We start from the raw sequence: 57,671 nt of genomic DNA, 5'->3' as shown, positions 1-57,671 counted from the left end.
CCATGTTGAAATACGGCATGCCTGATTTACGCGCTTTTTTTGATGCTGATCTGCGTTGGCTAGACCATTATGGCTTTCGCTGCTTTGATATGCCTGCTTTTTTTCCTAATAGAAATGTGTGATCTTATCATCGCTTTCATGTGAGGTTTAAAAATGAAATTTACTTTGTCGTGGTTAAAAGATCACTTAGAGACAGATGCGTCTTTGGATGAAATTTGTGAGAAACTCACAGCGATCGGTCTTGAGGTTGACCATGTTGATGATCGTTCTTCTTTAAAAGGTTTTGTGATTGCGAAAATTTTAACGGCAGTAAAACATCCTGATGCAGACAAACTCCAGATTTTATCCGTAGATACAGGTTCTGGTACACCTGTTCAAGTTGTCTGTGGAGCACCAAATGCACGTGCAGGACTTGTTGGTGTTCTTGCGTTACCCAGTACTTACATTCCAGGACTCGATGTGACATTATCTGTAGGAAAAATCCGTGGTGTTGAAAGTTTTGGGATGATGTGTTCATGGGGTGAGCTTGAATTATCAGGTGAACATGATGGGATTATCGAACTTCCAGAAGATGCACCTATTGGGGGGGAATTTGCAGCTTATGCTGGTTTAGATGATCCGATCATTGATATTGGTTTGACTCCCAATCGCTCTGATTGCACAGGTGTTCGTGGCATGGCCCGTGATCTTGCCGCTGCTGGAATCGGGCAATTAAAAGAATTGTCTTTACCAAAATTTGAAGCTTCCTTTGACACACCCCTCGATGTTTCATTCGATTTTTCACAAGCTTCATCGTTATGCTTAGGTTTTGCTTGGCGTGAAGTGCGTAATGTTCAAAATGGTCCATCACCACAGTGGATGCAACAACGTTTGAATGCAATTGGTTTAAGACCGATTAATGCGCTTGTTGACATGACCAATTACATCAGTTTTGACCTTGGTCGTCCGCTCCATGTTTTTGATGCTGACAAAATTAAAGGGAATTTGTATGTTCGTTGTGCGTATGAAGGAGAACAACTTCAAGCACTTAATGGAAAAATCTATCATTTGAGTGTTCAGGATTGTGTTATTGCCGATGAAGAAGGTGTTGTTTCGATTGCCGGTATCATGGGTGGTGAGAAAACAAGCTGTGATGAAACAACACGGCGTGTTATTATTGAATCGGCGCTTTGGGATGCCCAAAGCATCGCACAAACAGGGCGAACATTAGGACTTATCAGTGATGCACGTTATCGGTTCGAACGGGGTGTTGATCCGGCTTTTATGGAAACAGGGCTTGAGATTGCAACAGAATTTGTTTTACGTCTTTGTGGTGGTGAAATATCCAAGGCAAAAATTATTGGCTATCAGCAACAAGAAACCAAACAAATCGCTTTTCCTTTTTCTGAAATTAAACGTTTGACACATTTGGAAATAGAGCCAGCAAAAGTCATCTCTATTTTAACGAAACTTGGATTTTGCGTTGAGGGAAAAGGAGATGTCGTTACAGTAAAAGTACCATCATGGCGCCCTGATATTATGGGTAAAGCCGATTTGGTGGAAGAAGTCATGAGGATTTATGGGTTAGATAAAATTAAACCTATTCCTTTGGAAAACTTCGTAAAAGGAAAAGATCAAGTTTTAACATGCGCACAAATTCGTTCACGCGCTACCCGTTTGGCTTTGACCCATCGCGGCATGAAAGAAGCGGTAACATGGTCTTTTATCTCCGAAAATCAAGCTCTGGCTTTTGGGGGAGGTCAAGCAGAGCTTAAATTGGTCAATCCTATTGCCGCTGATATGTCAGTGATGCGTCCTTCTCTTTTACCTGGTTTGCTTATGGCAGCACAGAGAAATGCTGATCGTGGTTTTTCTGATCTTGCTTTGTTTGAAGTTTCCAGCATTTATGAAGGTGATACCCCTGATAAACAACGACGTGTTGTAAGTGGAATTCGTCGTGGCACAGAGAAATTTGAAGGGGCTGGGCGTTTTTGGAATGGAAATGCAACAGCTGTTGATGTTTTTGATGCCAAAGCAGATGCTTTAGCCGTTTTAGAAGCATGCGATATAGATGTTGGAAAAGTACAGATTGAAGTTGGAGCCCCTGATTGGTATCATCCAGGTCGTTCAGGTGTCATAAAACTTGGTCCGAAAATTATTCTTGGTTTTTTTGGTGTTCTTCATCCAGCGACCTTAGAAAAATTAGATATCAGTGGTCCTTTATGCGGCTTTGAAATTTTTCTAGATCAAATTCCAGAACCAAAGAAAAAAACAACGAAAAGCCGTCCTCCTTTGAAATTATCACCGTTTCAAATGGTGCGGCGTGATTTTGCATTTATCGTTGAAAAAACGGTTGCTTCTTCTCTTATTGTTCGTGCTGCTCAGGGAGCCGATAAAAAACTTATTCATTCCGTACAGGTTTTTGATCTTTTTGAAGATCAGAGCCTTGGTGAAGATAAAAAATCTGTTGCCATTGAAATTGTTATTCAACCGATTGAACGCACTTTGACAGATAAAGACCTAGAAGAAATTGCTGCAAAAGTAATAGAAAATGTCGCTAAAACGACAGGTGCTTGTCTTCGTCATTGAGTATTTTCAAATGACTTTTATAAAAACAGGAGCATTTTATGAGTGCTCCTTTATTTTTTAAAGGTTCGCAGTCTATGGAATTTTTTGAAAGACAGCTTTACGATAATTCATTCATTGATAATTTTTATCTTAAATGAGAATCCTCAATATTATGAGACTTATCATTTCAAATCCTCTTCGAATGAATCAAAATCTTTTATTCTTCTACATTAAAGTGGAGCAGTTGTTTAGAAACTATAAATAAAGAAATAAAAATGCTTCTTACAAAGGCTCTCAAATGCCAAACTCTGTCTCAATATGGGGAATTAATCGTGCAACAATGGAATTGAAAAAATAAAATAATGATACCACATTTTGTAAAATCAATGATGAAGCTCATCCCCTCTGGACGCTGTATCTTTCAGCTCAAGCCCGTAAAATAAATATAAGGTGTTTTGTAAAAAAAATTCGCATGAATAACATAATAAGTCTCTGTTTTGAGCGTTCTGTTTTTTTATGAGAGATGTGTTATCATTGGAATGAGATCTTGATTCAGCAGCAACAGAAAAGTCACAGGCTCTATGAGATAAAAAGTGCTATAAAACACAAGCGTACCAGAAACGAATGAGAAAGATGTCTTAGCTTTTTAGTTAAATGCTTTGCAAAACAACAAAGCAATTTTTCTTTAAAACCATTCGCTTTCTTCAAGGTAAATTTTCAGGACGATAAAAAATTATTTTTAAAGAACTTGAAAAGTTAATTTTTGTAAAAATCCTTCATTGCAAATGCAAAAAATAACTGTTATTGCTAAATGATAATGCAAATCATTCGCAATAAAAATAAAGAGAAATTTAATGAATATAAAAAAAATTTTTACTCTAATTTTGGGAAGTTTTATTTTTCTTACTCCCAATTTAGCGGTATGTGCTAGTAAATTTAAAGCTGTTACAACATTCACCATTATTGCCGATATGGCACGAAATGTAGCTGGTGATGCTGCTGATGTTGAATCAATCACAAAACCAGGTGCTGAAATTCACGAATATCAACCCACCCCTCGTGATCTCATGCGTGCACAAGGCGCAAATCTTATTCTATGGAATGGGTTAGAGCTAGAACTTTGGTTTGAAAAGTTTTTTCAAAATATCAAGGACGTTCCAAGTGTCGTTGTCTCAAAAGGCGTTGTACCCATTACAATTGGTGAGGGCCCCTTTAGTGGCAAACCGAATCCTCATGCATGGATGTCACCGACCTCTGCTTTGATTTATGTTGATAATATTCGCGATGCCTTTGTAAAATATGATCCTGAACATGCTGCTATTTATAAAGAAAATGCTGAAATTTATAAGCAGAAGATTCGCGCCACCATTGATCCAATTAGAACTGAATTGGCAGCAGTTCCTCAAGATAAACGTTGGCTTGTAACCAGCGAGGGTGCATTTAGCTATTTAGCACGTGATTTTGATCTAAAAGAACTTTATTTATGGCCCATTAATGCGGATCAGCAAGGAACCCCGCAGCAAGTTAAGCATGTTATTGATATGGTTCGAAAATACAATATTCATGCCGTTTTTTCTGAGAGCACAATTTCTCCAGCCCCTGCAAAACAAGTCGCAAGAGAAACAGGAGCTAAATACGGTGGTGTTCTCTATGTTGATTCTCTCAGTGAGAAAAATGGTGAGGTCCCCACTTATATTGATTTATTACGCGTCACGAGTGGACGTATTAGCAAAGCCTTATTAGAGGGAGTAAAAAGCCAATGACGGACAGTGGAATATTCGCCCAAGGGGTAACGGTAACTTATCGTAATGGACATACAGCTTTACGCGAAGTAAACTTTGAAAGTCCAAAGGGTTCTATTACAGCATTGGTTGGCGTTAATGGTTCCGGTAAATCAACATTATTTAAAGCGATTATGGGGTTTGTACGCCCCTCAAAGGGAAAAATTCGCATGTTTGATTTGCCCGTTGATGTCGCTTTGAAAAAAAACCTTATTGCTTATGTTCCTCAAAGTGAAGATGTGGATTGGAATTTTCCTGTTCTGGTTGAAGATGTAGTCTTGATGGGGCGCTATGGTCATATGAATTTCTTTCGCTATGCCAGAACACGAGATTATGAAGCTGTTCGTGTTGCCTTGGAACGCGTCGATATGTTGCCTTTTGCCAAGCGCCAGATTGGAGAACTTTCTGGTGGACAGAAAAAGCGCGTTTTTCTAGCGCGTGCTTTGGCACAAAAAGCAAAAGCTATTTTATTAGATGAACCGTTTACAGGAGTTGATGTTACAACAGAAGATAAAATCATTGCTTTGTTACAAGATCTGCGTAAAGAAGGAGCCGTAATCTTGGTCTCTACCCATAATTTAGGCTCTGTTCCGGAATTTTGTGATCATACGGTTTTAATAAAAGGAACTGTTTTAGCTTCTGGGTTAACAGAAAAAATCTTCACAAAGGAAAATCTGGAGAAAACTTTTGGAGGATCTTTGCACCACCATATTTTCGATCTTCAAGGCACTAAAAAAAATAATGTTTTCATGGGAAGAAAACAGCCTGCAGTTTGTGAAAATATTGAAAAAGTGGAGCACGTTGCATGATTTCTTTTTTGCTTGAACCACTGAGCTATCAATATATGATAAATGCAATGTGGGTTTCTGGATTAGTGGGTTGCGTTTGTGCCTTCCTTTCGGCTTTTTTGATGTTAAAAGGTTGGTCATTAATTGGGGATGCGCTATCCCATTCGATTGTTCCTGGTGTCGCAGGAGCTTACCTTTTAGGGTTACCTTTTTCACTTGGCGCTTTTTTTTCTGGTGGTCTTGCTGCAGCAGCTATGCTGTTTTTTAATCAACGGACAAAACTCAAAGAAGATACCATTATTGGTCTCATTTTTTCTTCTTTTTTTGCTTTTGGATTATTTCTCAAATCATTAAAACCAATGGCTGTTAATATTGATACAATTGTTTTAGGAAATATTTTAGCCGTAAGTTCATCAGATATTATACAATTAGCTTTTATTGGTTTTTTCTCTTTGTCCATATTGCTTTTGAAATGGAAAGATCTTCTTGTTTCTTTATTTGATGAAACACACGCACGTGCCATTGGATTGAACGTAAAGTTTTTAAAGATTCTCTTTTTTACACTGCTGGCTGCTTGTACTGTTGCTGCTATGCAAACGGTTGGCGCATTTTTGGTTATTTGTTTGGTAGTCACGCCTGGGGCAACAGCTTATCTTTTAAGTGATCGTTTTGTGAATATCTTGGTTATTGCAGTTATAATTGGAACATTCACAAGTGTATTAGGTGTTTATGTGAGCTATTTTTTGAATGCACAAACGGGCGGTGTTGTCGTGCTTTTTCAAGCATTCTTATTTATGTTAGCTTTTATTTTTGCTCCTAAACACGGGTATATTGCTGCGCGTTTACGGATAAATGCAGCAAAAAAAGGTCTGATGTTATCATGATTGATCAATTACTACTTCCTTTTCAATTTTCTTTTATGCTGAAAGGCATGCTTATTGTTATGATCCTTTCTATTCCAATGGCAATGCTTTCTTGTTTTCTTATTTTGAAAGGATGGGCCCTGTTAGGAGATGCCATTTCCCATGCCGTTTTTCCAGGTGTTGTTGTTGGTTATATGACAACACCGTGGGTGATAGCTTTTTTAGCTTCTTTGCCATTTGCTTGGTTCCAGCATATGCGTCCAGAGAATATTACAATGACTTTGATTACTTGCGGTGCTTTTGTTGCGGGTATGGTTTGTGCACTTACAACAGGTTTTTTGGGAAGCAATAGTCGTATCAAACAGGATACAGTGATGGGTGTTGTTTTTTCATCCATGTTTGGTTTAGGACTTGTTTTGGCAACATCTATCTATAGTAGCCTAGATTTAAATCATATTCTATTTGGTAACCTGTTGGGTGTTAATTGGCTTGATATTACCCAGACAGCAATCATTTCTGCCATTGTTACTTTTATTTTAGGCGCAAAATGGCGCGATTTTATGCTGTATATTTTTGATTCAGTACAAGGTCGTGCAATGGGATTGCGAATACCACTGCTCCATTATACCCTTCTCACAATGATTTCTCTTACAATTGTTGCAGCTTTGAAAGCAGTTGGAATTGTGCTTGTGATTTCTTTACTTATAGCGCCAGGAGCAATTGCTTATCTTGTAACAAAACGGTTTTCTTTTATGTTAATGATCGCAATACTTGTTGCAGCTCTTTCTGGTTTTTTAGGGATTTATCTCAGCTTATTTATCGGCTCTGATTCTGCTTCCACAATTGTGTTGATCTTAACGTTGATTTTTATTGCCATTTTCATGATGATTTTCTTTCGTCGAAATACAGTTCAAGAAACTTGATGGTGATAAAATTCATGCATATCAGCCATGCATTTTTATATATTGTTTCTCATGCTTATTTTAATTACATGTCGAGTCGCTAGGTTATTTTTCCTCCTAATGTCTAGCAAATGAATGCAGTATGTATTCTCCCCCCCCCAACACTGCATTCTTAATTAAGAGGCTGCATTGATTTATTCTGCAGCCTTTTTATTTTTTTACTTTTCTAAAATCTCTTCTTATTTCTTGAAACCATTTAAAATGATTATCATATTGCAGAGCTATTTAGTATCTTGAAGGAACTTATGAAAGTCAAAGACACTTACACATAGAAATGGTGGAAAGGGGAAATGGTGGAGAGGAATTATCCATTCAAATACATGAACAGTGAAACAGATACTATTTTTTGTGTAAAGTTTTACGTGGAGGAAAATAATACGAGAGAATGAAGAAATATTTCAAGATATCACATCCTTTACGCCTCTGCTACTCTATAGCAGGTTGGGTAATGGTTATATTAGGCATTATCGGTGTGGTATTACCTATTATGCCGACGATGCCTTTTTTGTTGATTGCCTCATGGTGTTTTACACGTTCTTCTCCACGTTTTCATCAGTGGCTGAATAATCATCGTATTTTCGGTCCCCCTCTTAAACAATGGGAAGAAAGAAGAGCTATCTCTCCATTTGTTAAAATTTTTGCAGTAATAAGTATGACAGGGGGGGGATTATCCTTTTTCGTGATGGTACACCCTCCTTTATGGATTTTTTTACTCGTTGCCGTTATATTATTGTTGATTGCTGTTTATATCGTGACACGTCCATCTTCATAATGACATAAAAAACTTTATGAGATGCTCTTTTTGACTTATTTGTTAGAATGATGAGAGAATCTTTCCCCTTAAGTTTTATTAGATATAACATCTCCCTATTCAAAATACATATGAAATAACAAGCTTTTTTAAAAGCAAAGAAAATTATGTACACCCCCCTTAAAGCTCTTAAAAAGTTACTTTGTAAAAGATGATAAATTACATTCATTAAAAGGCTTTATTTTTGTAAAGCATGTAAATTTCGCTAAACTTTCTTGGCATGTTAAGCCTTTTTAAGTGCCTCGTGCATATTTTTGTTTATCGAACCTTATGTAAGTAAATTGCCTATGTGAAAAGCCAGGCGGAATCCGCTCGACAAGAAACCGAACGATTTACAGACCTGCAAGGATTAAGAAAAAGGTTAGCTTTATAGAACTAATAGGATGAGTCAATATATTTGTTTAAAGAGACCAAAACTACATCTTGACAGGTCTAGAAACGCGCTGTTTATTGCTAAAAAAATTGAGATAACGTTGTATTTCTTTTGAATCACCGATCGTCTTCTCAGGATTATCTGAAAGTTTTACGGCTGGTCGACCATTGGCATGAGTCACCTTACAAACAAGGGAAAGAGCATCAAGGGTTGCGATTTCTTGAGGGGCACAACCTGTAAAGTCATTGGTAAGATCAGTGCCCCATCCAAAACTCATGCGCACTTTTCCATGGAAATGATGATAGGCTTTTTCAATTGTATCGACATCAAGTGCATCAGAAAAAATTAAAAGTTTTTCACGTGGATCTTGTCCTTTTTCTTTCCACCATTGAATAATACGTTCTCCACCTTCAATAGGGGGTGCACTATCCGGTCTAAAGCCCGTCCAATCTGCTACCCAATCTGGGGCATCGCATAAAAATGCTTCTGTACCAAAGGTATCAGGTAAAACAATGAGAAGATTTCCACCATAATAACGGTTCCAATCTTGCAAAACTTGATACGGAGCTCTGCGTAATTCATCATCGTTGTTGCTGAGAGCAGCAATGACCATAGGCAATTCATGCGCATTGGTTCCAAGAGCCTCTAAATCTGTATCCATGGCGAGAAGGACATTAGAAGTTCCTGTAAAAGAATCACCAATGCCTTCTTTTAAAGCTTCTACACACCAACGCTGCCATAAAAAAGAATGGCGACGCCGTGTCCCAAAGTCAGATATTTTAATATCAGGCAATTTTTTAAGACGTTCAACTTTACTCCACATTTTTGCTTTAGCACGTGCATAAAGTACATCAAGAGCAAAGCGATCCAGTTTTTTCATAGCAGCACGTGAGCGTAATTCACTGACGATAGCAAGAGCTGGGATTTCCCACATGGAGCTATGAGCCCATGAACCATGAAAATGCAGAATATATTGGCTATCTTTGCGGGTTAATTCATATTCTGGGAGTTGAAAATTCTCAAGCCACTGAAGAAAATTCGGTTCAAAAATTTGTTTGCGTCCATAAAATGTATTACCAGCAAGCCAGATCATTTCTTTTTTTGTAAAGCGCAAACTAAGAGCGTGATCAAGTTGGGCACGCAATTCACCCTCATCAATATCATCGGCGAGACGTATTGTTTTAGAACGATTTATGAGGGAAAAAGTAACATTAACAGTGGGATAAAGCCCCCAAATCATCTGCACCATAAGAAGTTTATAAAAATCCGTATCAAGAAGTGAACGAATAATAGGATCAAGCTTCCAAGTATGATCGTAAACACGTTTGGCAATATCCGGATGATTCATAATCCTCTTTCTTTCGGTTTCATAGAATTTAAAATTATTGTGCTCCAACAAGATCCATATAGGAATGAGAAAAACTATAACAACTCTAAGATTTTGGGCAAGAATAAAAAAGCCCTTTAGCTTTTCTGTTTTGAGGATTTAAGTATGCGTATGATTTCATGTTTTCCCGTTTTTTCCAACTTTATCCCTGTATGAACTTCGGTATATTTTTTGCCATTAACATGAAGTGTATTTTCAGATCCCCATTTGACTTTAATGGTATAAACAGCCTCATAAAATTTCATTTTTATTTCATATTCTGGCCAAGTAGAAGGTAAATGTGGTTTTAAAAACAACAGATCTCCCTGACGCTGTATTCCAAGAATAGCTTGTGTTGCAGCATGATAAAACCAGCCTGCTGAACCTGTATACCAAGTCCAACCACCTTGTCCACGATGAGGCTCAACCGTATAAATATCTGCGGCCATCACATAAGGTTCAACACGATAAGTTTCAGGGTCTTGTCCATGATTAATAGGGTTAATTGTGGAAAATAAATGATAGGCTTTATCGCTTTCATTCATTTCAGCAAGCGCTAAAATGCTCCAAATAGCACCATGGGTGTATTGTCCACCATTTTCTCGAATGCCAGGGGGATAACCTTTTATATAACCAGGCTCGAGGGTTGTTTTATCAAAGGGAGGCCAGAAAAGACGTAAAAGTTTTCCTTTTTTATCATAGAGACGTTCAAGCATTGAGGCCATAGCTTGTTTTTGGCGCTCAAGCGGTGCCATTTGAGAAATGACAGCCCAAGATTGAGCTATGGTATCAATTTGGCATTCATCATTGATTTGAGAGCCAAGAGGCGTTCCATCATCAAAATAACCACGTCGATACCAAGCACCATCCCAAGCATTTTTTTCTAGAGATTTTTTCAAACGTTCAAAATATGCACTCCACGTTTCAACACGGCTGTTATCACGCCGTTTTTGGGCTAAAGGAATGAATGCTTGTAATGTGCACCCAAGAAACCACCCTAACCAAGTGCTTTCGCCCTTTCCTTGCGCGCCGACCAAATTCATGCCATCATTCCAATCGCCACCTAAAATAAGAGGAAAACCGTGAGGTCCACAACGTTTAATGGCAAGATCTAAAGCTAAAGCACAATGTTCATAAACTGTTGCAACCTTTGAGGATTGAGTGGGTTTAAAATAAGCATCCTGTTGCCCACTTTTGAGAACATCGCCTTCAATAAAAGGAACGAGCGTATCAAGAAAAGCATCATCGCCAGTGGTATTGACATAAAAAGCTGTTGCATAGGCAAGCCAAACGATATCATCAGAAATGTGTGTGCGAACACCAGCATTTGTTTCAGGCAACCACCAATGTTGCACATCCCCTTCAAGAAATTGATGCGCAGCTGCGTTTAACAATTGTTTATGGGCTAATTGTGGTTCTAGCAACAATAAAGACAAACTATCTTGTAACTGGTCACGAAAGCCAAATGCACCACTTGCTTGATAAAAGGCAGCACGCGCCATGATACGGCATGCGTAGACTTGATAAGGAAGCCAATGATTGACCATAATATCAAAAGAGGGATCAGGTGTTTTTACTTGGAGTGGGGAAACAAAATTACTCCAATATTGTTTTTGTTGTGTGAGCAAAGTTTCAAAATCACTTGAACGTACTTGATCGAGTAATTTTTCAGCTTCTTTTCTATTTTCAGCGCTGCCAAGATAGAAAATGATTTCTTTTGTTTGTCCTGGAAGAAGGTCAATATCATAAGCAAATGCTGAACAAGGATCACATCCTGCTTCAATGGTATTTGAAAGTGCACTAGCTTTATGGATCGCATTTGGATGTGTTACAGTTCCCGTTGCACCGATAAATTCGCTGCGATTGGTTGTAGTGCTGGTTGGCATTTCGGATGCTGTTAAAAATGTCACTTGTTGATATTTTTCAATGTGATAGGGATTTTGAATAAAATGTGCCCCCCATTTAGACTCGTAAGAGAGAACAATGAAGGGAGCATATTTTGTTTGGGTCTTACCTAAAACCCATTCAACATAATTATAAAGGCGTAAACTGCGTGGCTTTTCCCCTTCATTCGTGAGGATAAGACGCGAAAAGCGAACAGGTTTCTCCAGATCAAGTGTATGGGTTAATTCTAAAGCGATTTCTGAATGTGTTGACTTAAAAGTTGAGAATCCAAAACCATGACAAGCCTCATAAACAACATTTTCATCACATTCTACAGCAGAAACGGGTGAGAAACGTTTTAAAGACTGGCGATCAACCAGATAAAGAGCTTCGCCTGGCCGGTTAGACGTTGGATCATTGGCCCAAGGTGTTAATTGATAATCACGGCTATTGTGAGCCCAAGTAAAGAGTGCACCTTCAGCAGAAACATGAAAACCAAATCCGTTATTAGCAATGACGTTAATCCACGGATGCGGCGTTGTGGTACGTCCATGAAGACGTATGATATAATGATTATGCTGATTAAAACCACCATAACCATTCCAATATTTTAAATCTTCTCCAGTCGTAGGGGGAAAAGATAGTTTTTGTCGGCTCACAAGACCAATGGAAGCAAAAAGATTTTGTTCAGTTTGTGTTATAACTTGCCTTCCTTTGTTATATTTTAAGGTGTCTAATTGATCATGAACCCCTTGATCATTTTTACGAATTGAGAGATCAAAATCATTCTCATCAAGCCTTTTAAGCTGTTCAGATAACGAGCCATTTTCGGCATCAAGAATCATGCGTGCGGATGCAAGAAGCGTTTTAAAACTTTGCTCACTCATTTGATCACGCCGAAGCGTAAAAATATGTTGGCGTACATCTGTTTCTTGTGTGTGATGTCGATAAGATTCGCATACCCATTCAAGAGCGCGTTGTGTATTTTGTATATAGGAAAATGCTTGTTCATTGAGAATAACTAAATCAACAATGAGCCCCCGCATACGCCAATATTCATGTGCTTTAAGGAGCTCACGCAGCACAGTTATATTTCCCTCGTTATTTAATCTAAGAAGACAAAGTGGATTGTCTCCTGAAATAGACATGGGCCAAAGATCAGACTGTTTTCCAAGTGTTTTTGCTAATATTTCAGAAGGAAGACGCCATGTTCGATCAAGATAGATAAGCGGCGTTGCATATTTTTGATAGACAATCGCTTCTTTAAGCGAGGTTCCGCTCTGATACAGTGCAACTTGTGAGCGTGTCCATGCCATTGAAAGTTCTTTTTGAAACATATCAGGTTGTCGATAATGTTTCATATGATGATGCAATGCTTCTTTTGTATGAGCCGCAAAAGTCCAAAAAATAAGTTCTGCTTTTCCATGGGCTGGAATTTTTATACGACATCGCAATGACATAATAGGATCAAGTACACAACCTTGACTGTTACTGAAACGAGCATTTCGGTCAAATGCAGCGGGTCGATGAATGGAGCGCCCACGACCAATAAACAATGAGCGATCCGTTTCAGCTTCTGTTTCTTGGAGAGTATCTGTTGTACTGGAAACAAAATGAGCAATATAAATTTCAGGGTCATTAGGTGCGCGTTTGCGCCTTTTGACAAAAATTGCTTTGCCTTCCTCAGCAATTTCCGTCTCTATAAACATCCGTGAAAAAACAGGATGTGCTTGGTCCATATCCATTGTTGCAAGCGCTAGTTCACCATACGAGGTTACTTCAATAAGACAGTCTTTATTTGTTGTATTCATCAGTTGAATACGTCTACCTTCACCGCACCCTTCAGAGATAATAAGACATTCAAGGGTTGATTTGATACCATCAACCATTTTCGTATATTCAGCCTTTTCATCCGTAAAAATGCTGACAGCTTCTTCTTCAATAACGCGTGTTGGTTCGCTGGTCACAGACCACCACCGTCCACTATGTATATTGCGTAAGAAGAATAAAATCCCTTGTTGATCTTCTGTTGCATCAGGAATAAAGCGCGTAATCGCATAATCGTGCCAACGACTATAACCAGAACCATTCGCTGTTAACATGGTCGAATAAAAGCCATGAGACAAAAGCAAAGTTTCCCGTGGTTTAAGCAGCGGGTTTGTAATAATGCGCAAAGGGGCGGCATCCAATGCTTCAGGTTTATTGCGCATACGATTAATAGCTTTGGTGTGAATCATAGGAATAAGATGAGCAGCGCGCTCTTGTAAAAGCAATTGCGTTGCTTCCACAGCAGGATCACGATGAAAACGATCACGCATTCGTCCTTGAAAAATAACATTGTTAAGAGCAAGGATAGACATGCCATGGTGGTGCGCATAATAATTGCACACAATAGCGTATTTTTCCCCTGTTTTTACGCGTGAAGGGGTAAAATCAATAGAGTCATAATAACCATATGTTCCTAAAGCTCCAAGATCACGGAGTCGTTTTAAATTGGTTACAGCTTTGTGAGGCACATATTGTGCTGCAAGAAAGCTAGCATAGGGAGCAATGACAGCATTGCGTGAAAGACCACGTTGGAGTCCGAGGCTTGGAACACCAAAATGAGCATATTGGTAATTCATTAAATGATCACGAGCATTAAATGCAGCCTCTGAAATACCCCATGGCAATTCCCGTGTATGGGCATATTGTATTTGACAACGAATAATCAATCGATTGGTTTGATCTAAGAGAGATCCTAAAGGTTCGTGCATCACAAGAGATGGCATAAGATATTCGAACATGGATCCAGACCATGATAAAAGAGCACCTTTCCACCCTATAGGAACGAGGAGTCGACCAAGATGAAACCAATGTTTAAGTTTTATATCGCCTTTTGCAATGGCAAAAAAACTTGCAAGTCGTGCCTCTGAAGCAAGTAGATCATAACAGTTTTCATCGAGTTTGTTTTCTTGAACACGATATCCAATGGATAAGAGATGCCGTTTAGGCTGTTCTAAGAAATCAAATTTCATATCAAAAGCTATTTGCCTTGCCGCTATAGCTAACCTGTTTAGTTTTTTGCATAATTTTTCAGGATCACAATGAGCTGTTGCATCATGATGATAAGCGTCGCAAGTTTCAATAAGGCATTTAGCCCAAGAAAGGGCACGCGCAGATTCTATCGTTTGAATTTTTTGGTCAAGTTCATTGACGAAGCGCTCAATATCGTGGGCTGCACGTGAAAGATCCCTGATGTGAGAAGGTATCGTATTTTCTTGTTCGACAAAAGTACGGACAGAGTGATGAAAACGAACAATATTTTCTTCAATTCTGTGGCGTAAAGCGCGTAGGCTTGGTTGATGATCTGGAATTTCTTTAACCGTTTCTTCAAGAATAATAAGAACATCCGATAAGCCTTCTCGATCACTTTGAAAAAGAAGATGCGGTTTTTCAGCCCATTCCCTTAAAGCAGAAGAGAGTGTTACCAAATGGCCAGCAAGATTTCCTGAATCAACGGTTGAGACATAAGTGGGCAAAAGAGGTCTGAGTGTATCCGTTGCATACCAATTATAGAGATGACCATGGAACTTTTCCATTTTTGCAAGAGAGCGTAATGTACATTCAATACGGGTAATTGTTTCTTCAAAACCAATCCAGCCAAAATCACGTGCTGCAATAACAGAAAGAAGATAAACCCCGATATTCGTAGGGGATGTACGTTGGGCAACAAGAGGTTTAGGGTCTTCTTGAAAATTATCGGGAGGCAAATAATTGTTTTGTTCATTGACAAAGGTTGCATAATAAAGCCATGTCCGTCTCGCAATAGAGCGGAGATTTTTTTTATCTTGTGAAGAAAGTTCAAGGCTATCTTGAAATGTTGAAGGTCGACTTACAACCCAAGCAATGAAAGGTGAAAAAAACCATGCTATCCCAAAAGGCAAAGCAATAAAGCTTGCAAAACTACCAAAAAAAAGAGGGAGTGTTAGGGCAACAGCACCAATAAGTGATGCTGGTGCCATTGTAAAAACATAAAAACGCAAACTATTGGACATTGATTTTGTTGCGGCAGAGGTTTTCCATTCAAGAAGATGCTGTCTTGAAATTGTCATACGATAGAGTGTACGAATAATCGCATCTGTCATAAAATACGCCGAATGAGCAAGAAAAGTCGTCTTAAGAAATATATCAGCGCCTGTAAGAGCGGTTCTATTCCAAATTAATTGAACATGTCCGCGCAAAGAATGATCTATATTGGATGAAAAAAACGTTTTTAATACACATAAAATGGGAGCAATAAAGGTGCTAAGCAACAAAAATATCTGCCAAATGAATGCACTCTTTAATGGCAAAAGAGCCCATCCTGCAAACGCTGCAACTAACCACATGAGTGGTGTAAGAGAACGACGCAAATTATCCTGCATTTTCCAACGCGTCACGAAGCTTATTTGACGGCAACAAAAAAGATAGGGCAAAAGTTGCCAATCACCACGAATCCAGCGATGATAACGCATAACATCAATATTATAAGCCGTTGGGTAGTCCTCAATAACTGAGATGCTACTGACCAGAGCAGTACGGGCATATCCTCCTTCTAAGAGATCATGACTGAGAACAGTATTTTCTTTAACTTTGCCGTCAAGTGCTTGTTCAAATGCATCAATATGATAAAGACCTTTACCGATAAAAGTACCTTCTCCTAACAGATCTTGATAAGTATCAGAAACAGCAAAAACATAAGGATCAATACCACGGCTGGTCGAAAAAACCCGTTGGAACATTGATGTTTTTTTTCCTGTTGTCAGAGACGGAATAATGCGTGGCTGCAAAATGCTATAGCCTTTGACAACCTTTCCACTTTGCGGATCAAAAATGGGACGATTGAGTGGATGATTAAGCTTTCCAACAAGTTTTGTGACACTTTCAGGGGTAAGACGTGTATCACAATCCAGTGTCATAACAAAACGACAATCCATCGGAAGATTTGGATCAGGAGAGTAAAAACTCGTATTTTTATCGCCTCTTAAAAGCCGATTGAGTTCATGAAGTTTTCCCCGCTTTCGCTCCCATCCCATCCAACATTTTTCACCGCTATTATAAAGGCGTCGGCGATGTAAAAGGAAAAAAACAGGAAATTCATCACGATGATAACGACCATTGAGTTTATCAATACCCTTTTGTGCATAGTGCAACAAATCAAGATCATCTTGCGTTTCTCTCAAAGGTGCATCTACCCAATCTGTAATGAGTGCAAAATGGACCGCACCTTTGGGATTGGAAAGATAGTGCACTTCAAGATTGTGCACGTGCGCATCAATATCATCGCGTGATGTCATCAAAGTAGGTACAACAACCATTGTCCTTGCATGTTTTGGAATACCTTCTTTATATTCATAACCAATGAGCTGTCTTGATGGAACAAACCACGAAACAACTGTATTAAAGAAGGAAAAAGCCGCATCCATAGCAGGAAAAAGCGCCAATACAGTGAAGCAAAGAGACATCCATAGTGTCATGCCAGATATTTGGAAAACGGTATAGACTGCAAGCAAAAGAGCAAGCGTCAGAAAAGAGACAGGAATGGCAATGACTCTCAGTTTTAAGCAATAAAAAGCGCGTGCCCATTTTATGAGAAGAGGCGGCGTATATCCACAAGCCTTTTCAAATATGCCACGACCATCACCAACAAGATACCACCCAACAGAGGAATAATGAGGCATATCTTCAAAAATGGTATTTGCCATTTCTACAGATTTGTGTGCAACTTCCAGCTCACTAAGAGATGAAAAGCGTGAGATTTTTTCAATGACTTGTCGATAAATACTGCGTGAATGGGAATCAATTTCAGAAAAATCACTCTTTTTACGCAAAATAGCATCGACACAACTCACTGTTTCAAACCATACGGTCCAATCAACATCATCTATCGCTTTAAGAGCACAGATAATATTACCCATTGTCACACCATCTGCCGCTTGTCGGGTGTGTTCATCGGCTGTTGCACTTTCCAAGTTACTGCCTTGACTTTCTAATTGCTTTTCAAGCCAAGTTAACGCTATGGTTGAATCGATAGATGCACTGCGCAGACGATAGAATAAATGTGCTGAAAAAGTTGGGTCAGCAGTAAATGATTTGTATTGCGTAAAAAGAGAGTTTAGATTTGTTTTATTTTCTACAAGAGAAATTTTATCAGCTACTTGACTGGCAAGATGGCGCATCTGACGCGCGTTTTCGATACGCACTGAAAGACGACGAACATTTTCAATGAGTAGCATTTGCATAACTGAAGGAAGAGCCCATAATTCACCAATTGTGAGCGCACAAACTTCTTGAAACCCATTGATCATAGCTGTCAGTGTTTCTTGTGAAAAGCTGCTATCGGTATGCGCAATATAAAGCCAAGTTAAAGCAAAAATGCGTGGTATTCCTGCTTTTTGTGGTGAACGAGGAAGTTGCTTTATGAAGGATTTGGGAAAGTTACGGCGTAGTTGTTGTATGGTTTTATCAATGGTGTAATGATTATCAATGAGCCATTGCGCAGACGGCGCAATAGTTTCATCATTTCGGGCAGCAAAATCACTGGTATAAAAGGCATGAAGGATAAGTTTAGCATTTTCATTCAATCTCTTGCGAAAATCTTCTACTCCTTCATATTCAGGGAGTAAAATTTCTTTTCCAGAAGCTATATCATGCCCTAGGTCATAAAGATCTTCCTGTACTTTATAAATTGCACGAAGAGCGAAATCACTATTAATAAAATGGTCTTTTCTCTTCTTTTGAGAAAAAAAGTACTTTATGAAAGGTATTGTACACGCCATAATGTCCCATTATTATTCAATTACATCGCTTTTTATTTAAATTGTAAGCATTTTATCTGAATAGTGAACCGTTGATAAACAAAAAACAAACTTTTTGTTTTTATTTGCAAGTAGTTATAATAATTTTTAATGCAATAATTAAAACATAAGAAAATAATTTTTTTAGTAAATAAAAAGGTCACTCATTTTAGGGAGTGACCTTAATAATACCATCAATGTTAATGATTGATGATTAATCTTGTTCTTGTTTTTTCAAAGCTGCACCGAGAATATCGCCAAGAGAAGCACCTGAATCTGTAGAACCATATTGGGCAACAGCTTCTTTTTCCTCTGCAATTTCTAATGCTTTGATTGATACTGAAATTTTACGTGTTTTTTTATCAAATGCTGTGATGCGCGCATCAACCTTTTGCCCAATTGCAAAACGCTCAGGACGTTGTTCATCACGATCACGCGCGAGATCAGCACGCCGAATGGTTGTCTCAAGGTTGTGGTCAATCAATTTCACATCAATATCATTGTCGTTAACAGCGATCACTTCACAGGTTACAACAGCCCCTTTTCGCAATTCGCCAGAAGCAGCCGCTTCTCCAACTTTATCACTAGAAAGCTGCTTAATTCCAAGAGAAATACGCTCTTTTTCAATGTCAACATCAAGGACCACAGCTTTAACGATATCACCTTTATTGTAAGTATCAATAACTTGTTCACCAGGACGGTTCCAATCAAGATCAGAGAGATGAACCATACCGTCAACATCGCCTTCAAGCCCAATAAACAGACCAAATTCTGTTTTATTTTTAACCTCTCCCTCAATTTGTGAATTGACAGGAAATTTATTGGCAAAAGCTTCCCATGGATTTTCAAATGTTTGCTTTAAGCCAAGAGAAATACGCCGTTTAGAAGGATCAATTTCAAGAACAACCACTTCTACTTCTTGTGATGTAGACAGAATTTTTCCTGGGTGAACATTTTTCTTTGTCCAGCTCATTTCAGAAACATGGATCAGTCCTTCAATCCCTGGTTCAATTTCAACAAAACCACCGTAATCTGTAATGTTGGTCACAGCACCCGTAATTTTTTTACCAATCGGATAGCGAACACTGATGCTTTCCCAAGGATCACTTTCAAGCTGTTTCATTCCAAGAGAAATACGATGCGTATCTTGATTAATGCGAATAATCTGAACTTTAATCGTTTGACCAATTGTAAGCACTTCAGATGGGTGGTTTACACGCCGCCATGCCATATCTGTAACGTGTAAGAGACCATCAATCCCACCAAGGTCAACAAAAGCACCATAATCTGTGATATTTTTCACCACACCTTCAACGATTTGGTTTTCTTCAAGATTTTGTACAATTTCTGAACGTTGCTCAGCGCGACTTTCTTCTAAGACAGTACGACGTGAGACAACAATATTGCCACGACGACGATCCATCTTCAAAATTTCAAAAGATTGTGCATTATGCATGAGAGGTGAAACATCACGAATGGGACGAATATCGACTTGGCTGCGCGGCAAAAAAGCAACCGCTCCATCAAGATCAACTGTGAAACCACCTTTTACTTGGCTAAAGATAACGCCCTCAACACGCGCACCAGCATTGAACTTTTCCTCTAAACGGACCCAACTTTCTTCGCGCCGCGCTTTTTCACGCGATAAAACAGCTTCGCCCATCGCATTTTCAATGCGTTCAATATAAACCTCAACTTCATCGCCAACTTGCAAAGAACCATCTTTTGCTTTAGCTCCAAATTCTTTGAGAGGAATACGTCCTTCGACTTTAAGTCCAGCATCAATAATGGCCATGTCTTTTTCGATTGCAATAACACGACCTTTAACAACAGATCCTTCATTAAGATCATTGGTTTGAAAAGATTCTGTTAAAAGGGCTTCAAAATCCGCTGTTGTGGGATTGTATTGTGACATAAGAACTCCTAATATATACCTTATTCTTCATGAGGTATGAGCGCTAGGTTAGTGTTAACATGGGCAGCCCCTTAGCCTTTTTCCTTGAATAAAGGAAGAAAAGTTAGCGCTAGGCTGGGAGCCGCCTTGATGAATTTATCCAATTATATGCATTTTTATGATTGGATCAATAAAAGTACATGCAATTGCAAATGCTGCTTCTATACTCAATTCTGACGTATCAAGCAAGTGGGCGTTTTTTGCAGGTTTTAGCGGACTTTGTTTGCGCGTTATATCGCGACCATCTCGCTGTTCAAGATCGCTAAGAATTTCATGATAATTTGCTTGCCCCCCCTTTTCTAAAATTTCTTGGTAGCGACGTTTGGCACGTATCTGAACATTGGCTAGAACATAAAACTTGATATCGGCATCAGGACAAACGATTGTACCAATATCTCTTCCATCGAGCACACTTCCAGGTAAAGTTTTGGCAAAATTACGTTGTTTTTCGACAAGAATTTTGCGTACAGCAGGGTTAATCGCTATTTTTGAAGCCACTTCACCAAGTTCATGAGAAGAAAGGAGAGCAGGATTTAAGCTATTAAAATCAAGTTCATTCGCACAAATGATAGCATTTTTTTCATCATTAAGAGCCAATTTTTGTTGTAAAAGCGCATGAGCAACACCACGATAAGTAAGCCCTGTATCTAAATGATGAAGATGATAATGTGCAGCAATTTTGCGAGCTAAGGTTCCTTTGCCTGAGGCAGCAGGTCCATCAATGGCAATAACAAAAGGCTTCAAGCGATTTTCCCCCCAAGTTGTTTTATAAAAGGAATAAATTCCGGAAAACTCGTAGCAATCATTCGTTTATCATCAATGGTAACAGGTTTTTCTGATACAAGCCCAAAAATGAGAAAGCACATAGCAATTCGGTGATCAAGATGTGTGGTAACATGTCCACCCCCCAAACCTTTAGCAGAACCTTTCCCATAAACAACGAGAAAATCTTGACCTTCTTCACAGTCTACGCAATTAATTTTTAATCCTTGAGCAACAGCAGACAGCCGATCTGATTCTTTAACACGCAATTCTTCAATTCCTAGCATCACTGTTTTGCCTTCTGCAAAGGCTGCCGCAACCGCCAAAGCAGGATATTCATCAATCATCGATGGAGCACGTTCCTTCGGCACAGTAACACCTTTTAAGATCGATGATTTTATCCGTAGATCGGCAACATCTTCTCCACCTGTTTGGCGTTGATTCAAAAATTCAATTTGAGCGCCCATTTCCCACAATGTTTCGATAAGTCCTATTCGAGAATTGTTTATCAAAACATTTTCAATAGTGATATCAGAATCTTCTACAAGAAGGGCTGCAACCAGTGGAAAAGCAGCAGAAGAAGGATCTCCGGGAATATGAATCGTTTGTCCAGTAAGATGGGGGAAACCATTAAGATGAATCAAACGCGTACCTTCTTTATCTCTTTCTATTTCAAGTTGAGCACCGAATGCTTTTAACATTTTTTCCGTATGATCACGCGTGAGAACCGGTTCAATAACCGTTGTAATGCCAGCGGTATTCAGTCCAGCAAGGAGAACTGCCGATTTAACTTGGGAGGAAGCTATTGGGACACGATAGCGAATCGGATTAGCCATTTTGGGACCATAAAGCGTTAAAGGAAGGTGATCGCCATCTGTTGCCTCAATTTCCACCCCCATAAGACGCAGTGGATCAAGGATACGTCCCATAGGACGTTTAGAGAGAGAAGCATCACCCATAAAAGTTGTTTTCATATGATAGGGCCCAACCATTCCCATAACCAAACGGGCACCTGTTCCTGCGTTTCCAAAGTCTAAAGGTTTTTGTGCGGCTAAGAGACAACCATTCCCTGTTCCTCGTACGACCCAGCAGTCATCTTTCTTAATCATATAGGCACCCATAGCCTGCATAGCAGCAGCTGTATTGAGCACATCAGCGCTTTCAAGTAATCCGTGGATATATGTTTCACCATTTGCTAACCCTCCCAGTATAAGAGAGCGGTGGGAAATTGACTTATCTCCTGGTATTCGAATTTTTCCAGAGAGACTACTCGATTTATAGGCAGTTATAGGGATTGCTTTTTGCATGGAAATTCTATTTAATTCTATCTAAATTGTATGAAATTATGCATTCTTTAGCACATGCTTTAAAGGGCGTCATGAAAAAATCTACGTGGAACAATGTATTTATCTTTGACAAAGGCATTATTTTTCGATTAAGCACCATAAAATTTATCTTTTAATGGAATAAAATAAATCAAAGAGGCACGGTTTATGGCAAAACAGGAACTTGGAACGAAACGTGTTGATCCAGAAACAGGAAAAAAATTTTACGATCTAAATCGCGACCCTATTGTATCACCTTATACAGGAATCTCTTATCCGCGTTCTTATTTTGAGGTTGCAGCAGCTGAAGCAAACAATGAAGAAGAAGTGGATACTGAAGAGCTTGATACAGCACTTGAAAAGTCTGCTTTTATGCTTCTTGAAGAGGATGATGATGGTTCTAAAGATGACGATCTGCCTGATTTGGAAGATAGTGATGTTGATCTTGGTGATGATGATGATACATTTTTATCTCACGATGAGGACGATGAGGATGATGACGTTACCGATATTCTCGGAGGCGGCGTTTCTAATGATGACGATTCTTAGAAGAAGTAAAAGAAAATATCTTTTCCGTTGAATGCAAATTCTTCTTGATCTTCAATTTTTATCGTTTTAAAAAAATTGGAATTATAGACTATCTTTTTGGGAATAATTTGTTTTTAGGGGCTATAGCTCAGCTGGGAGAGCGCTTGCATGGCATGCAAGAGGTCAGCGGTTCGATCCCGCTTAGCTCCACCAAAAGAACCAGCTCTTCTATTAAGAAGAATCAATTTGGGGAGTTTATGTGCCTTGTAACCTTTCCTCTGGTTCTGTGTAGCCTGTATTTTAACGTTTTTATAATGCTCTTTTAATTGTTTGTTGGATTGTAAGTTCTACTTTTATGACAATAAAAAGCAATATTATATTTTAGAATTTTTCTTCAGCACTCTCTAGTATTTTGACCAGATTCAAAAGCTAGCGCCAAATGGAAGATTGTGTCCATTGTAAATTTTTCAAACAAAGGGGAAAAAATATCGAGAGCATCTTCAAATGCATTGTGTCTTGCAAAAGCTTTCTGTCATTTTAGTTTATTAAAAAAAATAACAATTTATTTCATTCGACAATCGGACAAACGACTTTATCGTATCACTCCATAAGAAATTTTTCTCTCAAATTAATTTTATCCCATCAGTTCCTTAATTGAGATTTTCAAAAATCTTCCCTAATACCATCCACATCTTTTTAATTGCTGTTCATAGAGCTTAGACATCCTTGCCATGCGCTGTGCTGCCTGTGAAAGTGCAGGATTAACATATCCACCACTCCGCGCATAAGCACCATGCCCCATATGATAATTTAAATAAAGGCTATAGGCATCATCAAACCTCACCCCATTGCGTCGAACACTTTGGCGATGATACCAAGCAACAAAATCAGCAGCATCTGCAAAATTGGTACGCCATGCAAAAGACCTCCCCGTAGAGCGAAGATACATTGCCCATGTACTATCAAGCGCTTGAGAATAACCATAAGCTGTCGATCGACGCTTCCATGGAATAAAACCAAGTAGTTTTTTTCGTGGAGGACGTGCATTGTGACGAAAACTTGATTCCATATTAATGGTTGCAAGAATAATCGGCATAGGAATTCCATAGCGTCTTTCTGCGCTTTGAGATGCCTTCCCCCAATTATCAAAAAAACCATTTTTTTGTGCTAAAATAGCGCAAGCGTTGTTTGTGTGGATGGGAGCGGTTGTTGCACACCCCCCTAGCAGAAACACCAGTGCCCCTAAAAACAAAAGGTGTCGCATATTCCCTATTCCTCTCGTTTTAGAAATAAAACAAGATAGAGATACTAAAAAATTATTACCAATCAATAAAGAACATGATCTGAACTTATCATCGTTCAGAAGCTTGCTTTGCTTTATTCGTCATCAACCAAACGCAATGTTTGCGACTGAGCCGATGTTGTTATTTTTGTTGATTCAGAGTAATTTTCTTTTAATTCGACAGTTTCAATGCGATTTGCCCGTTTCATAATTTTGGAGGACGATATTAAAATTCCTTCTATATCTTCACCTGCTTTGTGAAAGTGCTTCTGTAGTGCCCGAACACGTATATCCATTCGTCCAAAATCTTCCATTAATTTTGCTACTTCTGATTGAATTAAATGCGCTTGTTCACGCATCCGTGCATCTTTCATAATGGTTTGAACAACTTGAACAGAGAGCATCAACAAAGACGGTGAAACAATAATTACATGGGCTCTATTGGCTTTTTGTACCAATGGCTCAAAATCTTCATAAATTGTTGCAAAAATCGATTCCGACGGTACAAAAAGAAAAGCGGTGTCATGGGTTTCTCCAGGAATTAAATATTTTTGCGCAATATCACGGATATGGACTTCCATATCGGTACGAAATTGGCGTTCTGCCTCTTGGCGCTCTTGCTCTGATGCAGCTTTACGCAGAGCATTCCAAGCCTCCAGAGGGAATTTAGCATCCACAACCAGAGACGGTGCTTTATTGGGCATATGAATAAGACAATCTGGGCGCTTTCCATTGGAAAGAACTGCCTGAAAAACATAAGCATTTGTTGGTAAGGCATCGGCAATAATAGCTTCCATCCGCCCCTGACCAAAAGTCCCCCGTGTCTGCTTATTGCTTAAAATAGACTGCAACTGAACAACTTGTCCGGTTAGTGATTGAATATTATTTTGTGCCGCATCAATCACAGCTAAACGCTCTTGCAAACGATTCAAATTTTCATAAGTAGATTTGGTCTGTACCTGAAGTGTTTGACCTATATTGGCTGTCATGCCATTGAGTTTCTCACTGAGTGATTTATTCAATTCAGCTTGCCGTTGACCAAAAATTTCCGCCATCGTTTGCATGCGCCCTTGCATTTCAGCTTGTGTTTTGAGCAAAATAGCCATCTGCTCTTGTGCCTCACGAGCACGCTTGGCAACTTCACTTTCCAAAAGTGCCTTTTTCCGATGAGAATAAATTAACATAAAAAATGCTAAGCAAACGAGTATCAATAAAAGAAGAACACTCAATTTCGTAAAAGACTCATCAGCAAGTATAAAAGAAAAAAACGAATCAAACATGAGAAGTAATATAACGCCCTCATCGTAAAAAAGCGTAAGAATTTGTTATTCAATATTGACCCATACACAAGCATTGATTAATCTGTACCTTATGTCAATGAGACCTTTAGTTACTTTACCAGATCCAATTTTACGGGAAATATCCAAACCTATCGAGCATTTTGATGCAGCCCTCCAAAAGCTTGCAGATGATATGTTGGAGACCATGTATCGTGCTAAAGGCATTGGTCTTGCTGCTATTCAGATTGGTATACCACTGCGCATGTTAGTTATGGATATCTCTCCAAATGAAGAACCGAAAAATCCGCTTGTCATTATCAATCCAGAAATTCTATGGCTTTCAGAAGAACGTAATATTTACAAAGAAGGCTGTCTTTCTATTCCTGACTATTTTGCAGAAGTTGAACGTCCTAAACGCCTGCGTGTTCGCTATCAAAACCGTGAAGGGAAACAGACAGAAATTGAAGCAGATGATCTGTTGGCAACTTGCTTACAGCATGAAATGGATCATTTAGATGGGCGTCTTTTTATTGATTATATCTCAAAAATCAAACGTGATATGGTGATACGAAAATTTAAAAAACGCGCAAAAGAAAAAAATACTCAGGAAGCAATTTTGTAATGGCATTACGGTTGAGTTTTATGGGAACACCCAGTTTTTCTGTTCCCGTTTTGCATGCTTTGTTGGATGCGGGTCATGATGTTGTTGCCGTTTATAGTCAACCTCCTCGCCCAGCAGGACGTCGTGGTCTTAAACTCATTCCCTCACCTGTGCAAAATGCAGCAGAAGAAAAATCTATTCCCGTATTCACACCTCAAACACTCAAAACAGCCGAACAGCAAGCCCAATTTGCAGCACTTTGTGTTGATGCTGCTGTTGTGGTTGCCTATGGACTCCTCTTACCAAAAGCTATTCTTGAAACACCGCGTTTTGGATGTTTTAATGCCCATGCTTCGCTTTTACCACGCTGGCGTGGTGCTGCACCTATTCAGCGTGCAATTATGGCTGGGGATAAGAAAACCGGAATGATGATTATGAAAATGGATGAAGGGCTTGATACAGGGCCTATTGCCCTTTCACGCTCTATTCCCATCACTGATAGCACCACTACTGCTGATCTTTCAAACAAGCTTTCATATATCGGCGCAGAACTTATGATAGAAGCTCTATCAATTTTAGAAAAAGGACAACTCAAACTGACCCCCCAATCAGAAGAAGGCATCACCTATGCTGCCAAAATCAAAAAGGAAGAAACCCGCATTGATTGGACAAAATCTGCTGAATTTATTCATCGATATATCCGCGCACTCTCTCCCTTTCCTGGTTGCTGGTGTAACATGAATATAGTGGGACAAGAAGAACGCATAAAAATTCTTGGAAGTCGTTTAATAACTGGTCCTTCTCTTGAAATTGGTCGAATAGAACCAAATTCTTTGATTGTCCATTGTGGACAAGGGCGCCTTGAAATAACCCATCTGCAAAGATCTGGTGGTAAAGTCCTTGAGAGCACAACCTTTTTGCGAGGTGCTCATATTTCTGCTGTTTTTTGATATGCCACGTTTTAAACTTACTCTTGAATATGATGGATCAAATTATGCTGGCTGGCAGCGTCAAGCAGAGCTTCACACAATACAAGGAGCTCTTGAACAGGTGATTTTTCGCTTTAGTGGACAACAATTAACTATTACAACAGCGGGGCGAACGGATGCTGGGGTGCATGCTACGGGACAAGTTGCCCATGTTGATTTCATAAAAAATTGGCCTTCATATACTGTACGGGATGCGCTTAATGCTCTTTTACGTCAACAGGGGGAAGCCATTTCAATCTTAAACGTAGAAAATGTCCCTGATAACTTTGATGCACGATTTTCTGCTATCAAACGCTATTATCTTTTTAAAATTCTCAATCGTCGCTCTCCACCAGCCTTAAATGCCAAACGTGTGTGGTGGTTGCCAAAGCCTCTTGATGCTGAAGCTATGCATGAAGCCGCTCAAAAGCTTGTAGGACAACATGATTTTACAACTTTCCGTTCAGCACATTGCCAAGCCAAAAGCCCTATTCGGACCCTTGAATGCCTCGATGTTCAAAGAGAAGGTGAAGAAATCTTCCTTTATGCGCGAGCCCGCTCTTTTCTTCATCATCAAATCCGTTCATTCGCAGGAAGCCTCATGGAAGTGGGGATTGGACGTTGGACAGCTCAAGATCTTGAAGCAGCTCTTCATGCTAAAGACCGTAAACGTTGTGGTGTTGTTGCCCCCCCTTCAGGACTTTATTTAACAAAAGTAGAATATTAATTATCCTGCAAAGTTCCTTCTTAAAGAGCAATTAAGGAAGTTTGTAAAAAGAACGAATTTCTTTGAAAGCTTCTGCTGCTGTATTGACAAATTTTACCAAATTAACATCCGTAGGAGAGATTGTGCCTTGCGAAGCTAAATATTCAAAATTGACCGCATTGCTCCAAAATTCTTTGCCAAACAATAAAATTGGTACCTGTTTCATACGTCCTGTTTGTATTAAGGTTAACGTTTCAAACAACTCATCCAAAGTCCCAAATCCTCCAGGGAAAATAGCTAATGCTTTTGCCCGTACTAAAAAATGCATTTTTCGCATCCCCAAATAATGAAAATTGAAACACAAATGCGGAGATACATATGAATTAGGCTCTTGCTCATGCGGTAAAATAATATTCAAGCCAACCGTTGGGGCACCAACATCACAAGCGCCACGATTTCCTGCTTCCATGATCCCTGGTCCGCCCCCTGTAACAACCACAAATTCACGATATTCTGTTTTTGCCGAATAGAGAGAACACAAACGTGCAAATTCTCTTGCTTCATCGTAATAATGCGACATAGCATGCAAGTTTTTCTTTTGTGTTTCATTTTTTGCAGCCCACGCTACTTGCCCGGGTTCAGGAATACGCGCACCACCAAACAAAACAACTGTTGATTGAATATTATATTCTTGTAATGTTATTTCCGGCTTTAAAAATTCAAGACCAATACGTTGTGAGCGCAGTTCTGGACGCATCATAAAATCTTGATCGATATAGGCTAAACGATAGGTAGGTGAACACATTTGTGCTGAATTAGAAACTTTATGGATCTGTTGGAGAGCTTCCCTTGTATGAAGAAGTGGGGTCCAATTTTCTTGTTCTTCTTTTCTTTTTTCTTTACAGCCTTTTTTCATGCACATGTCCTACTTTCTCATCGTTTTATTGACTGAAAACATTTCTTCGCGTAGGTCATAGAGAATAAATCTTGAAGCTTTCAACTTGTTTAACGGAACTCTCATCATGACCCATCTCACACAACTTGAAATCATTATCGAAAAAGCATTTGATGATCGTGATTCTATCAATACTACCACAAAGGGGGAAATTCGTGAGAGTGTCGAACACATATTGAACCTTCTTGATAAAGGAGAAATCCGTGTTGCAGAACGGCAAAAAAATGGACAATGGCATGTTCACCAATGGTTGAAAAAAGCTGTTTTGCTCTCTTTTCGGCTAAACCCAATGCAAATTATTACTGGTGGAATCAATGGAACATTTTGGTGGGATAAAGTTCCTTCAAAATTTTCTACTTGGAAAGAAAATGATTTTCAAAAAGCGGGGTTTCGTTCCGTTCCTGGAGCCATTGCACGCCATTCTGCCTATATTGCACCAAACGTCATACTCATGCCATCCTTTATCAATCTTGGTGCTTTTGTCGATGAAGGAACAATGGTTGATACCTGGACAACCGTTGGTTCTTGTGCACAAATTGGCAAACATGTTCATCTTTCTGGTGGTGTTGGTATTGGTGGCGTTTTGGAACCTCTGCAAGCAAATCCAACAATCATTGAAGACCATTGTTTTATTGGTGCACGCTCTGAAGTTGTTGAAGGCTGTATTATTCGTGAAGGTGCTGTTTTAGGAATGGGAGTTTTTATTGGAAAATCTACAAAGATTATTGATCGTACAACAGGTGAAACTTTTATCGGTGAAGTACCAGCCTATTCAGTTGTTGTACCGGGGTCTCTTCCTGGAAAACCACTCCCTAATGGTGAAGCAGGACCAAACCTTTATTGTGCTGTTATTGTAAAACGCGTTGATCAAAAAACACGAGAGAAAACATCCATTAATGAGCTTTTACGTGATTAGACACAATGTTGATTTATAATGCCATTTATTGTTTTTCAACTTGAATAACACCCTCAAATACAAGGAGTCTCTCATTTCAAATTCTTGCATATTGAATTAATCGCTCTCATTTCCTTGCACATCACAAACGTAAGAAGTGTATGGGTAAAAAGTGTAATGATAGCAATACGCGTCTTTATGATGTGTAAAAATGGTTGTGCCAAATGATTTTTATGGCATTCAGGGGGGCTTTAGCCATTATCCTTACGAACACCATTGTGAAATGGACGCGGGTGTGTTGAGAGATATTTCTCTTAAGACAAACGCGCTTATATGCAACACAAATGTATTTTGTTTAAAGCATTCTGTTTTACGTGAGCAACATGAAACAATGAAAAGATACTCTATCTAAAAGCGTGAGGACTGAGAAATTGCCATTTAAGAAGCACTCTTTAAGAACCTAAACAAATCGACAAATGCAAAAGCGCAATCTAATGAGGAAATATGCCTTTTTTCATTATTTATTCATTTTAAGCGCTTGAATAAAAGCTGACTGAGGAATTTCTACCTTTCCAAATTGGCGCATCCGTTTTTTACCTTCTTTTTGCTTTTCCAACAGTTTGCGCTTACGCGTCACATCGCCCCCGTAACATTTTGCTGTTACATCTTTACGCAAAGCGCGAATTGTTTCGCGCGCTATCACTTTACCACCAATAGCCGCTTGAATTGGAATCTGAAACATATGTTGGGGAATAAGATCTTTTAGTTTTTCACACATGGAACGCCCGCGCTTTTCCGCAATCGTGCGGTGCACAAGCATCGATAATGCATCTATAGGCTCTCCATTCACCAAAATAGACATTTTAACTAAATCCCCCTCGGCATAATCCCTCATCTGATAATCAAAAGAAGCATACCCCTTTGAGATCGATTTTAAGCGATCATAAAAATCAAAAACAACTTCATTGAGTGGTAAATCATATGTCACCATAGCACGCGTTCCAACATAGGATAAACCAACCTGTATTCCACGCCGCTCTTGGCACAGCTCTAAAATTGACCCAAGATAGTTATCAGGAGTCATGATTGTCGCTCGGATCCATGGTTCTTCGATAGAAGAAATTTTAACCACATCAGGCATATCTGCTGGATTGTGCAACTCTTTAACAGAACCATCATTCATATTCATACGATAAACAACCGAGGGTGCTGTCGCGATTAAATCCAAATTAAATTCGCGTTCTAACCGCTCTTGAATAATTTCAAGATGAAGAAGTCCTAAAAAACCACACCGAAAACCAAACCCCAAAGCCGCAGATGTTTCCATTTCAAAAGAAAAACTCGCATCATTTAAGCGTAATTTGCCCATGGCTGCACGCAAATCATCAAAATCGGCAGCATCAATTGGAAAAAGTCCACAAAAGACAACGGGTTGCGCAGGCTTAAAACCAGGCAAAGCATTTTCACAAGGGCGACGCTCTTCAGTAATCGTATCGCCAACCCGTGTATCGGCAACCTCTTTGATAGAAGCAGTGATAAAACCAATCTCACCTGGTCCTAATTCATCAACCTGCACCATTTTAGGTGTAAACACCCCAACACGCTCAACAGGATATTTTGCCCCTGTCCCCATCATACGAATGGTTTGGCCTTTTTTTAACACACCATCAATGACTCGCACCAAAACGATGACGCCAAGATATGCATCATACCAGCTATCAACCAACATTGCCTTCAAGGGACTTGCACTATCGCCTGTACGTGGAGGTGGTAATTGTGTAACAATTGCCTCCAAAACATTAGAGACACCCAAACCTGTTTTTGCTGATATTTCTACGGCCTCAGAGGTATCGATGCCTATCACATCTTCAATTTGTTCTTTAACACGCTCAGGTTCTGCTGCTGGAAGATCAACTTTATTGAGTACAACAACCAATTCATGGGAATTATCAATGGCTTGATAAACATTTGCCAACGTTTGTGCCTCCACCCCTTGGCTTGCATCTACAACCAATAGAGAACCTTCACAAGCTGCTAATGACCGCGAAACCTCATAAGCAAAATCCACATGACCAGGTGTATCCATAAGATTTAAAATATAGGTCTCACCATCCTGTGCTTTATAGTGTAAACGTACTGTTTGTGCTTTAATAGTAATTCCACGTTCACGCTCAATATCCATGGAATCGAGCACTTGTTCCTTCATCTCACGTGTGTCAAGCCCTCCTGTCATTTGAATCAAACGATCCGCTAAAGTGGACTTGCCGTGATCAATATGTGCCACGATGGAAAAATTACGAATATAATTACGATCTATTGTCATATAAGGCGATTTAGCAAAGAATAACACAAAACGCAAAGACCAATTATGTCCTATCGAGAACCTTTCAAAAGAATATTAACCCAAAAAGCTTCTCAAAACATGAACTTCTCATCACTTAAAAAAATAAGGCTTTTGTTTACTAAATTAAATACTAAAGGAACTAAAATAATCTTTTTGCATCTTGTTTGATCACTCATCGGCTGGTTAAGCCGGTACGTGTTCCACCACACACTTTGCCAACCTCCAATGTTTCGATGCTCCTTAACATTTGAAAGAATTTAGAGGAGGCATGCCTTTCTTATGGAGTCTTAACTCACATGGCTCATCCGCTTGTGACGTGTATATTACTTAAACTTTCGATAAAATTCGCAAGAAAAAAAACATGCAATAAAAACATCATAGGAAAGGTGCATCGCTAATCAATTTTTTTCAATTGCTTTATTTTTTTTACGCCATTGTGAAGGTTGTAATTCAGCAACAATGATCCCAATCAGAATAAGCAAACCGCCCAATAAAGCTAAAGGAGATAAATGTTCTCCAGCCAAGCGCCCAACGATACCAGCCCATACCGGTTCACCTGCATAAATGAGTGTTGCACGCGTAGGGGAAATAGACTTTTGTGCCCAATTCATCGCCAATTGAATAATAGCACTCATTAATGCTAATCCCATACCAATACTAAACCATACCAAGGAAAATTCAGGAATGCTTTCACCCATCAAAGGCATACAAGAAAATGAAAAAAAACCACTAAAAAACAACTGGATAATGGTCACACGCCGACTATCAACCTTGTTGGCAAAAATTCCGATGAGTATGACTTCTCCAGCAATCGCTAAAGCACCTAATAAAGTCAAAATTTCACCTTTTGAAAAATCAAAACTTCCTGGCTTTTGTCCTGAAACAAGTACAAGCCCAATAAAAGCAAAAACAATACCAACCCAACAGGCAAAACGGGGAGGTTTTTTAAAAACAATCCATTGCAAGATTGGAACCATTGGAACATAAAGCGCTGTGATAAAAGCCGACTGACTACTAATAATTGTTTGAAGTCCAGCTGCTTGAAAAGCATAACCTAAAAACATGGATAAACCAATTGCCATCCCAGCGAAAACTTCATAAACAGTTATACCTTTTATAGAGCGCCAAAAAATTGCTCCACATATCAATGATGCAACGATAAAGCGGAATCCAACAAAAAACAGAGGACCGCTATAGCGCATCGCGATGTGAACCACTAAAAATGTAATCCCCCACAATATCGTTGCAGCAAATATTGCCAATTCTGGTTTGCTTAATAAAGGATATTTAAACTGTTTGTTATTCGTCATGAAAGACCTTCTCCTCCAATTTTCCGCACAATTTATGAAACAATAAGCGTTCCAACTCCCTGTTCAGTAAACAGCTCTAGTAAAACAGAATGAGGGGTTTTTCCATTCAAAATGACAACACCTTCCACACCATTTTGAAGGGCTTTCACACAAGTCTCTACTTTTGGAATCATGCCTCCTGAAATTGTTCCATTTTTGATAAGTTTCTCAGCTTCAGAAACTGTCAACTCTTTTAAAAGTTTACCCTGTTTATCCAAAACACCAGGAACATCAGTAAGAAATAAAAGACGTTTGGCCTCTAATGCACCAGCAATAGCTCCAGCAAAAATATCAGCATTAATATTATAGGTTTTGCCATCCCGACCTGGAGCTACAGGAGCAAGAACTGGTATCATTTCAGAACACGCTAATAGATCCAGTAATGTACGATCAACTTCAATAGGCTCACCAACGAATCCCAAATCTAAAACACGTTCAATATGCGAATCAGGATCAATGACAGTTCTGTAAGCCTTTTCGGCAAAAACCATATTGCCATCCTTTCCGCATAACCCTATTGCCCATTCCCCCTCAGCATTGATGAGTGCAACAATCTCCTTGTTGATGGAACCTGCCAAAACCATTTCAACCACTTCAACGATCCGTTCATCGGTTACCCGTAAGCCGTTTTCAAAGCGTGATTCAATCCCCATTTTCATTAAAATTTTAGCAATCTGAGGCCCTCCACCATGAACAACAACAGGATTAATCCCCGATTGCTTTAATAGAGCAATATCACGTGCAAATGCTCGCCCCAAAGCAGGATCACCCATAGCATGACCGCCATATTTTACCACGACCGTCTCATTTTCGTATTTTTGCATATAAGGTAAAGCAGACGACAAAAATGCTGCTTGTTTTTCCAAAACATCGGCAGCACCGTTTTTAGCATCATCCATTAATAGAGCCTCCTCATCACTTTTAACTATCTCTTAGTGAAATTTAGGAAAAGTGAAAACAGTAAAACAAAACTTTACTCTATCCATCCCCCTGAAAATCGTCAATTTTCCTTCAAATTACGAAAAAGTAATAACGAGATGAAACAAGAAAACAACTTCTTCAATAAAATTAACAACGAAAAATTAAACATAATAAGCGCAAAAAACTTCATTAATTTATGATCTTATGCACAAAATTGAAAAGCAAAATTTTTATAAGTTACGCTGTACAGTCAACTTATTAGTTTGTCCTTGTGGATACTTAACAATGAATAGAAATATATACAACCATTGATTTTGTAAGATAAAAATAAAATTAATATATCACTGACATAGAAATCGCTCAATTGCTGTATTTATATCTTATCTAAAGTTAAGACGATGAAAATAGCACCTATATAATCTTGATTATAAGAAGTTAGCTTATTGGAAATAAGATAGATTGTTCAACAGCTTTTTTTAGCCTTACTTGATAAGATTTTGCTATTTTAAAATTTTTTATTATGGAGCCTTTAAAAGGAGTTTTGAGTAAAAAATCATAGACAAGAAAGATAAAAACAAAATTTTGAACCTTTCCTTAAAAAAGAAGGTCAGTGAGAGGTTTTGTCTTTAAATAACCTGGATTCTTATTGGGCTGGTCTCACTTGATGACCGCTCATGTGATTTTAATTCACATAAAACTCTACGAACAAGCCTCATAACCTCCCACTTCTAAAAAAACTTCATGTGTACAAGAGGCTTACATGGCTTGTATCACCGCCTGAAATGACAATCTTTCACTTTTACGGCACAAAAAAATAAATGCCGTTAGCACTGGAAACATTATCAGTCATTCAACGCATCCTTCTATGGATAAGGCCTTTTTAAAATGTTATAGGCATTCCAAAGCAAGACTTATCCATAAAATCCATTAGAATGTAAAAAAACTATGCGCAGCAAGAGCTTAAACTTAAATTAATTGCTTCTCTTTTTTCTTTTAAAACCAAAAGAATGCTTCTCAAAGATGATAAAACAATCGAAAGCTTAATGAAAATAACCTTCCAAAAATGTTTTACCTATTTTAACCAGAAATATTTTCAAAAAACTCTTTCATACGTGAAAAAAAACCATGTGATTGTGGTGAATTCTCATGATTTGATAGCTTTTCAAATTTTTGCAATAATTCACGTTGTTCTTGCGTAAGTTTCTGCGGTGTCTCAATCGTGATATGAATGTAAAGGTCACCTCTTGCTTGCTGACGGCGCAACATGGGCATACCTTTGCCTTTAAGGCGGAATTGACGCCCATTTTGCGTCCCTTCAGGAATCTTAACACGTGCTTTAACACCATCAAGGTCAGAAACTTCAAACTCTCCTCCTAAAGCCGCTGTTACCATTGAAATAGGAACGCGACAGTGAAGATCGGCTCCTTCTCGCTGAAAAAATTCATGCGGTTTAACGGAAAGGAAAATATAAAGATCACCATTGGGACCACCACGAATGCCAGCATCACCCTCACCAGAAAGACGAATACGCGTCCCATCTTCAATACCAGCTGGAATATTCACGCTTAATGAACGTTTTTTCTCTATGCGCCGTGTCCCCTGACATTTGGGGCATGGATCTGTAATCGTTTCACCACGTCCATGACATGTAGGACATGTTCGCTCAATAGAAAAAAAACCTTGTGCAGCACGCACACGACCAGATCCATGACATGTTCCACAAACTTGCGGACTAGAGCCCTTTCTTGCTCCTGAACCTTCACAAACATCACACGTAACAGAACTAGGAATATTAATTTCTGCAGTTTTTCCTGAAAATGCCTCTTCTAAAGTCACTTCCATATTATAACTCAGATCTGCACCACGTTCGCGACCATCACCACGCTTACGGTGCGCACCTCCCATCATCTCACCAAAAAAATCTTCAAAAATATCAGCAAATCCACCACCGGCAGCAAAACCGCTAAAGGGATTGCCTGCCCCTTGACCACCGCTATTTTCAAAAGCCGCATGACCAAATCGGTCATAAGCAGCACGCTTTTGGGGATCCTTAAGAACTTCATAGGCTTCGCCAATTTCTTTGAATTTTCGCTCTGCCTCTTTATCCCCGGCGTTGCGATCAGGATGATATTGCATTGCCAACTTACGAAAAGCAGATTTCAATTTTTTATCATCACATTCACGAGTCACGCCAAGAATTTCATAATAGTCAACCTTCATCATGTATTCCTGATAATTTTCCTATCATCCACCTTTATGGATAATATCGCTTTTAATTTATATTTTTAGCAACAAACTTGCAACTTATCTCAAATAATAAAGCCCAGCCTTATATTTCAAAGGCCGGGTTTATAAATTAATCAACACATATGCTGACACTATTTCTTTTTATCATTAACTTCTTCAAAATCAGCATCGACAACATCATCATTCTTTGTCTCTGTTTCAGTGTCAGCGCTCGCTGCTTGTGATGCTTCATACATAGCCTGCCCAAGCTTCATACTGACTTCTGCTAATTTTTGCATCTTTGTTGTTATTTCTTCCGTATCACTGCCTTCAAGCGCAGATTTCAAATCAGATATTGCTGTTTCAATCTGTCCCTTTTCTTCAGTTGATACTTTATCGCCATATTCATTGAGTGACTTTTCCGTTGAATGAATAAAAGCTTCCGCTTGATTTCTAGCTTCAACACCTTCACGGCGTTTTTTATCCTCAGCTGCGTGCTCTTCCGCATCCTGTACCATTTTTTCAATATCAGCATCACTTAAACCACCTGATGCCTGAATACGAATTTGATGCTCTTTACCTGTTCCCTTATCTTTTGCCGAAACATTAACAATACCATTCGCATCAATATCAAAAGTAACTTCAATTTGCGGTATACCACGCGGTGCGGGAGGAATACCAACAAGATCAAATTGAGCCAATAACTTATTATCACTGGCCATTTCCCGTTCACCTTGGAAAACGCGAATCGTTACAGCACTCTGATTATCATCAGCTGTTGAAAAAACTTGCGATTTTTTCGTCGGGATCGTGGTATTGCGCTCAATGAGACGTGTGAAAACGCCCCCCAATGTTTCAATCCCCAAGGATAAAGGCGTTACATCAAGCAGCAACACGTCCTTAACATCGCCTTGTAAAACACCCCCTTGGATGGCAGCTCCCATCGCAACCACTTCATCGGGATTAACACCTTTATGTGGATCCTTGCCAAAGAAATTCTGCACAACTTGCTGAATCTTGGGCATACGCGTCATACCACCCACCAAAACAACTTCGTCAATCTCACCAGCCTTTAATCCAGCATCTTTCAATGCAGCTTTACAAGGCTCAATGGTACGCTGCACTAAATCATCAACGAGCGATTCAAATTTTGCCCGAGTCAATTTCATTGTTAAGTGCTTGGGACCGGATTGATCTGCCGTGATAAATGGTAAATTGATTTCTGTTTGCTGTGATGAAGAAAGCTCAATCTTTGCTTTTTCTGCCGCTTCTTTTAAACGCTGTAAAGCAAGTTTATCATTCTTTAGATCAATTCCTTGCTCTTTTTTGAATTCATCGGCAAAATAGCCAACCAAGCGCATGTCAAAGTCTTCACCCCCTAAGAATGTATCTCCATTGGTTGACTTAACTTCAAAAACGCCATCTCCAATTTCAAGGACTGAAATATCAAATGTACCACCACCAAGGTCATAAACAGCAATTGTTTTTCCATCCTTTTTGTCCAAACCATAAGCTAAAGCAGCAGCAGTTGGCTCATTAATAATCCGTAAAACTTCAAGTCCAGCAATTTTACCGGCATCTTTAGTCGCTTGACGTTGCGCATCATTAAAATAAGCAGGAACAGTAATAACTGCTTGCTCAACTTTTTCACCAAGATAAGATTCAGCTGTTTCCTTCATCTTTTGCAAAATCATCGCTGAAATTTGTGATGGAGAATATTTCTTACCCGCTTCTTCAACCCATGCATCACCATTGTCACCTTTAACGATTTTATAAGGCACAAGTGCTTTATCTTTTTCAACCATAGGATCATCAAAACGGCGACCTATCAAACGTTTCACTGCAAAAACTGTCCCTTCAGGGTTTGTGACTGCCTGACGTTTAGCAGGCTGTCCAACAAGCCGTTCTCCCCCATCCGTAAAAGCAACAACGGAAGGTGTTGTCCGCGCTCCTTCTGAGTTTTCGATAACTTTTGCGTTTTTGCCATCCATAACAGCCACACAAGAGTTCGTCGTCCCCAAATCAATACCAATTACTTTTGCCATATTATAATCTCCATTCAGCAAGCTACCTCAACCTTCATAAAGCATCTTTTTAAGATAGCTCCTCATAACACTCAAAGCCCGTATTCTGCTTCAAGCAATATAAATAATAATAAACCGCAAGTCGCAACAAGCCTCGCTGTCTCGTATATAAGAACAGGATTTTATTGCTACAAGAGAATAATGAGAGAAACATCTCCAAAATAAAAAATTTCTTTTAAAATAGCCACTCTAATAACCCATAAATACCATATTTATGAAAGACTTGAGATCATAATATATTTTTCCCGCAATTCTCAACAAACATATCTGTCTATAAAAATAAAAAGAATCATTGAACACGCGCTCTTGAGCTCTCATCATGAATGAAGAAATACTGACACAAAAGCTTTTTAAATATATCGCTTAAAGGAAAATAACTTATAGCATAAATATTATAAACCTTCCTTAGACTAAACAAGCCCTTATATTTTATGAACCTATTTTTTATGAGCCTCCGTCATAGTATTAAATAGTGCTTTTCCAAATGATCATATTGATAACGATATCATTGATCAATCTTCTCTTACAAAATTCTTCTTCTAATAGCCTCATCGTTCATTGCTATTTGAAAGCTGTGCTTTAAATGCACCGAAAAAGCTTTTTCTTAACTGTACCCTTTTAAAATTCGAAAAATAATACCTCTGTATAAACTCTTTAAAGTACCAAAAGCTTTCGTAATACTAAGAGTTTATCAAGTGTATGATCTTTGTGTATTGTATCTTTGTTTAATAAAGTAGTGGTAGATTGTAAATTTTTATCATTTACAAATACTTTTCTGAGATAAAAAAGAAATGTTGAGAGGCTTTTTATCTTTTTAAATATAATTGTCTTTCTTTAAGATACAAGAATTCTATGATTTCTGTTCTCAGATTAAATCAATTTTATTTTAGTAATTCTTTGCTTTTATTTTAAATAAAAAATCTGCTAAAATAAAAAAACAATTTAAATTGTGAGTCTTATGAAGGAGGGTAAATCAATGGTGACATCTATTATCAAGAAAATAACAAATCCCATCTTTAAGAATATAATACATGCACAATATTCATACAAAAAGGTTATTGCAAATATTGTATGTGCTCTTCTCTTTACGGGTATAACCCTGTCAGCAAATGCCCAGCAATATAAACTTGGTGACATAGAAATTCTCAATCCTTGGGTACGTGAAACACCTAAAGGTGCAAAAGTTAGTAGCGGTTATTTCTATATTATTAATCACAGTAATACACCAGATCGTTTAGTGTCTATTTCTACAAACGGCGTAAAAACAACGGAAATGCACACTATGGCCGTTGTTAATGATATTATGAAAATGGAAAAATTGCATAATGGCATTGAAATTCCCGGAAATGGTGAAATAACCCTTAAGCCAGGTGGCGATCATATTATGTTTATGGGGCTTTCACAACCCTTCAAGATAGGTGATAAAATTAGTGCAAAATTGACATTTGAAAATGCAGGAACCATTGATGTTGATTTCTCTGTAAACGCTATGAAAACAACCTCGCCTTCTAAATCCACTCCTGCTCACTAATTATTATAAACACATATTTTACAAAATAAAGAAGCGTAAGATTTTTCACGCTTCTTTATTTTGTTTAATGCCATAACATAAGCAAAAAATTATCCTCTTTGACGCATCAAATATGGTCAACTTCAGGAATACGTAAAACTTGTCCAGGATAAATTTTATCAGGAGATTTTAGCATTGGTTTATTAGCTTCAAAAATAAATGTGTTTTTATTCCCTTGTCCTTTTCCATAAACCTCTTCAGCAATTTTCCAAAGATTATCACCAGACTTAACCTCATAAAAACGAGACGTTTTTTTATGTGTCGTATCAATAACCTTTAATTGCTCAACATCCACAGAAGAAATACCTTGTGAATTGCCAACAACAAGAAGTGCTTTTTCAAGCGTTTCCCTATCTGGAACCTCACCGCTTAAAACAGCTTTACCATCTTCAACTTGAATACTGACTTTTTCTGTATCGAGTTGAAAATGATCAAATGCGGCCTTAAAATCTTTTTCTTTTGGTTCATGATCTCCTATACCTAACTTTTCCCCTACAGTTTTAATGAAATTAAAAAATCCCATTATGACCTCCTTTCGTGTAGCAGAAACAAATTTTTGTGCATATATTGCCACATTCTTGTCTTTTCTCTTAAAACACATAGGCGGATTTTCTAAACTTCAACAATCAAAACTAAACCTGTTCAATTTTGGGACAAAGACAAGAATAAACTTTGCAATAAATTTTAATAAAAAAGCCTTTATGCAAATTTTCTCTCAAACGAAGGGATCTTAATCGACGGAGAAACATTATAAATTATGAAAGCAAAACAAGATTTTACAGGAATGACAAAAGGTTTTTTACTTTGCTACAATTTGTATCATATTTGTTTTGCAAAAAAAATGTGAACTCCCATATAAATAAGTGTGGGTAATTTGCTACCGCAGCAATAGAAAGGTCTAAGAAACCATGAAAGATACACCAACAATCACGCAAACGATTGTACTTGTTGATGATGATCGCAATATTTTGACATCTCTATCTTTTGCGCTTGAGACAGAAGGATATCGGGTTGAAAGCTATACAGATGGAGCATCTGCACTCAAAGGTCTCACACTTCACCCCCCACATTTAGCTATTTTTGATATTAAAATGCCCAGAATGGATGGGATGGAGCTCTTGCGTCGTTTACGTCAAAAATCTGATCTTCCCGTTATTTTTCTGACGTCCAAAGATGATGAAATTGATGAATTATTTGGTCTTAAAATGGGAGCTGATGATTTTATTACAAAACCTTTCTCCCAACGTCTTCTCATTGAGCGTGTGAAAGCTATTTTGCGCCGTTCCAATGCACGTAACCAACCACTTTCTACAGGAACTTCTTCCACTTCTTCTCTTAAACGTGGTGATCTTGTAATGGATCAAGAGCGTCATACCTGTACATGGAAAGATAAACCTGTTATTTTAACTGTTACGGAATTTTTGATTCTGCAAACCCTCGCACAAAGACCAGGCGTTGTAAAAAGTCGTGATGCTTTAATGGATGCTGCCTATAGTGATCAGGTCTACGTAGATGATCGCACCATTGATAGTCACATTAAGCGTCTGCGTAAAAAATTTAAACAAGTGGATGATGATTTTGCAATGATTGAAACACTTTATGGTGTAGGTTATCGTTTTCACGAGGTGTAAAATTGCTTTGTCGCAAAAATTTGAACGGCAATCAAATCGATGACAGACAACTCTCAACTGGAAACTCTAAAAAAAACAGCCCCTAACGGTATATCCTCAGCGCCATTTCTTATGTTTGCTCGTTTACACCTTCGGATACAACGTCTCTTTAGACAATTGCTTTTTTCTAGTCTCACGCGCCGCATTGTTATCTTAAACATTGCTGCCCTTGCCGTTCTGGTTACAGGCATTTTATATCTTAACCAATTTCGCGATGGTCTCATTGAAGCAAAAATTAAAAGTTTATGTACTCAAGGAAAAATTATTGCTGGGGCCATTGCTGCTTCTGCAACAGTAGATACAAACTCTATCCTGATCGACCCCCAAAAACTCTTAGAGTTACAGGCTGGTGAAAGCGTTACACCCGCCCCTCAATCAACTGACTCTTGGGATTTTCCCATTAACCCTGAGCAAGTTGCCCCTCTTTTACGACGTCTCATCACACCTAAAACGACACGAGCACGTATCTATGATCGTGATGCTACTTTACTTCTTGATTCGCGGGTTCTTTATTCGAGTGGAGAAGTTTTTAGCTATGATTTACCTCCCCTTAAAACAGAACAAAACATGTGGGATCGTCTTACTTCATGGTATTCAAACACGTTTTATGGCAAAGGGATTGCTCTTGATAGAGAACAAACAAAAAACCGTGGGATTGCTTATCCAGAAGTCTACCGAGCATTAAACGGATCTCTTGCTACCGCCAAAAGACGTAATAGACAAGGTCAACTCATCGTTTCTGTTGCCGTTCCTGTTCAGCGTTATCGCGCAGTGGTTGGTGCCCTTCTTCTTTCAACCACTGGCTCCGATATTGATAACATTGTAAAAGCCGAAAGACTGGTTATATTTAAAGTCTTTGCCGTTGTAGGCAGTGTACTTTTGGTCCTTTCGCTTTTTTTAGCCCATACGATAGCTCATCCATTAAGCAAATTATCTGCCTCTGCTAACCGAGTGCGGAATGGCAATAATCAGCGTGTAGAAATTCCTGATTTTTCAATGCGTGAAGATGAAATTGGCCATCTCTCAACCTCTATTCGTGACATGACCAATGCCCTTTATATGCGTATTGAAGCCATTGAACGCTTTGCGGCTGATGTAAGCCACGAATTAAAAAATCCCCTTACTTCTCTCCGCAGTGCTGTTGAAACTCTCCCTCTGGCTAAAAATGAAGAAGCACAAGAAAAGTTGCTTGAAATTATTCAACATGATGTGCGCCGTCTTGATCGATTGATTACAGATATTTCTGATGCATCGCGGCTCGATGCAGAGCTTGCACGAGAAACTGCAGAGATCGTTGATATGACACCGCTTTTGGAAAGTCTTGTTCATGCCGTTCAGGAAGTATATCGCAATGCACAAACCATCGATGTAAGCCTTAATATTACCCCACGTCCTTATGGAAAAGCTTATCTTGTGTTGGGACATGAGCTCCGTTTAGGGCAAGTGATTTCCAATCTTCTTGAAAATGCACGTTCCTTTATTCCTCGTAATCGTGGCAAAATTTGCATTACTATGAAAAGCCATGCTTCAACTCTTATTTTAACCATTGAAGACAATGGCCCTGGTATTCGTTCAGAGAATATTGAACGTATTTTTGAACGTTTCTATACTGATCGACCCAATGAAGATGCTTTTGGGCAAAACTCTGGACTGGGCCTTTCTATTAGTCGGCAAATCATCGAAGCCCACAATGGGACAATTACAGCCGAAAATATTATTGATCCGTCACTTGGAAAATGTAAAACTGGTGCGCGGTTTATTATTATGCTTCCCCTCGTTAAATAATCTTTTACCCAAACTAAAAGACATGAAAAAAAAATGTGAAATACTCCACGCGAATTGCCTTCAATTGGGTGGAAAGGGCCTGTTAATTAAAGGCCCATCGGGATCAGGAAAATCGACCCTCACACTTGCTTTGCTTGACCGCGCTGAGTGGTCAAAACGTGAAGCAAAACTGATCAGTGATGATTATACAATGCTACGTGTGGAAAATGGAAAACTTCATGGATACACGCCCGATAACTTACAGGGTGGTATTGAAATTCGTGGCGCTGGTCTTTATATGATAGAATTTCAAAAGCACACAACCGTCGACTGTGTTATTTTTCTCGGCCCCGAATATGAACGTTTTTCCACAAATAAAACTTTTCAATTTGAAGATTTGCACATTCCTCTTTTAAAACTTCCTTCTCTTCATGAAGCCGATTGCACCGCCATTTGTCAAGCTATTGAAGCATTTTTGTTTAGAAAATTATGGCACAAACCTGTTTAATTTTTTTCTAAAGATAAAAAAATCACACTTTTTGCCTTTTTTTTGCAAATTTTTCTTGGCAGCAAGACAAAGCATTGTAAAATGTCTTTCCCACCAATATGGTCGGATCTTATTAGTTAACAGGAGTTTGCGTAAATGATTGGACTCGTGCTTGTAACGCACGGTGAGCTGGCTGTTGAATTTTTACATGCCGTGGAACATGTTGTTGGAACACAAGAAAAGTTCGCAACAATATGCGTTCATCCCGATGACGATATAGATCAGCGCCGAGGTGATATTATAGCCGCAGTAACCGATACAAATACAGATCATGGCGTCATCATATTAACAGATGTGTTCGGTGGAACACCATCAAATATAGCTATTCCTGCTATTGAAAAAGGACGTGTTGAAATGATTGCGGGGGTTAATTTGCCCATGCTTATTAAATTGATTTCTATTCGCAAATGCCCTGATATCTCATTATCAGACGCGTTAAGAATAGCACAAGAAGCAGGGCGTAAATATATTAATGTACCAAGTATGATTTTATAGCGGATGATACAATACTGATGCTTTCTAAAGATGCCCTCCCCTCTCAAATAAGCCGTCATTTCAATATCTGTAATAAACGTGGGTTGCATGCAAGGGCTTCTGCAAAATTTGTACAAACTGTTGATAATTTTAACGCCACTGTTGAAGTTGAAAAGGATGGAAAAATCGTTGGTGGATCATCAATTATGGGACTTATGATGCTAGCGGCTTCAGCCGGTTGTAACCTTACCGTTCGTGTTTGGGGACCAGAAGCAATAGATGCTCTTAATGCTCTTGAAAAGCTCATCAATAACAACTTTGGAGAGGAAAACTAGCGCTTTCTCATAAATAAGGATGATGATTCGTAGAGAATAAAAAATTTTCATTATTATCTTGAATTTTGATTGCTTTTCCTGTTTTTATGCCAAATTTTTTTACTTTCTTTCCTAACATTATCTCGCCAATTTAAATAGTTATTGCGTATCATCGCTGTTCCCCACTTTAACTGTATGATTGATATCTTTAAAAAAAGAGAATTTTGACTTGGACTGAACATGTTGGCTTTTAAGCAAAAGAAAAAGATCAAGATAATTTCAAAAATCAGAAATTGATCAATTTTCGTTATTTTCTACTCAATTTGTAGCTTTTTATAACACACAAGCACTCCCTGACTTCAGATCATTGTGATGCATATCATGAAAACGCAATTTTATCGGTATCATAACCATTTTCTTACAATAAATAAGATGTGTACATTTATAATTATGGTAAGCATTTTTTAGACATTATTTTTCTATACTATTGCCTTATCTTCCTTGATATTTTTCACTTTCAATTTATCTGTCATTGCTCTTGAGATAGCATCTTTTCATTATAAGGAGATAATATTATGGATCGTTTATTTAGTGCCCTTCAAATTCCTCAACAAACAACACAACAACTTGTATCGTTGCAAAATGGCTTACCAAATGCGCAGTGGATTAATCCGCAAAATTTTCACATCACTTTGTCTTTTTTTGGTGAAGTTGAAACTACTATAACAGATGCACTCAAGCATGCCTTTGATACAATAAAGCTTCCTCCTTTTAGGCTACAAATGAGGGGATTTGATGTTTTTAGTTCGGAAAATATTCCACATTCTCTTGTTGTTTGCATTGAATCTTGTGAAACTCTCAATCTTTTACACGAAAAGATGCAATGTATTCGTAACCATTTAGGTCTAGCGCCTGATGAAAAAAAATTTACGCCGCATATTACCGTTGCGCGACTGCTCGATATTAAACCTGATGACCTTCCTCCTTATCTATCCTCTCGGGGTGATTTTTCATTTCCTCCTTTTGAGGTCGATCACTTTGTTTTATTTTCATCGCCATCTCCCTCAAGCGATGCCGTGTATCTTGTCAAAGGAAATTGGCCCCTTCAAAGATAAAAGGGTGTTTGTAACACCCTTTAAAATTCTTTGAGGAAAAGCCCCATATACGCGAAATTACAGGAAATGCTGCATTTTACGTTAGAGGTTATATTATTGATGTGAAGCCGAATCAGTTTCAACAGAAGCTTCTTTTGTTCCTCCTTTAGCCACACCCACGATTGCTGGACGTAAAACCCTCTCTCCGATAATATAACCAGCCTGAACCACTTGTTGAACAGTGTTATCGGGAACATCTGCATTAGGAATTTCAAACATCGCTTGATGAAAGTGAGGATCAAATTTTTGCCCCTCTGGATGAATTTTCTGCACCCCATGACGCTCTAACGCTGCCATCATGGCACGTTCAGTCATTTCAACACCTTCTGCCAATGATTTCAAACCAGCATCACTTTCCCGTGCACCTTCTGGAATCGCTTCCAAAGCACGATTGAGATTGTCAGAAACAGATAACATATCCCGTGCAAAATTAGCAATGGAATAAGCCTTCGCATCCGCTACATCACGCGCAGTACGGCGTCGAAGATTTTCCATATCTGCAGCAAGACGTAAAAGCTGATCTTTCAACTCTTTGTTTTCATCCTGCAAAGAAACTAAAGGATCAACCTCATTACTTTCTTCTTCAACCTCTCCGTGTGCTTCTGTTTTATGTGTTTTTAAAAATTCATCCGCTGCTTGTTTAAGTGTATTACGATCAGCTGGATTTTTTAAATCGCACTTTTCAAATGAAGCGTCAGTAAACTTGTTTTTTTCATCAGACATAAAAATTCTATTCCTTCATAAGATTTGTTATTCTCGATATCGAAATTTTACAAACAAAAATCAAGAGGTATTAATGCATATTAATACAATGAGATTCTATAGTACAAATACTTACCTGCATCATTTTAACGCAATAACTGTGACACAAGTTGAGCTGTATAATCAACCATAGGCACAATCCTTGCATAATTAAGCCGTGTAGGACCAATAACGCCTAACGCACCAATGACTTTTTGTTGTGAATCACGATAAGGTGCCACGACTAAAGAAGAACCAGAAAGTGAAAATAACTTATTTTCTGAACCAATAAAAATTCGTACCCCTGAACCTTCATCCGTTAAATCGAGAAGCTGTGCCATACTCTCACGCGTTTCAAGATCATCAAACAAATGGCGTAACCGTTCTAAATCTTCTTCTGCTTTTACATCTTCAAGCAAATTACTGCGTCCACGAACAATGAGGTGTATTTTATGATCAGCACCTTCTCCTCCCCAAAGAGCTAATCCCGTTTCAACAAGATGATGTGATAAATCATCAAGTGCAGCCCGTGTTTCTGCGCATAGGCAAGCAATTTCCCCTTTTGCTTCACTCAATGTACGCCCTTGAATATGGGCATTGAGAAAATTCGTTGCTTCTGTCAATTGTGCATGGGTAACCCCTTCTGGCAAATGAACAATACGATTTTCAACCTCACCTTGTTGAGTCACTAAAACGGCAAGAGCATGCTCTCTATCAAGACGCACAAATTCAATATGTTTCAATGTTCCTTCTTGTTTTGTTGCGAGAACAAGTCCTGCTCCACGAGAAAGATCTGAAAGAACTCGGCTTGCTTGAACAAGAAAATGTTCAACCGATTGTGCATGACCTGCCTCTTTGACTTGCATTTCAATATTTTCTCGCTCGTCGTTTGGCAAATCACCCGCTTCCATAAATGCATCAACAAAAAAGCGTAAACCCGATTGGGTTGGCATTCGCCCTGCTGAAACATGCGGGGCATAAATCAAACCGAGATGTTCAAGATCACTCATTACATTGCGAATCGTCGCAGGTGATAATGTCTGTTGCAAAAGTCGAGAAAGATTGCGTGACCCTACAGGTTCACCATCATTAAGATAGGCTTCAACAATATGGCGGAAAATATCACGCGAACGCTCATCAAGATATTTTAGTTCATTATCAATAGGCTTGTGCTTCATCACAATTGTTTCACTACTTAAAAAACATTCTTCTCTTATATAAGTTTTGCCAAGGTTTGGTCAAATAATCTAAAGTAGTATCAAAACATATATCCTATTGAGCCATAAAACACCATCTTCTAGAGCGGTGATATAAGCATATAAATTGTGCATGAGGTGTTTTTATTAAAGCATGTGATTGAATATTTAAGATAGGAATTGGTCTCTTTAGGGGCTTACCAAGAAAAGCTCGATTGTTTATAAACCACCGGAAATAGAAATTTGGATCTTTACCATAACAAGGCTTTCATAAAAAAAAATCGTTTCTCATGTCTTTTCAATCGTTTTCTTCACAAAATACGAAAAATTTTTATTTGAATAAAATAACATAAAATGTGTAAAATAACCTTATCATGTGAAATCAGGCAAAATGTGTGTATGTGAGCATTTAAGCTGGTTTTTAGCGCAAAAATAGTTCCCCCTTTCATTTTTGGAGAAATCTATATGAGAAGCATAGTAGATAAAAAACTTGTCATTGCGACGCATAACGCCGGCAAATTACATGAAATCACCACCTTGGTTGCACCTTTCGGTTTAATAATACAATCCGCAAAAGAGCTTGACTTGCCAGAACCAAAAGAAACAGGTACAACATTTGAAGAAAATGCTTATATTAAAGCTTTTGCAGCAGCAAAAAAGACAGGACTTCCTGCCCTCTCTGATGATTCAGGTTTAGAGATTGATGCATTGGATGGTGCACCGAGCATTTATACAGCTGATTGGGCGATTCAAGCCGATGGTACACGTGATTTTCCAAAAGCGATGCAAAAAATAGAAGGTGAACTCCAAAAAGTCGGAGCACGAGAAAAAAGCCAACGAAAATGCCGTTTTATATCCGTCATTTGCATTGCGTGGCCTGATACTCACGCAGATTATTTCCGCGGATACGTTGAAGGGACATTCATTTGGCCGCCACGGGGAGATAAAGGCTTTGGCTTTGATCCTATTTTTTTACCAGATGGATATGAAAATACCTTTGGAGAAATGTCAACAGAGCAAAAACACGGCTGGCAACACAATGGTATTCCCCCTCTTTCACATCGCGCACGAGCTTTTAAACTTTTGGCTGAAAACCTTTTGGCATTCTCATGAATGAACCTTTTGGCATTTATATTCATTGGCCCTTTTGTGCTGCTAAATGTCCCTATTGTGACTTTAATTCACATGTTCGCCTCCATGGTGTTGATCAGCCGCGTTTTGTCACCGCCTTTGAGCGCGAAATAGAAACGCAATATAAAAAAATAGGTCCACGCCATATTACGAGTATTTTTATTGGTGGGGGAACCCCCTCTCTTATGGAGCCGCAAACTGTTGATGCCCTCTTGCAAGCACTTGCAAGAAAGTGGGTACTTGATGATAAAGTTGAAATTACATTGGAGGCTAATCCATCCAGTGTGGAAGCAGAACGTTTTCGCGGATACCGCGCTGCAGGTGTTAATCGCTTATCTCTAGGAATACAAGCGCTCAATGATAAAGCATTGCGCAAACTTGGCCGACTCCATAATGTAGAACAAGCTCTTTATGCTATTGATTTAGCAAGGAAAATTTTTCCACGCTTATCCTTTGATCTTATTTATGCTCGTCCCGAACAAACCCTAGAACAATGGAAATCTGAACTTGTACAAGCCATTGATTTGGCAGCGGACCATCTTTCTCTTTATCAATTGACAATCGAAGAAGGAACCGCTTTTAAACGACTTCATGATGCAGGAAGGCTTATCCTTCCCCCATCAGAGCTCGCAGCAGATCTGTATCATCTTACCCAAGAAATAACAGCTCTGTATGGACTTCCTGCCTATGAAATCTCAAACCATGCCATGCCTGGTGCTGAATCAGCACACAACCTTCTTTATTGGCGTTATCACCAATATGCAGGCTTTGGTCCAGGAGCACACGGTCGTTTTATTGAGAACATACCAAATCATTCTACCTCCTTTTCAAAAACATCTTTATCACACATTGAAAACTATGAACGTTATGTCACTATCAATGAAAAGAATCCCGAACAGTGGCTTGAATTAGTCGAAAAAACAGGGCATGGTTGTATTGAAACAGAACGATTAACTCTTCAGCAACAGGCAAATGAAATGCTCCTCATGGGTTTGCGCCTTTGTGAAGGCTTGGAACTTACACGCTATGAAACCTTAAGTCCAAAACGTATCCCAATAGAAAAACTTATCGATTTACAAAACCAAGAATTGGTTGAAATGGTAAATAACCAACGCTTAAAAGCAACAACCAAAGGACGTATTGTTCTTGATTACGTCATCAGCCAACTTGCAAACTAAAGTTTTTATAGCGACATATTGATTCTAATGATCATCATTATTTTTCATAGCAAAAATGAAACCAAAATATCGTAAAATCTTTTCATTTCAAAACTATTTATAATATATTAATGACAACCATTCACTTACCTCTTAAAGGTAAGGGAATTTTTGGATAAAAATGACTTTTATGAGCATTTTCAATCGCCTAGAACTATCGCAATATTTTGAGATAGAAAATATATGATAGTCTAACTTTCTTTTTTAGAAGCGTAAAGGCGATGGTTCACAGAGCTGAAGGCTTTACGAGCAAAAAATCCAGCCTTAAAGTTGTGCACCACGTACTCTCCACTTGATATATTAACGCCTAAAACGACAATGTTTTATGGAAACAAAAGGGTTCTATGCAAAATAAGATAAAGATATTATTGAACCGAAAAATTATTTCTTTATGCAAAAAAATCAACAATAAAACGCTCATAAATAACTGTGAGCGTTTCCATTGCATCAAGGGCGACACATTCATCCACCATATGCATCGTTTGCCCTGGTAAACCAAATTCAACCACGGGGCAATAATCCTTAATGAATCGTGCATCTGAAGTTCCTCCAGACGTGGAGCATTCTGGCGCACTCCCTGTTACACTTTTAATAGCATTGGATAAAATTTGAATAAGTTTATCATTTTTGGTCAAAAAAACATCCCCTAAACTCGGAATCCATTCAAGCTGATAAGAGGGATATTGACCACTATTATTTTTTGATTGCACCAAAGCAAGGCGCTTTTCAATTTCCCCCATCAAGGTTTCCTTTGTCCAAAGATCATTGTAGCGTACATTAAAACGAATCGTTGTCTGCGCTGGAATAACATTGACTGCCAAATTACCGGTATCGATGGTTGTTAGTTCTAAGTTACTGGGTTGAAAATTCTTTGTCCCTTGATCTAAAGCCGTTTGTGTTAATGCTTGAATAAGCTTACTTGCCAAAGGCAAAGGATTAGCAGCCCGCTCTGGAAAAGCAACATGACCTTGGCGACCTTTCACGGTAATGATACCAGAAATCGAACCGCGGCGCCCAATTTTGATAACATCACCAACAGCCTTTACGCTTGTTGGTTCTCCCACAAGAGCCGCAGTCCATTTTTCGCCTTTTTTTTCTGCCCATTTGAGAAGTTTTACCGTACCATTAATAGCAGGCCCCTCTTCATCCCCAGTAATCAAAAGGCTTATCGTTCCTTTAATGGATTTTTTCTCAAGAACGCGCGCGAGAGCCGCAATAAAACAGGCGATACCGCCTTTCATATCAACAGCACCCCGCCCATATAATTTTCCCTGATCTATAACAGCTTCAAAAGGTGGATAAGTCCAATCTTCTAATGCACCTGGCGGTACAACATCCGTATGACCCGCAAACATAAGATGGGGTCCTTCGTTTCCCATTTTTGCATAAAGATTTTCAACATTATCTGTATTTTTATCCGTAAAAATAGGGCGCTCAACATGAAATCCCATTTTTTTCAAAAATTGTTCCAACGTTGATAAAGCCCCTGCTTCATGAGGTGTAACAGAAGGACAACGAATCAGTGCCTGTAATAGCTGAAGCGGATCTGTAAGAACAGACATAAAAACCCCTTCCCATTTGTTATAAATTATCGGAACTTAAGGGTATTACGCTGAATAGCAAAAAAGATAAAGTAAAAACATTGAAGACACTCAGCAAACCAAGCAGGGGAGGACAATCGTGCTGAGAGCTTCAATGGCTTCCTCATCATGCATGACGAAGCACACACACAACGAAACGCTCAACAAAAAGTTCCGTTAAATATTGCTCTCATTTGCAAATTTGCAAATTTTTTACGCCTCTAATTTATATGAATCAAAATTAATGGCGTGTAGTCTATGGGCATTTTCTTTCAACCAAGCACGATACGTTTTACTATCAGGGCAAAGTTTCTCACAAAGAGCCCAAAATCTTGGTCCATGATTCATTTCAACAAGATGAGCAACTTCATGAGCGACAACATACTCAACAACTTCTTTTGGAGCCATAATAAGGCGCCAAGAAAAAGAAAGACGCTTATCGATGGAACAAGATCCCCAACGACTTCTCGTGTCTTTATAGCAAATGGATTTAACTTTCCGCTCTACCTGATGAGCATAATGTGCCACCAAAGGTGTTATAATAAGTGCTGCTTGTTTTTTTAAAACATCAGCAATGCGTCTTGGAAGATATTCTAATTGACCATAAACAATAATTTGAGGACCTTTCTCTGCATTTACTGTAATGATTTCTGTTACTCCACGTCCTTGCTCATGCTTTATGGTATGGGAAACACCTAAAAAAGGAATTGTTGCCCCCTCTTTGAGATAGGTATTTTCATGAGAAATTTGTATACGCGTAAGGCGTGTCTCAATCCAAGACCGATGTTTTTCAATAAAACTTTCAACCGTACAGAGATTTATCGCTGGTGGTGTTGTTATACAAATCTCTTGATTTCTGGCATCAATACGTAAGGTAAGACGGCGCACGTGCCTATTTTCTCGCAGGCGTATAGGGATAGCACGATCAGAAAAAATAAAATGCTTTTCAGAAATGCTCATCTATTTATCTTCATCATCAATAATTTGTATTAATCTGATTAATTATAGATCTCAAGGCTGTTTCTAGACAATCTAAATCCTGTGGACGAGAAAAACGGTGATCTGCATCACGTACAAGTGTCAATGTTACGTCATGGAGAGGTAAATGATCAAGTAAAGTTAATGTATGCTGATAGGGTATCTTATCATCTTCCATTCCTTGCAGAATATGAACTGGACAGCCAACATCAATACATCCTCTCATGACACAATTTTCGCGTCCATCTTCAATCAATTTTTTTGTAAAGGGCATCGGCTCCTCATCACCAACAGCGGGGCGTTCAATATAGCCTTTTTCTTCCAAAATTTTCCATTCTTCAGGGCCTAATTCTGGTTCCACCAATGTTTGTGTAAAATCAGGCGCTGGAGCAATTAATATCATACCAGCGAGCTTCTTATTTTTCTGCGCTAGCATCATAGCAAGCCTTAAAGCAATCCACCCCCCCATAGAGGAACCAACCAAAATTTGCGGCCCCTCACAATAGGTTTCAAAAGTTGCTAAACTTTCGCTCACCCACCGTGAAATTGTTCCTTGAAAAAAATCTCCTTTAGATTCCCCATGGCCAGAGTAATCAAAACGTAAACAAGACAAATCATGCTTTTGAGCAAACTGATCAATCAACATCGCCTTACTTCCCAACATATCGGATTGATAGCCATGAAGCCAAACCAAACCTGGAGAGTGGCGCCCTTTGCGATGGCGTACTGCAAGAGCAGTGTCCTCAAATGAAAAAAACTGGCAAGGAATATTTTCATTCATGATTCTTTTCCTCCATAAAACAATTTCTTTAAATCAAGTTCTTTAAATCAAGAGAAAAACTTTTATAATCTAAATCACTTAAAAAAGTAACAAATCAAATAATGAAACAGACACGAATTATAGTTGTTTTTATGTGCATAATTGTATATTAAATTAATCGTAGTTGAATCAGAATTAAGGAGCATAAGCCATTCGTAAACCATTTAAAATGACACCTAACCAAAAGGATGGACCACGTTCAAATCAGGATATTCGGGTGCCTCATGTGCAGCTTATTAATGATGAGGGACAACATCAGGGAGTCGTTGCGATACAAGAGGCTCTTGCTATGGCCGCAGAAGCTGGACTTGATTTGGTTGAAATTGTACCAAATGCGGAACCACCCGTATGTAAAATCATCGATTTGGGCAAATTAAAGTATCAAACTCAAAAAAAAGCTGCAGAGACACGTAAAAAACAAAAAGTTATCGAAATCAAAGAGATTAAGATGCGTCCGAATGTTGATGTTCATGATTATGGAGTCAAGCTCAGGGCTGTCCACCGCTTTATCGATCATGGTGATAAAGTAAAGATTACTTTGCGTTTTCGTGGTCGTGAGATGGCTCACCAAGATCTTGGATTAAAACTTCTTCAGCGCGTGAAAGAAGATACAAGTGAAATTGCCAAGATTGAATTGGAGCCAAAACTTGAAGGGCGGCAAATAATGATGGTGATAGCACCTAAATAACTTTTCTTTGAAATAATATTTATGTGCAACTTATCAAAATGAGCGGAGGGGTATCATTTAGAAGCACTACAGTAGGTTTTTGTGGTGCTTTTAAGGTTTTATAAATGTGTATAAATCCTTTTAAGAGTTTAATAGTGCGTTCTCGATTTATAAGAACAATTCACTATTTCGCATATTCAATGAGAGAGCGCAGACATTCTAAGATTTTCTCATTTCGAGCTTTCTTATTCATGGAACCCATGCAAAAAATCATTTTCTTGTACATCACAAACAGAGATAATGCATAAAACATTAAAATTTTTTGTGAACCATTTCAAATGCCAAAACCTATAACAATATGGAAACTGGTAAAGAAATGATAGGATGTTAATTTAAACTTTCGCAATCATAAAGATAATGGTGCCCATTAGGACGATCATTCTCATCTGTTACTTGTAATAGCAACATACTGATTTGTAAAAATAATTCATTGTTTTGCATATTGAATAAGAGTCCCGAAGATTGTAGGATTCTTTCATTTCAAATCTGTTTCATGTTGAATCAATCAAGATCACTTGCTTATACATTACAAATGGAGAAGCATGCGTGAATAAAGACTATACAAAAAAAGAGTAAAAATGCCTCTCATAAATCGTCTCGAGTACCAGCGGTTATCGCTACACGCACGAGCTATCAAAGTGTGTGATGGTGCCCCAGCTTATTCCTTCATAAGCTTAAAAGATGGGAGACTTAATAACAACACTTTACCAAACAGTATTCAATAAACCAGAGAATAAGCCCGTACTTATTTTTCCAAATAAAAGATCATCTGTTTATTACAACTTTCCCCTTATTATCAACTCTATTGTCAGAATTCTCAGAAACTTTAGCCACTATCTCTTTTAAAGATAGATCGTTTTGTTGGTTCACCACAAAAGCTTTTAAAAATTTTTTATTCCTTTGGTTTTAACCTAATCTTCTGAATGTCGTAGGATAAAGCAGATACGCAATGTTATAGAATGTAAATAATGTATTTTTAAATGCTCAAAGCATGAAAATTTCCTTGTGCGATATTTTACATAGAGTGGAATAAAATAACATATTCATTAATAATGGATAATTTATATTTCTTCTCATCGAATAAGAAAAACGAATATTGTAGGATTCTATCATTTCAAATTTTTTAATATGAAATCAAACGAAAATACTCACTCGTGCATCATAAGGGATATGATGTGTATAGAAAGAAATCATTATCCTTTTATAAAACTTTTCAAGCGATTAGGGGAGACTGTTGCAACATGCGAATGCCAATAGAGTGATGGTATCAGCTTATATCTTATAGATGGCGGTGTCTATATCTTATATGAATTAATAGCGGAGTACAGACCATTTCTGAAGAATTTCACGTTATACGAAATGTTATCGCATGAAGGAGTATGGCGCACATTGAAAGAAGAAGGCTCTTTTTGTAAAAAAGATTAAGGAGCTTTAATTAAGAGCGCTTCAATCTTGCATAAAACAACAAGAAAATATAGAAGCACTTCATGGACAAAAAAAAACTTTCCTCTTTTGATAAACATCTTATTATCCGCCTTTTGCGAGAAAACTTTCATAAACATGCGCGTTGGTACAGTGCAGCGATTATTTCAATGATCATCATTTCCTGCACAACGGCAACCAGTGCATGGATTATGCGTGATGTTGTTAATTATATTGTTGATGCGCAAAATTTTACTATGATCGTTGTGACTTCTAGCTTCATTGCTTTTATCTTTATTCTTAAAGGAATTGCAACTTTTGCCCAAACTTACTTCTTAAGCAAAGCAGGCAACAGTATCATTGCTGAACAACAGCGCAAAATTTATGCACGCCTTATGGAACAAGGTGTCTCTTTTTATCACAATAATACGTCATCTGATCTGCTTGTTCGCGTGACCCATAATGCAACAGCTGTGCGTAATATCATTGATACGATTATCACAACTTTTGTACGTGATTTGCTTTCCGTTAGCGGTTTGTTGCTTGTCATGTTCATTCAAAATTTTGTGTTAATCTCCATTACTTTAATCGTAGGACCACTGGCTTTTTTAGGTGTTCGAATGGCTTTAAAACGTGTTCGCCGCCTTATGGAAAAAGAACTTCTTTCACTTGGTGAAATTATCAAAATCGTCCAGGAAACGGCTGTTGGTATTCGAGTCATTAAGGCTTTTTCACTAGAAGAAGTCATGAAAAAAAGGATGGACAAAGCCATTTGTGATGTTGAAAAACAAACAAACAATATTGCAACACTTGAAGCGATTACCAATCCGATTATGGAAACACTCACAGGTGTCGCCATTGCCGGTATTATCTGTTTTTCCGGTTACCTTGCAACCCAACGCGCAGGTGTTCAAGGGGAATTTATGTCCTTTATTGTTGCTTTACTTTTAACTTATGAACCCGCAAAAAGACTAGCAAATGTCCGTGTCAAAATTGAATCTGGCTTGGTCAATATCCGTACAATGTTTGAAATACTCGATCGTCCCCTTACAGTTATAGAACATAAAGAAGCTAAAGATCTGAATAAAACGCAAGGAGCTATTCATTTCGAGAATGTTTCTTTTGCATACACTGATAACAAAATGGTATTAAAAGACTTCAATCTAGAAATAGAAGCTGGAAAAATGACAGCGTTGGTAGGACCATCTGGTTCGGGAAAATCAACCCTTATCAATCTTATTATGCGCCTCTATGACCCTACAAAAGGACGCATACTGATTAACGATCAAGACATCCGCTACACAACATTTCGTTCTCTGAGAAACCTGATGGCCTATGTAGGGCAAGATACTTTTCTCTTTCAAGGAACCGTTAAATATAATATTGGGCTTGGAAAAGAAGGTGCTCGTGATGACGAAATTATCGCAGCAGCAAAAGCAGCAAATGCTCATGATTTTATTATGAATTTGCCAAATGGTTATGATACACAGATAGGCGATAATGGTTGTAATCTTTCGGGGGGACAAAAACAACGCCTTGCTATTGCTAGAGCAATGATTCACGATAGTGAAATTCTGATTCTTGATGAAGCAACAAGCGCTCTTGATTCACACACCGAAGCACAAATCAATGAAGCCATTCATCACCTTACCGAAGGGCGCACAACGATCATTATTGCACATCGTCTTTCAACGATTGCTCGTGCTCATAAAATTGTGGTCATACAAAATGGACAACTAATTGAACAAGGAACTCAGAAAGAATTACTCGCAAAAGAACATGGGTTTTATAAAAAACTTCATAATATCCAGTTCAAAAAGCACACGTCTTAATTTCTAGGTATTTAAAGAAGATTTAAAGTAAAAAATGGATAGAAGCTAACGTTCCACTTGTAAAAACAGAATTACCAAGGGAGAGTATTATTTCAATTAAGAATTGGCAAAAAATTTATGGTTTATCGAAAAAAAACTTCTTGGATTTAGATGAAAGACTT

General features: G+C 38.4%; 42 protein-coding genes and 1 tRNA gene (1 of these 43 cut by a window edge). 24 read left to right on the top strand and 19 right to left on the bottom strand.

Annotation, left to right across the window (positions count from 1 at the left end; translation table 11 throughout):
* From pheS to T429_RS0103355, 7 genes are all read left to right on the top strand, one after another.
* Nucleotides 1-122, top strand: partial view of a phenylalanine--tRNA ligase subunit alpha gene (pheS, locus tag T429_RS0103390; RefSeq protein WP_005774427.1) — the 3' portion only. Its footprint begins 961 nt before the window's first position; 122 of the gene's 1,083 nt are visible here — the last part of the coding sequence; its start codon lies off the left edge, out of view; its stop codon occupies nt 120-122.
* 31 nt (nt 123-153) lie between these two features.
* Nucleotides 154-2,568 carry a phenylalanine--tRNA ligase subunit beta gene (pheT, locus tag T429_RS0103385; protein WP_005774426.1) on the top strand — a complete coding sequence of 805 codons (2,415 nt, stop codon included), beginning with the start codon at nt 154-156 and terminating at the stop codon, nt 2,566-2,568.
* Nucleotides 2,569-3,401: 833 nt separating this feature from the next.
* The gene (locus T429_RS0103375; protein WP_005774423.1) at nt 3,402-4,310 is read left to right on the top strand and encodes a metal ABC transporter substrate-binding protein; all 909 of its coding nucleotides are present in this window, start codon (nt 3,402-3,404) and stop codon (nt 4,308-4,310) included.
* Nucleotides 4,307-5,137 carry a manganese/iron ABC transporter ATP-binding protein gene (locus tag T429_RS0103370; RefSeq protein ID WP_005774422.1) on the top strand — a complete coding sequence of 277 codons (831 nt, stop codon included), beginning with the start codon at nt 4,307-4,309 and terminating at the stop codon, nt 5,135-5,137. Before T429_RS0103375 ends, T429_RS0103370 begins: the two co-directional genes overlap by 4 nt.
* Nucleotides 5,134-6,000 carry a metal ABC transporter permease gene (locus tag T429_RS0103365; protein WP_005774421.1) on the top strand — a complete coding sequence of 289 codons (867 nt, stop codon included), beginning with the start codon at nt 5,134-5,136 and terminating at the stop codon, nt 5,998-6,000. Before T429_RS0103370 ends, T429_RS0103365 begins: the two co-directional genes overlap by 4 nt.
* Nucleotides 5,997-6,902, top strand: a complete 906-nt coding sequence (locus T429_RS0103360) for a metal ABC transporter permease (protein WP_005774420.1) — start codon at nt 5,997-5,999, stop codon at nt 6,900-6,902. The genes T429_RS0103365 and T429_RS0103360 overlap by 4 nt, the downstream gene beginning before the upstream one ends.
* 424 nt (nt 6,903-7,326) lie before the next feature.
* Entirely contained in the window at nt 7,327-7,713 is a 387-nt protein-coding gene (locus T429_RS0103355) for a YbaN family protein (protein ID WP_026500863.1), read from the top strand.
* Between the two features lie 455 nt (nt 7,714-8,168).
* On the opposite strand, the gene pncB is transcribed toward T429_RS0103355, so the two are convergent.
* From pncB to aroA, 5 genes are all read right to left on the bottom strand, one after another.
* The gene (gene pncB, locus T429_RS0103350) at nt 8,169-9,473 is read right to left on the bottom strand and encodes a nicotinate phosphoribosyltransferase (RefSeq protein WP_005774975.1); all 1,305 of its coding nucleotides are present in this window, start codon (nt 9,471-9,473) and stop codon (nt 8,169-8,171) included.
* A gap of 116 nt (nt 9,474-9,589) precedes the next feature.
* Nucleotides 9,590-18,175, bottom strand: coding sequence for a GH36-type glycosyl hydrolase domain-containing protein (locus T429_RS0103340; protein WP_005774416.1), 8,586 nt, complete (start codon nt 18,173-18,175; stop codon nt 9,590-9,592).
* 232 nt (nt 18,176-18,407) lie between these two features.
* Entirely contained in the window at nt 18,408-20,108 is a 1,701-nt protein-coding gene (gene rpsA / locus T429_RS0103335; RefSeq protein WP_005774415.1) for a 30S ribosomal protein S1, read from the bottom strand.
* Between the two features lie 135 nt (nt 20,109-20,243).
* Complete coding sequence (gene cmk, locus T429_RS0103330) at nt 20,244-20,891, bottom strand: (d)CMP kinase (RefSeq protein ID WP_005774414.1); 648 nt, start codon at nt 20,889-20,891, stop codon at nt 20,244-20,246.
* The gene (gene aroA, locus T429_RS0103325) at nt 20,888-22,216 is read right to left on the bottom strand and encodes a 3-phosphoshikimate 1-carboxyvinyltransferase (RefSeq protein WP_005774413.1); all 1,329 of its coding nucleotides are present in this window, start codon (nt 22,214-22,216) and stop codon (nt 20,888-20,890) included. The genes cmk and aroA overlap by 4 nt, the downstream gene beginning before the upstream one ends.
* Before the next feature lie 186 nt (nt 22,217-22,402).
* Here aroA and T429_RS0103320 point away from each other — a divergent pair, with 186 nt between their 5' ends.
* Nucleotides 22,403-22,783, top strand: a complete 381-nt coding sequence (locus T429_RS0103320; RefSeq protein ID WP_005774412.1) for a TIGR02300 family protein — start codon at nt 22,403-22,405, stop codon at nt 22,781-22,783.
* Between the two features lie 116 nt (nt 22,784-22,899).
* Nucleotides 22,900-22,975 (top strand) — tRNA-Ala (locus tag T429_RS0103315).
* A gap of 463 nt (nt 22,976-23,438) precedes the next feature.
* Here T429_RS0103315 and T429_RS0103310 read toward each other — a convergent pair.
* Both T429_RS0103310 and T429_RS0103305 read right to left on the bottom strand, forming a co-directional pair.
* Nucleotides 23,439-24,026 carry a transglycosylase SLT domain-containing protein gene (locus T429_RS0103310; protein WP_005774411.1) on the bottom strand — a complete coding sequence of 196 codons (588 nt, stop codon included), beginning with the start codon at nt 24,024-24,026 and terminating at the stop codon, nt 23,439-23,441.
* Nucleotides 24,027-24,139: 113 nt separating this feature from the next.
* Nucleotides 24,140-25,324, bottom strand: a complete 1,185-nt coding sequence (locus T429_RS0103305) for a DNA recombination protein RmuC (protein WP_005774410.1) — start codon at nt 25,322-25,324, stop codon at nt 24,140-24,142.
* Nucleotides 25,325-25,415: 91 nt separating this feature from the next.
* Between T429_RS0103305 and def the strand changes: the two genes are divergently transcribed.
* The 3 genes from def to truA are packed head-to-tail and all read left to right on the top strand — an operon-like array spanning nt 25,416 to nt 27,620.
* Nucleotides 25,416-25,946, top strand: coding sequence for a peptide deformylase (def, locus tag T429_RS0103300; protein ID WP_005774408.1), 531 nt, complete (start codon nt 25,416-25,418; stop codon nt 25,944-25,946).
* On the top strand, nt 25,946-26,875 hold the full coding sequence (fmt, locus tag T429_RS0103295) for a methionyl-tRNA formyltransferase (protein ID WP_005774407.1): 930 nt from the start codon (nt 25,946-25,948) through the stop codon (nt 26,873-26,875). The genes def and fmt overlap by 1 nt, the downstream gene beginning before the upstream one ends.
* Before the next feature lies 1 nt (nt 26,876).
* Nucleotides 26,877-27,620: a tRNA pseudouridine(38-40) synthase TruA gene (truA, locus tag T429_RS0103290; RefSeq protein ID WP_005774405.1), complete on the top strand. Its 744-nt coding sequence runs from the start codon at nt 26,877-26,879 to the stop codon at nt 27,618-27,620.
* A gap of 31 nt (nt 27,621-27,651) precedes the next feature.
* Here truA and T429_RS0103285 read toward each other — a convergent pair whose 3' ends face one another.
* Entirely contained in the window at nt 27,652-28,515 is an 864-nt protein-coding gene (locus tag T429_RS0103285; RefSeq protein WP_005774403.1) for an LOG family protein, read from the bottom strand.
* A gap of 106 nt (nt 28,516-28,621) precedes the next feature.
* On the opposite strand from T429_RS0103285, the gene dapD reads away from it, so the two are divergent.
* On the top strand, nt 28,622-29,470 hold the full coding sequence (dapD, locus tag T429_RS0103280; protein ID WP_005774402.1) for a 2,3,4,5-tetrahydropyridine-2,6-dicarboxylate N-succinyltransferase: 849 nt from the start codon (nt 28,622-28,624) through the stop codon (nt 29,468-29,470).
* 496 nt (nt 29,471-29,966) lie between these two features.
* On the opposite strand, the gene lepA is transcribed toward dapD, so the two are convergent.
* The 5 genes from lepA to dnaK all read right to left on the bottom strand — a co-directional run bounded on the left by lepA (nt 29,967) and on the right by dnaK (nt 38,334).
* Nucleotides 29,967-31,772, bottom strand: coding sequence for a translation elongation factor 4 (lepA, locus tag T429_RS0103275; RefSeq protein ID WP_026500862.1), 1,806 nt, complete (start codon nt 31,770-31,772; stop codon nt 29,967-29,969).
* Nucleotides 31,773-32,191: 419 nt separating this feature from the next.
* Entirely contained in the window at nt 32,192-33,103 is a 912-nt protein-coding gene (locus T429_RS0103270; protein ID WP_005774400.1) for a DMT family transporter, read from the bottom strand.
* 32 nt (nt 33,104-33,135) lie between these two features.
* Complete coding sequence (argB, locus tag T429_RS0103265; RefSeq protein WP_005774398.1) at nt 33,136-34,041, bottom strand: acetylglutamate kinase; 906 nt, start codon at nt 34,039-34,041, stop codon at nt 33,136-33,138.
* Between the two features lie 1,099 nt (nt 34,042-35,140).
* Nucleotides 35,141-36,283, bottom strand: coding sequence for a molecular chaperone DnaJ (dnaJ, locus tag T429_RS0103260; protein WP_005774397.1), 1,143 nt, complete (start codon nt 36,281-36,283; stop codon nt 35,141-35,143).
* Between the two features lie 158 nt (nt 36,284-36,441).
* Nucleotides 36,442-38,334 carry a molecular chaperone DnaK gene (gene dnaK / locus T429_RS0103255; protein WP_005774395.1) on the bottom strand — a complete coding sequence of 631 codons (1,893 nt, stop codon included), beginning with the start codon at nt 38,332-38,334 and terminating at the stop codon, nt 36,442-36,444.
* A 1,015-nt stretch (nt 38,335-39,349) separates the two neighbouring features.
* Here dnaK and T429_RS0103250 point away from each other — a divergent pair.
* Nucleotides 39,350-39,904 (top strand): copper chaperone PCu(A)C, encoded by a 555-nt coding sequence (locus T429_RS0103250; RefSeq protein WP_005774394.1) that lies wholly within the window; start codon nt 39,350-39,352, stop codon nt 39,902-39,904.
* A gap of 106 nt (nt 39,905-40,010) precedes the next feature.
* On the opposite strand, the gene lysM is transcribed toward T429_RS0103250, so the two are convergent.
* Nucleotides 40,011-40,466: a peptidoglycan-binding protein LysM gene (gene lysM, locus T429_RS0103245; protein ID WP_005774393.1), complete on the bottom strand. Its 456-nt coding sequence runs from the start codon at nt 40,464-40,466 to the stop codon at nt 40,011-40,013.
* A gap of 385 nt (nt 40,467-40,851) precedes the next feature.
* Here lysM and T429_RS0103230 point away from each other — a divergent pair, with 385 nt between their 5' ends.
* From T429_RS0103230 to thpR, 6 genes are all read left to right on the top strand, one after another.
* The gene (locus T429_RS0103230; RefSeq protein ID WP_005774392.1) at nt 40,852-41,574 is read left to right on the top strand and encodes a response regulator transcription factor; all 723 of its coding nucleotides are present in this window, start codon (nt 40,852-40,854) and stop codon (nt 41,572-41,574) included.
* Between the two features lie 39 nt (nt 41,575-41,613).
* Complete coding sequence (locus T429_RS0103225; protein ID WP_005774391.1) at nt 41,614-43,398, top strand: sensor histidine kinase; 1,785 nt, start codon at nt 41,614-41,616, stop codon at nt 43,396-43,398.
* 22 nt (nt 43,399-43,420) lie between these two features.
* Nucleotides 43,421-43,885, top strand: a complete 465-nt coding sequence (locus T429_RS0103220) for an HPr kinase/phosphatase C-terminal domain-containing protein (protein WP_005774389.1) — start codon at nt 43,421-43,423, stop codon at nt 43,883-43,885.
* 135 nt (nt 43,886-44,020) lie between these two features.
* A complete protein-coding gene (locus T429_RS0103215) occupies nt 44,021-44,419 on the top strand; it encodes a PTS sugar transporter subunit IIA (protein WP_005774388.1) in 399 nt (132 codons plus the stop codon).
* Between the two features lie 17 nt (nt 44,420-44,436).
* Nucleotides 44,437-44,733, top strand: coding sequence for an HPr family phosphocarrier protein (locus tag T429_RS0103210; protein ID WP_005774387.1), 297 nt, complete (start codon nt 44,437-44,439; stop codon nt 44,731-44,733).
* A 554-nt stretch (nt 44,734-45,287) separates the two neighbouring features.
* Nucleotides 45,288-45,827, top strand: a complete 540-nt coding sequence (gene thpR, locus T429_RS0103205) for an RNA 2',3'-cyclic phosphodiesterase (RefSeq protein WP_005774386.1) — start codon at nt 45,288-45,290, stop codon at nt 45,825-45,827.
* Between the two features lie 93 nt (nt 45,828-45,920).
* Here thpR and grpE read toward each other — a convergent pair whose 3' ends face one another.
* Both grpE and hrcA read right to left on the bottom strand, forming a co-directional pair.
* The gene (grpE, locus tag T429_RS0103200) at nt 45,921-46,589 is read right to left on the bottom strand and encodes a nucleotide exchange factor GrpE (RefSeq protein ID WP_005774972.1); all 669 of its coding nucleotides are present in this window, start codon (nt 46,587-46,589) and stop codon (nt 45,921-45,923) included.
* A gap of 125 nt (nt 46,590-46,714) precedes the next feature.
* Nucleotides 46,715-47,785 (bottom strand): heat-inducible transcriptional repressor HrcA, encoded by a 1,071-nt coding sequence (gene hrcA, locus T429_RS0103195; protein WP_005774971.1) that lies wholly within the window; start codon nt 47,783-47,785, stop codon nt 46,715-46,717.
* 483 nt (nt 47,786-48,268) lie between these two features.
* Between hrcA and T429_RS0103190 the strand changes: the two genes are divergently transcribed.
* Both T429_RS0103190 and hemW read left to right on the top strand, forming a co-directional pair.
* Complete coding sequence (locus T429_RS0103190) at nt 48,269-48,916, top strand: non-canonical purine NTP pyrophosphatase (RefSeq protein ID WP_005774383.1); 648 nt, start codon at nt 48,269-48,271, stop codon at nt 48,914-48,916.
* Complete coding sequence (gene hemW / locus T429_RS0103185; RefSeq protein WP_005774970.1) at nt 48,913-50,112, top strand: radical SAM family heme chaperone HemW; 1,200 nt, start codon at nt 48,913-48,915, stop codon at nt 50,110-50,112. Before T429_RS0103190 ends, hemW begins: the two co-directional genes overlap by 4 nt.
* Before the next feature lie 428 nt (nt 50,113-50,540).
* On the opposite strand, the gene dapE is transcribed toward hemW, so the two are convergent.
* The 3 genes from dapE to T429_RS0103170 all read right to left on the bottom strand — a co-directional run bounded on the left by dapE (nt 50,541) and on the right by T429_RS0103170 (nt 53,490).
* Nucleotides 50,541-51,713, bottom strand: coding sequence for a succinyl-diaminopimelate desuccinylase (gene dapE / locus T429_RS0103180; protein WP_005774969.1), 1,173 nt, complete (start codon nt 51,711-51,713; stop codon nt 50,541-50,543).
* 231 nt (nt 51,714-51,944) lie between these two features.
* A complete protein-coding gene (locus T429_RS0103175) occupies nt 51,945-52,691 on the bottom strand; it encodes a M48 family metallopeptidase (protein ID WP_005774380.1) in 747 nt (248 codons plus the stop codon).
* 16 nt (nt 52,692-52,707) lie between these two features.
* Nucleotides 52,708-53,490, bottom strand: coding sequence for an alpha/beta hydrolase (locus tag T429_RS0103170; RefSeq protein ID WP_005774378.1), 783 nt, complete (start codon nt 53,488-53,490; stop codon nt 52,708-52,710).
* A 208-nt stretch (nt 53,491-53,698) separates the two neighbouring features.
* Here T429_RS0103170 and infC point away from each other — a divergent pair, with 208 nt between their 5' ends.
* Both infC and T429_RS0103160 read left to right on the top strand, forming a co-directional pair.
* Nucleotides 53,699-54,217 (top strand): translation initiation factor IF-3, encoded by a 519-nt coding sequence (gene infC, locus T429_RS0103165; protein ID WP_005774377.1) that lies wholly within the window; start codon nt 53,699-53,701, stop codon nt 54,215-54,217.
* Between the two features lie 1,526 nt (nt 54,218-55,743).
* Nucleotides 55,744-57,510 (top strand): ABC transporter ATP-binding protein, encoded by a 1,767-nt coding sequence (locus tag T429_RS0103160; protein ID WP_005774967.1) that lies wholly within the window; start codon nt 55,744-55,746, stop codon nt 57,508-57,510.
* The last annotated feature ends 161 nt before the right edge of the window (nt 57,511-57,671 follow it).

This window comes from Bartonella elizabethae F9251 = ATCC 49927 (assembly GCF_000518165.1).
GTDB classification, from domain to species: Bacteria; Pseudomonadota; Alphaproteobacteria; order Rhizobiales; family Rhizobiaceae; genus Bartonella; species Bartonella elizabethae.
The sequence above is the reverse complement of the archived record's forward strand: the minus strand, read 5'-3'. Positions and strand labels throughout refer to the sequence as shown.

Bases quoted from the DNA above. Each gene is read 5' to 3' on its own strand.
- pheT (WP_005774426.1), top strand. From the start codon at position 154: ATGAAATTTACTTTGTCGTGGTTAAAAGATCACTTAGAGACAGATGCG.
- T429_RS0103375 (WP_005774423.1), top strand. From the start codon at position 3,402: ATGAATATAAAAAAAATTTTTACTCTAATTTTGGGAAGTTTTATTTTT.
- T429_RS0103370 (WP_005774422.1), top strand. From the start codon at position 4,307: ATGACGGACAGTGGAATATTCGCCCAAGGGGTAACGGTAACTTATCGT.
- T429_RS0103365 (WP_005774421.1), top strand. From the start codon at position 5,134: ATGATTTCTTTTTTGCTTGAACCACTGAGCTATCAATATATGATAAAT.
- T429_RS0103360 (WP_005774420.1), top strand. From the start codon at position 5,997: ATGATTGATCAATTACTACTTCCTTTTCAATTTTCTTTTATGCTGAAA.
- T429_RS0103355 (WP_026500863.1), top strand. From the start codon at position 7,327: ATGAAGAAATATTTCAAGATATCACATCCTTTACGCCTCTGCTACTCT.
- pncB (WP_005774975.1), bottom strand. From the start codon at position 9,473: ATGAATCATCCGGATATTGCCAAACGTGTTTACGATCATACTTGGAAG.
- T429_RS0103340 (WP_005774416.1), bottom strand. From the start codon at position 18,175: ATGGCGTGTACAATACCTTTCATAAAGTACTTTTTTTCTCAAAAGAAG.
- rpsA (WP_005774415.1), bottom strand. From the start codon at position 20,108: ATGTCACAATACAATCCCACAACAGCGGATTTTGAAGCCCTTTTAACA.
- aroA (WP_005774413.1), bottom strand. From the start codon at position 22,216: ATGCAAAAAGCAATCCCTATAACTGCCTATAAATCGAGTAGTCTCTCT.
- T429_RS0103320 (WP_005774412.1), top strand. From the start codon at position 22,403: ATGGCAAAACAGGAACTTGGAACGAAACGTGTTGATCCAGAAACAGGA.
- T429_RS0103310 (WP_005774411.1), bottom strand. From the start codon at position 24,026: ATGCGACACCTTTTGTTTTTAGGGGCACTGGTGTTTCTGCTAGGGGGG.
- T429_RS0103305 (WP_005774410.1), bottom strand. From the start codon at position 25,324: ATGTTTGATTCGTTTTTTTCTTTTATACTTGCTGATGAGTCTTTTACG.
- def (WP_005774408.1), top strand. From the start codon at position 25,416: ATGTCAATGAGACCTTTAGTTACTTTACCAGATCCAATTTTACGGGAA.
- fmt (WP_005774407.1), top strand. From the start codon at position 25,946: ATGGCATTACGGTTGAGTTTTATGGGAACACCCAGTTTTTCTGTTCCC.
- truA (WP_005774405.1), top strand. From the start codon at position 26,877: ATGCCACGTTTTAAACTTACTCTTGAATATGATGGATCAAATTATGCT.
- T429_RS0103285 (WP_005774403.1), bottom strand. From the start codon at position 28,515: ATGAAAAAAGGCTGTAAAGAAAAAAGAAAAGAAGAACAAGAAAATTGG.
- dapD (WP_005774402.1), top strand. From the start codon at position 28,622: ATGACCCATCTCACACAACTTGAAATCATTATCGAAAAAGCATTTGAT.
- lepA (WP_026500862.1), bottom strand. From the start codon at position 31,772: ATGACAATAGATCGTAATTATATTCGTAATTTTTCCATCGTGGCACAT.
- T429_RS0103270 (WP_005774400.1), bottom strand. From the start codon at position 33,103: ATGACGAATAACAAACAGTTTAAATATCCTTTATTAAGCAAACCAGAA.
- argB (WP_005774398.1), bottom strand. From the start codon at position 34,041: ATGGATGATGCTAAAAACGGTGCTGCCGATGTTTTGGAAAAACAAGCA.
- dnaJ (WP_005774397.1), bottom strand. From the start codon at position 36,283: ATGAAGGTTGACTATTATGAAATTCTTGGCGTGACTCGTGAATGTGAT.
- dnaK (WP_005774395.1), bottom strand. From the start codon at position 38,334: ATGGCAAAAGTAATTGGTATTGATTTGGGGACGACGAACTCTTGTGTG.
- T429_RS0103250 (WP_005774394.1), top strand. From the start codon at position 39,350: ATGGTGACATCTATTATCAAGAAAATAACAAATCCCATCTTTAAGAAT.
- lysM (WP_005774393.1), bottom strand. From the start codon at position 40,466: ATGGGATTTTTTAATTTCATTAAAACTGTAGGGGAAAAGTTAGGTATA.
- T429_RS0103230 (WP_005774392.1), top strand. From the start codon at position 40,852: ATGAAAGATACACCAACAATCACGCAAACGATTGTACTTGTTGATGAT.
- T429_RS0103225 (WP_005774391.1), top strand. From the start codon at position 41,614: ATGACAGACAACTCTCAACTGGAAACTCTAAAAAAAACAGCCCCTAAC.
- T429_RS0103220 (WP_005774389.1), top strand. From the start codon at position 43,421: ATGAAAAAAAAATGTGAAATACTCCACGCGAATTGCCTTCAATTGGGT.
- T429_RS0103215 (WP_005774388.1), top strand. From the start codon at position 44,021: ATGATTGGACTCGTGCTTGTAACGCACGGTGAGCTGGCTGTTGAATTT.
- T429_RS0103210 (WP_005774387.1), top strand. From the start codon at position 44,437: ATGCTTTCTAAAGATGCCCTCCCCTCTCAAATAAGCCGTCATTTCAAT.
- thpR (WP_005774386.1), top strand. From the start codon at position 45,288: ATGGATCGTTTATTTAGTGCCCTTCAAATTCCTCAACAAACAACACAA.
- grpE (WP_005774972.1), bottom strand. From the start codon at position 46,589: ATGTCTGATGAAAAAAACAAGTTTACTGACGCTTCATTTGAAAAGTGC.
- hrcA (WP_005774971.1), bottom strand. From the start codon at position 47,785: ATGAAGCACAAGCCTATTGATAATGAACTAAAATATCTTGATGAGCGT.
- T429_RS0103190 (WP_005774383.1), top strand. From the start codon at position 48,269: ATGAGAAGCATAGTAGATAAAAAACTTGTCATTGCGACGCATAACGCC.
- hemW (WP_005774970.1), top strand. From the start codon at position 48,913: ATGAATGAACCTTTTGGCATTTATATTCATTGGCCCTTTTGTGCTGCT.
- dapE (WP_005774969.1), bottom strand. From the start codon at position 51,713: ATGTCTGTTCTTACAGATCCGCTTCAGCTATTACAGGCACTGATTCGT.
- T429_RS0103175 (WP_005774380.1), bottom strand. From the start codon at position 52,691: ATGAGCATTTCTGAAAAGCATTTTATTTTTTCTGATCGTGCTATCCCT.
- T429_RS0103170 (WP_005774378.1), bottom strand. From the start codon at position 53,490: ATGAATGAAAATATTCCTTGCCAGTTTTTTTCATTTGAGGACACTGCT.
- infC (WP_005774377.1), top strand. From the start codon at position 53,699: ATGACACCTAACCAAAAGGATGGACCACGTTCAAATCAGGATATTCGG.
- T429_RS0103160 (WP_005774967.1), top strand. From the start codon at position 55,744: ATGGACAAAAAAAAACTTTCCTCTTTTGATAAACATCTTATTATCCGC.